The sequence below is a fragment of the Halobellus ruber genome, from assembly GCF_014212355.1.
GTDB classification, from domain to species: domain Archaea; phylum Halobacteriota; class Halobacteria; order Halobacteriales; family Haloferacaceae; genus Haloquadratum; species Haloquadratum rubrum.
The window spans coordinates 1-56,545 of record NZ_JACKXD010000008.1; the positions used below are offsets into that span (position 1 = coordinate 1).

Annotated in this window: 49 protein-coding genes and 6 pseudogenes (1 of these 55 cut by a window edge); 23 read left to right on the forward strand and 32 right to left on the reverse strand. The window is 63.3% G+C overall.

Annotated elements, in window-relative coordinates; translation table 11 throughout:
* Positions 1-198: 198 nt before the first annotated feature.
* From H5V44_RS16535 to H5V44_RS16545, 3 genes are all read right to left on the reverse strand, one after another.
* Complete coding sequence (locus H5V44_RS16535; protein ID WP_185194246.1) at positions 199-726, reverse strand: hypothetical protein; 528 nt, start codon at positions 724-726, stop codon at positions 199-201.
* Positions 727-923: 197 nt separating this feature from the next.
* Positions 924-1,484 carry a mechanosensitive ion channel domain-containing protein gene (locus H5V44_RS16540; protein ID WP_185194299.1) on the reverse strand — a complete coding sequence of 187 codons (561 nt, stop codon included), beginning with the start codon at positions 1,482-1,484 and terminating at the stop codon, positions 924-926.
* Between the two features lie 340 nt (positions 1,485-1,824).
* Positions 1,825-3,138: an RNA-guided endonuclease InsQ/TnpB family protein gene (locus H5V44_RS16545; RefSeq protein WP_185194247.1), complete on the reverse strand. Its 1,314-nt coding sequence runs from the start codon at positions 3,136-3,138 to the stop codon at positions 1,825-1,827.
* 38 nt (positions 3,139-3,176) lie between these two features.
* Here H5V44_RS16545 and H5V44_RS16550 point away from each other — a divergent pair, with 38 nt between their 5' ends.
* Together H5V44_RS16550 and H5V44_RS17910 are read left to right on the forward strand one after the other, a co-directional pair.
* Complete coding sequence (locus H5V44_RS16550) at positions 3,177-3,320, forward strand: hypothetical protein (protein ID WP_185194248.1); 144 nt, start codon at positions 3,177-3,179, stop codon at positions 3,318-3,320.
* 67 nt (positions 3,321-3,387) lie between these two features.
* Positions 3,388-3,645 carry a TM2 domain-containing protein gene (locus H5V44_RS17910; protein WP_221625806.1) on the forward strand — a complete coding sequence of 86 codons (258 nt, stop codon included), beginning with the start codon at positions 3,388-3,390 and terminating at the stop codon, positions 3,643-3,645.
* A 123-nt stretch (positions 3,646-3,768) separates the two neighbouring features.
* On the opposite strand, the gene sufS is transcribed toward H5V44_RS17910, so the two are convergent.
* From sufS to H5V44_RS16570, 3 genes and pseudogenes are all read right to left on the reverse strand, one after another.
* Positions 3,769-5,046: a bifunctional cysteine desulfurase/selenocysteine lyase SufS gene (gene sufS, locus H5V44_RS16560; protein ID WP_185194249.1), complete on the reverse strand. Its 1,278-nt coding sequence runs from the start codon at positions 5,044-5,046 to the stop codon at positions 3,769-3,771.
* 91 nt (positions 5,047-5,137) lie between these two features.
* Complete coding sequence (locus tag H5V44_RS16565; protein ID WP_185194250.1) at positions 5,138-5,437, reverse strand: DUF424 domain-containing protein; 300 nt, start codon at positions 5,435-5,437, stop codon at positions 5,138-5,140.
* Between the two features lie 19 nt (positions 5,438-5,456).
* Positions 5,457-6,194: pseudogene (locus tag H5V44_RS16570) on the reverse strand (tetratricopeptide repeat protein); the annotation flags it as partial.
* 115 nt (positions 6,195-6,309) lie between these two features.
* Here H5V44_RS16570 and thpR (H5V44_RS16575) point away from each other — a divergent pair.
* The gene (thpR, locus tag H5V44_RS16575) at positions 6,310-6,870 is read left to right on the forward strand and encodes an RNA 2',3'-cyclic phosphodiesterase (RefSeq protein WP_185194252.1); all 561 of its coding nucleotides are present in this window, start codon (positions 6,310-6,312) and stop codon (positions 6,868-6,870) included.
* A gap of 49 nt (positions 6,871-6,919) precedes the next feature.
* Here thpR (H5V44_RS16575) and H5V44_RS16580 read toward each other — a convergent pair whose 3' ends face one another.
* Together H5V44_RS16580 and H5V44_RS16585 are read right to left on the reverse strand one after the other, a co-directional pair.
* Positions 6,920-7,477, reverse strand: coding sequence for a diadenylate cyclase (locus H5V44_RS16580; protein ID WP_185194253.1), 558 nt, complete (start codon positions 7,475-7,477; stop codon positions 6,920-6,922).
* A 98-nt stretch (positions 7,478-7,575) separates the two neighbouring features.
* Positions 7,576-7,944, reverse strand: coding sequence for a zinc ribbon domain-containing protein (locus tag H5V44_RS16585; RefSeq protein WP_221625807.1), 369 nt, complete (start codon positions 7,942-7,944; stop codon positions 7,576-7,578).
* A gap of 58 nt (positions 7,945-8,002) precedes the next feature.
* Here H5V44_RS16585 and thpR (H5V44_RS18240) point away from each other — a divergent pair.
* Both thpR (H5V44_RS18240) and H5V44_RS16595 read left to right on the forward strand, forming a co-directional pair.
* Positions 8,003-8,503 (forward strand): annotated as a pseudogene (thpR, locus tag H5V44_RS18240) (RNA 2',3'-cyclic phosphodiesterase); the annotation flags it as partial.
* Between the two features lie 136 nt (positions 8,504-8,639).
* Positions 8,640-9,773, forward strand: a complete 1,134-nt coding sequence (locus H5V44_RS16595; protein ID WP_185194254.1) for an ATP-binding protein — start codon at positions 8,640-8,642, stop codon at positions 9,771-9,773.
* Between the two features lie 49 nt (positions 9,774-9,822).
* Here the strand turns inward: H5V44_RS16595 and H5V44_RS16600 are convergent, their stop codons facing one another.
* Positions 9,823-10,188: a 4Fe-4S dicluster domain-containing protein gene (locus H5V44_RS16600; protein WP_185194255.1), complete on the reverse strand. Its 366-nt coding sequence runs from the start codon at positions 10,186-10,188 to the stop codon at positions 9,823-9,825.
* 111 nt (positions 10,189-10,299) lie between these two features.
* On the opposite strand from H5V44_RS16600, the gene H5V44_RS16605 reads away from it, so the two are divergent.
* Positions 10,300-10,782, forward strand: a complete 483-nt coding sequence (locus tag H5V44_RS16605; protein WP_185194256.1) for a cupin domain-containing protein — start codon at positions 10,300-10,302, stop codon at positions 10,780-10,782.
* A gap of 22 nt (positions 10,783-10,804) precedes the next feature.
* Here H5V44_RS16605 and H5V44_RS16610 read toward each other — a convergent pair whose 3' ends face one another.
* The 7 genes and pseudogenes from H5V44_RS16610 to H5V44_RS17705 form a co-directional block, all read right to left on the reverse strand.
* Entirely contained in the window at positions 10,805-11,509 is a 705-nt protein-coding gene (locus tag H5V44_RS16610; RefSeq protein WP_185194257.1) for a type 1 glutamine amidotransferase, read from the reverse strand.
* A gap of 109 nt (positions 11,510-11,618) precedes the next feature.
* Positions 11,619-12,395, reverse strand: coding sequence for an alpha/beta fold hydrolase (locus H5V44_RS16615; RefSeq protein ID WP_185194258.1), 777 nt, complete (start codon positions 12,393-12,395; stop codon positions 11,619-11,621).
* Positions 12,396-12,439: 44 nt separating this feature from the next.
* A complete protein-coding gene (locus H5V44_RS16620) occupies positions 12,440-13,027 on the reverse strand; it encodes a DUF7504 family protein (RefSeq protein WP_185194259.1) in 588 nt (195 codons plus the stop codon).
* Between the two features lie 67 nt (positions 13,028-13,094).
* Entirely contained in the window at positions 13,095-15,866 is a 2,772-nt protein-coding gene (alaS, locus tag H5V44_RS16625) for an alanine--tRNA ligase (RefSeq protein ID WP_185194260.1), read from the reverse strand.
* Between the two features lie 68 nt (positions 15,867-15,934).
* Positions 15,935-16,546: pseudogene (locus tag H5V44_RS17695) on the reverse strand (replication factor C small subunit); the annotation flags it as partial.
* A 12-nt stretch (positions 16,547-16,558) separates the two neighbouring features.
* Positions 16,559-17,848 (reverse strand): annotated as a pseudogene (locus H5V44_RS17700) (replication factor C small subunit); the annotation flags it as partial.
* A 3-nt stretch (positions 17,849-17,851) separates the two neighbouring features.
* A pseudogene (locus H5V44_RS17705) lies at positions 17,852-18,220 on the reverse strand (AAA family ATPase); the annotation flags it as partial.
* 127 nt (positions 18,221-18,347) lie between these two features.
* On the opposite strand from H5V44_RS17705, the gene samp2 reads away from it, so the two are divergent.
* Both samp2 and H5V44_RS16640 read left to right on the forward strand, forming a co-directional pair.
* Complete coding sequence (samp2, locus tag H5V44_RS16635; RefSeq protein WP_185194262.1) at positions 18,348-18,578, forward strand: ubiquitin-like small modifier protein SAMP2; 231 nt, start codon at positions 18,348-18,350, stop codon at positions 18,576-18,578.
* On the forward strand, positions 18,575-19,054 hold the full coding sequence (locus H5V44_RS16640) for a GNAT family N-acetyltransferase (RefSeq protein ID WP_343067782.1): 480 nt from the start codon (positions 18,575-18,577) through the stop codon (positions 19,052-19,054). Before samp2 ends, H5V44_RS16640 begins: the two co-directional genes overlap by 4 nt.
* Here H5V44_RS16640 and H5V44_RS16645 read toward each other — a convergent pair.
* Positions 19,047-20,420, reverse strand: a complete 1,374-nt coding sequence (locus H5V44_RS16645; protein ID WP_185194263.1) for a phosphoglucomutase/phosphomannomutase family protein — start codon at positions 20,418-20,420, stop codon at positions 19,047-19,049. The genes H5V44_RS16640 and H5V44_RS16645 overlap by 8 nt on opposite strands.
* A gap of 291 nt (positions 20,421-20,711) precedes the next feature.
* Between H5V44_RS16645 and H5V44_RS16650 the strand changes: the two genes are divergently transcribed.
* On the forward strand, positions 20,712-21,329 hold the full coding sequence (locus H5V44_RS16650; RefSeq protein ID WP_394354564.1) for an NADPH-dependent FMN reductase: 618 nt from the start codon (positions 20,712-20,714) through the stop codon (positions 21,327-21,329).
* Positions 21,330-21,359: 30 nt separating this feature from the next.
* On the opposite strand, the gene H5V44_RS16655 is transcribed toward H5V44_RS16650, so the two are convergent.
* From H5V44_RS16655 to larB, 3 genes are all read right to left on the reverse strand, one after another.
* Entirely contained in the window at positions 21,360-21,623 is a 264-nt protein-coding gene (locus tag H5V44_RS16655) for a GIY-YIG nuclease family protein (RefSeq protein ID WP_185194264.1), read from the reverse strand.
* A gap of 220 nt (positions 21,624-21,843) precedes the next feature.
* A complete protein-coding gene (locus H5V44_RS18285) occupies positions 21,844-21,993 on the reverse strand; it encodes a DUF7563 family protein (RefSeq protein ID WP_449271821.1) in 150 nt (49 codons plus the stop codon).
* A gap of 191 nt (positions 21,994-22,184) precedes the next feature.
* A complete protein-coding gene (gene larB, locus H5V44_RS16660; RefSeq protein WP_185194265.1) occupies positions 22,185-22,949 on the reverse strand; it encodes a nickel pincer cofactor biosynthesis protein LarB in 765 nt (254 codons plus the stop codon).
* Positions 22,950-23,207: 258 nt separating this feature from the next.
* Between larB and H5V44_RS16665 the strand changes: the two genes are divergently transcribed.
* Complete coding sequence (locus H5V44_RS16665; RefSeq protein WP_185194266.1) at positions 23,208-23,375, forward strand: DUF1931 domain-containing protein; 168 nt, start codon at positions 23,208-23,210, stop codon at positions 23,373-23,375.
* Between the two features lie 83 nt (positions 23,376-23,458).
* Here H5V44_RS16665 and rpiA read toward each other — a convergent pair whose 3' ends face one another.
* From rpiA to H5V44_RS16685, 4 genes are all read right to left on the reverse strand, one after another.
* Positions 23,459-24,145, reverse strand: a complete 687-nt coding sequence (rpiA, locus tag H5V44_RS16670; protein WP_185194267.1) for a ribose-5-phosphate isomerase RpiA — start codon at positions 24,143-24,145, stop codon at positions 23,459-23,461.
* 61 nt (positions 24,146-24,206) lie between these two features.
* Positions 24,207-25,331, reverse strand: a complete 1,125-nt coding sequence (locus tag H5V44_RS16675; protein ID WP_185194268.1) for an ORC1-type DNA replication protein — start codon at positions 25,329-25,331, stop codon at positions 24,207-24,209.
* Between the two features lie 74 nt (positions 25,332-25,405).
* Positions 25,406-25,741 carry a hypothetical protein gene (locus H5V44_RS16680; protein ID WP_185194269.1) on the reverse strand — a complete coding sequence of 112 codons (336 nt, stop codon included), beginning with the start codon at positions 25,739-25,741 and terminating at the stop codon, positions 25,406-25,408.
* Between the two features lie 55 nt (positions 25,742-25,796).
* On the reverse strand, positions 25,797-27,824 hold the full coding sequence (locus H5V44_RS16685) for a MutS-related protein (RefSeq protein WP_185194270.1): 2,028 nt from the start codon (positions 27,822-27,824) through the stop codon (positions 25,797-25,799).
* A 358-nt stretch (positions 27,825-28,182) separates the two neighbouring features.
* Here H5V44_RS16685 and larE point away from each other — a divergent pair, with 358 nt between their 5' ends.
* A complete protein-coding gene (gene larE / locus H5V44_RS16690) occupies positions 28,183-29,148 on the forward strand; it encodes an ATP-dependent sacrificial sulfur transferase LarE (RefSeq protein WP_185194271.1) in 966 nt (321 codons plus the stop codon).
* A gap of 494 nt (positions 29,149-29,642) precedes the next feature.
* Here larE and H5V44_RS16695 read toward each other — a convergent pair.
* Positions 29,643-31,139, reverse strand: a pseudogene (locus H5V44_RS16695) (twin-arginine translocase subunit TatC); the annotation flags it as partial.
* Between the two features lie 119 nt (positions 31,140-31,258).
* Here H5V44_RS16695 and tatC point away from each other — a divergent pair.
* Complete coding sequence (gene tatC / locus H5V44_RS16700) at positions 31,259-33,496, forward strand: twin-arginine translocase subunit TatC (RefSeq protein ID WP_185194273.1); 2,238 nt, start codon at positions 31,259-31,261, stop codon at positions 33,494-33,496.
* 48 nt (positions 33,497-33,544) lie between these two features.
* On the opposite strand, the gene H5V44_RS16705 is transcribed toward tatC, so the two are convergent.
* Positions 33,545-33,805, reverse strand: a complete 261-nt coding sequence (locus tag H5V44_RS16705) for a hypothetical protein (protein ID WP_185194274.1) — start codon at positions 33,803-33,805, stop codon at positions 33,545-33,547.
* A 361-nt stretch (positions 33,806-34,166) separates the two neighbouring features.
* Here H5V44_RS16705 and H5V44_RS16710 point away from each other — a divergent pair, with 361 nt between their 5' ends.
* Positions 34,167-34,340 (forward strand): ribbon-helix-helix domain-containing protein, encoded by a 174-nt coding sequence (locus tag H5V44_RS16710; protein ID WP_185194275.1) that lies wholly within the window; start codon positions 34,167-34,169, stop codon positions 34,338-34,340.
* Positions 34,333-35,034, forward strand: coding sequence for a queuosine precursor transporter (locus tag H5V44_RS16715; protein ID WP_185194276.1), 702 nt, complete (start codon positions 34,333-34,335; stop codon positions 35,032-35,034). Before H5V44_RS16710 ends, H5V44_RS16715 begins: the two co-directional genes overlap by 8 nt.
* Positions 35,035-35,065: 31 nt before the next feature.
* Here the strand turns inward: H5V44_RS16715 and H5V44_RS16720 are convergent, their stop codons facing one another.
* From H5V44_RS16720 to H5V44_RS16730, 3 genes are all read right to left on the reverse strand, one after another.
* Entirely contained in the window at positions 35,066-35,839 is a 774-nt protein-coding gene (locus H5V44_RS16720; RefSeq protein ID WP_185194277.1) for a 23S rRNA (uridine(2552)-2'-O)-methyltransferase, read from the reverse strand.
* Between the two features lie 215 nt (positions 35,840-36,054).
* Entirely contained in the window at positions 36,055-37,047 is a 993-nt protein-coding gene (locus H5V44_RS16725; protein WP_185194278.1) for a hypothetical protein, read from the reverse strand.
* Between the two features lie 67 nt (positions 37,048-37,114).
* Complete coding sequence (locus H5V44_RS16730) at positions 37,115-37,723, reverse strand: hypothetical protein (RefSeq protein WP_185194279.1); 609 nt, start codon at positions 37,721-37,723, stop codon at positions 37,115-37,117.
* 126 nt (positions 37,724-37,849) lie between these two features.
* On the opposite strand from H5V44_RS16730, the gene H5V44_RS16735 reads away from it, so the two are divergent.
* The 4 genes from H5V44_RS16735 (at position 37,850) to H5V44_RS16750 (ending at position 41,832) form a co-directional block, all read left to right on the forward strand.
* Complete coding sequence (locus tag H5V44_RS16735; RefSeq protein ID WP_185194280.1) at positions 37,850-38,266, forward strand: hypothetical protein; 417 nt, start codon at positions 37,850-37,852, stop codon at positions 38,264-38,266.
* 186 nt (positions 38,267-38,452) lie between these two features.
* Positions 38,453-39,970 (forward strand): site-specific integrase, encoded by a 1,518-nt coding sequence (locus H5V44_RS17710; RefSeq protein WP_185194281.1) that lies wholly within the window; start codon positions 38,453-38,455, stop codon positions 39,968-39,970.
* Between the two features lie 251 nt (positions 39,971-40,221).
* The gene (locus H5V44_RS16745; protein WP_185194282.1) at positions 40,222-40,929 is read left to right on the forward strand and encodes a tyrosine-type recombinase/integrase; all 708 of its coding nucleotides are present in this window, start codon (positions 40,222-40,224) and stop codon (positions 40,927-40,929) included.
* A 684-nt stretch (positions 40,930-41,613) separates the two neighbouring features.
* Entirely contained in the window at positions 41,614-41,832 is a 219-nt protein-coding gene (locus tag H5V44_RS16750; protein ID WP_185194283.1) for a hypothetical protein, read from the forward strand.
* Between the two features lie 27 nt (positions 41,833-41,859).
* Here the strand turns inward: H5V44_RS16750 and H5V44_RS16755 are convergent, their stop codons facing one another.
* On the reverse strand, positions 41,860-43,365 hold the full coding sequence (locus H5V44_RS16755) for a site-specific integrase (RefSeq protein ID WP_185194284.1): 1,506 nt from the start codon (positions 43,363-43,365) through the stop codon (positions 41,860-41,862).
* Positions 43,366-43,737: 372 nt separating this feature from the next.
* On the opposite strand from H5V44_RS16755, the gene H5V44_RS16760 reads away from it, so the two are divergent.
* Positions 43,738-44,982 (forward strand): AAA family ATPase, encoded by a 1,245-nt coding sequence (locus H5V44_RS16760; protein ID WP_185194285.1) that lies wholly within the window; start codon positions 43,738-43,740, stop codon positions 44,980-44,982.
* A 2-nt stretch (positions 44,983-44,984) separates the two neighbouring features.
* Positions 44,985-46,754 (forward strand): McrC family protein, encoded by a 1,770-nt coding sequence (locus H5V44_RS16765; protein ID WP_394354566.1) that lies wholly within the window; start codon positions 44,985-44,987, stop codon positions 46,752-46,754.
* Positions 46,755-46,763: 9 nt separating this feature from the next.
* On the opposite strand, the gene H5V44_RS16770 is transcribed toward H5V44_RS16765, so the two are convergent.
* Together H5V44_RS16770 and H5V44_RS16775 are read right to left on the reverse strand one after the other, a co-directional pair.
* Positions 46,764-47,150 (reverse strand): hypothetical protein, encoded by a 387-nt coding sequence (locus tag H5V44_RS16770; protein ID WP_185194287.1) that lies wholly within the window; start codon positions 47,148-47,150, stop codon positions 46,764-46,766.
* Between the two features lie 2 nt (positions 47,151-47,152).
* Positions 47,153-50,413, reverse strand: coding sequence for a DUF499 domain-containing protein (locus H5V44_RS16775; RefSeq protein WP_185194288.1), 3,261 nt, complete (start codon positions 50,411-50,413; stop codon positions 47,153-47,155).
* A 135-nt stretch (positions 50,414-50,548) separates the two neighbouring features.
* Between H5V44_RS16775 and H5V44_RS16780 the strand changes: the two genes are divergently transcribed.
* The 3 genes in view from H5V44_RS16780 to H5V44_RS16790 are tightly spaced (at most 59 nt apart) and all read left to right on the forward strand, a layout consistent with a single transcriptional unit that may run on beyond the window.
* Positions 50,549-52,513 carry a hypothetical protein gene (locus H5V44_RS16780; RefSeq protein ID WP_185194289.1) on the forward strand — a complete coding sequence of 655 codons (1,965 nt, stop codon included), beginning with the start codon at positions 50,549-50,551 and terminating at the stop codon, positions 52,511-52,513.
* Positions 52,514-52,542: 29 nt separating this feature from the next.
* Positions 52,543-53,871 carry a hypothetical protein gene (locus H5V44_RS16785; RefSeq protein ID WP_185194290.1) on the forward strand — a complete coding sequence of 443 codons (1,329 nt, stop codon included), beginning with the start codon at positions 52,543-52,545 and terminating at the stop codon, positions 53,869-53,871.
* 59 nt (positions 53,872-53,930) lie between these two features.
* Positions 53,931-56,545 carry the 5' portion of a DUF1156 domain-containing protein gene (locus H5V44_RS16790; protein WP_185194291.1) on the forward strand. It continues 37 nt past the right edge of the window, so only the first 2,615 of its 2,652 coding nucleotides appear in the window; its start codon is at positions 53,931-53,933; the stop codon falls past the right edge of the window.

Genomic DNA, 56,545 nt, shown 5'->3' on the forward strand with positions numbered 1-56,545 from the left:
TCCGCTGACGCTCCACAAAATCTAATTCGATCCAGTCGCTACCGTCGCTGAGGCGTGTGATTTCGGGCATAGATCACTCAGAAATCAGCACGCCTCACTCTTCACGCTTAACTTAACACGACCCAATCGAGTGATCCGCCGACGTGGCCGCCCTGTCGGGCGACCACGCCAGCCTCGGGACAGGCCGAGGCTCCGACTTCAGAACACCCCGAGGCTCCGCGCGAGGTCCGCCACGGTGTTTATTACGGTCCACTTCACCGCGTTGGTCGTGCCGAGCCCGTCGATCTCGATGTCGCCCTCGGTGACCGCGTTGGTGAACGTGGCCGCCGGGTCGTCGGCGGTGAGCGTCTCGTTGAACGTCTCGCGGTCGGTGGACATCCGGATCGTCGCGTCTGCGCGGGTGCCCTGCTTCACCTCCGTCATCCGGAGTTGGCTGTCCGTCCGGAACGAGAACGTTGCCGTCGACCCGTCGGAGTCGGTCACGACGAGGTTCACCCGCTCGTTCGCCAACTGGTCGCCAGCGATGCCGAGGTCCGTCGACGTGATCGACTCGTTGTAGACGGCGACCATCTCCCCGTACTCCGCGAACGCCCCGTCGGCCCACTCGGGTTGGTCCGACGCTGCATCGGACTGGGCGGTGACGACACCGACACCACTCGTGACGACGAGCAGTGCCAGGATACTGCCGATCCACTGGGCGTAACTGTCACACCGTACGTGTACCATATGTGTGAGATACGTCTGTAGAAAGTAAAGCGTATGTGGGAATTGTTATCACTGATACTGTTGGCTATAACTACGTGAAAATTTTCGACACCCCGGGGTGTCGAAATCCGTCACGTGACTATAGCCGACAGTATGAGGACGGTCGGGATCGCCTGCGGTTGTGGCGCTATCCACGGCAGGCGGGAACGCGTGTTCCGTCACTCGGGGGTGTCCGCGGCGTCGGTTCCGAGTTTCGTCCACTTCTTCTCCACGTCGCGGTTGGCGACGACCACGGTTTCGCCCTCGGCGTTCCGGAACCGGGTCTTCCGGAGTTCGATCGCGGTCACCGGATCGGCCTTCACTTCGTCGCCGGGGTTGAAATCGGGGTCCCGGAGAAGATACACCCCCGCGACGGTGTCGGCGAGCATATTCGAGAGCGCATACGAGATCCCCAAGGCGACGAACCCCGTGGCGGTCCCGAGACTCGCCGCGATCTCCCCCATCCCGAAGATCTTCAGGAGCGTCAAGGCGACCCCGAACCACAGGAAGATGCTCGCGATCGTCACGCCCAGGTCGGCCACGAGGCGCTGGTCCTCGGCATAAACCGAGTCGAGCGTCCGACGGAGGGTCCCGGTGAGCAGCCGGATGGCGGCGTAGGCAATCGTGAGAAAGACCAGGCCGCCGAGGAGCCGCGGGGCGGCCGTCTGGAGCCCGTCGACGAACTCGTTGATCGTCCGCGCGACCGTCTCGGTCAGGAACTCCGCGACTGCGACCATCAGTTCCGGCCCCGTCTGTCACACACAAAGTGCTTCGGGATCCGGAGGTCATCGCTCGCGGTCGGCGGTCGATAGAGAGCACCGACACGGCACGGGTATCCCGCGCGGCGACGCCGACAGCGTGGAGATCTTGGGAGGACCTGCCCCTCCCGCCCCTCGACGGCTGGAGCAGTATGAGGTAAGAGGATGGGGACGAAACGCACGCCGTGATGAAAGGGGAACTCCGGAAGGGCCTCTCGAACACCGCCCCGTTTCTGCTTGCACACCATCTGCCCTCCCAGCGGGACCGTTTTGACATCCTCCCACGGCTGAAGCCGTGGGATTCCTCCGGTGGGGATGTTGGCTATGCCGTTCCCACGGAGGCAAGTTTCCCGTCGCCGGTACTCTGGTTTGTGCGCTTCTCGTTGGGACTTGCCCTCTCGGGAGAGTGTGGTATCTCCGACCAGTTGTGGTCGTCCCACTTGAGGCGCACGGGCCGTGCCATCGACCCGACTTCGGATTCGCCAGCCTGTCGTTCGAGGAATGTCTGTGACGCGTCGAGGTCGGCGTGGCCTTCATAGCCACACGAACACCGGAGCACGTCGCCGTCCCGCTCTGTCTCGTCGCGTTCGCCACACACAGGGCACTCCGCCGTTGTGTACGCTTCCGACTCGACTTCGACCGCGATGCCGTACTCCTCGGCGGTCGTCGCAAGCCGGTCGATGAACGAGCGATACGCCCAGAACTGGTGCGTCTTCTCGTTCACCTCTGCCGACCAATGTTCCGACAGCACGTCGGTGAGGTCGCCCACGTACACGGTGGCAACACCCTCGTCGTACAGTCGTTCCATCAAGTCGCGCACGAGTGCGTCCTGTGCGTGGTCGCGTCGTCGCGTCCGTTTGCGATAGAGGCGTCGAATACGTCGGCTACTGTACCGGACCTCGCGGAGTTTGGACTGCAAGCGGGATATCTCCTCGGTGGTTTCGCGGAAGCGGGCGAACAGGTCGCGCCCCTCGTATAGGTACTGCTGGCCGGTCGTGGTCGTACAGGCGACGAGGTTGTTTGCGCCGACATCCAAGGCAGCCGATTCCTCGGCTATTGGTGAATCCCGTCGAGAATCAGGTACGGTGACGGATTGAATGGCCCTGAACGTGTCGTCGACCTCGTCGTAGTACAGTTCCAACCGGCCCTGTTCGCCCTCCCACTTCGGGTCGCCAATGACTTCGAGGCGCAGTCGGTCGTGGTAGCCAAGCCCGTACTTCTCTTTCAGGTCTTGACCCACGGGGATTTCGAGACGGCTCCGCTCGCCGGTTTCGAGGGTGTACTGGTCGTTGCGGATGTACGTCCGCAACTCCCGTCCCTCGTCCTCGTTGCCCCAGTAGCCGGGCGGAGCGGTGTCTTCGCCGTTCTCTCGGGCGGCGAAGAATGACCGCCACGCCTCGCTGTTCTTGCGGATGACTTGTTGTGCGGTGGCGGAGCCGAGGACGCCGACGTACTGCTTGCGGTAGTCGGCGGTATCCCACGCGGAATTGCCGTCGAAGAAGTTCTGGCGACGTTCGTAGTTCAGTTCGTTCCAGAGGCTGGCGGAGGCGTCCAACAGGTCGCGGAGCAGTTGCTCGTCCTGCGTGGAGAGCGGGCGCACCGCGAACGTGTTGGTTCGCCTCACGACAACAGACATTTGTAGTCCTACGTCTAAATGTCTTTTGGACACAGACGATGCGACCGAACATCGACATCTCGCACACGTTGAACGGGCGCGTGAAAGACTACGCCGAACAGCAAGACGTGAGCCTCGAAGAAGCGTATCGGGAGATCATCGAAACGGGATTGGAGGCGGTGGAACATCCAGACGAGCCGTAGCGCGTAGACTGCTGGGCTATGCTGTCGCTTACACCCACCCCTGAAGGGGTGGGCTTCCGCTCGCTACGTGTCACAGCCCACCGGCGGGACGGACGACTCCGCCAACTCCGAGCAGGTCGCTGCGGGGATCCTCGCGATACTGCTCGGCGGGTTGGGCGTCCACAAGTTTTACCAGGGCAACACCCGGAACGGCGTCCTCTATCTGTGCTTCTTCTGGACCGCGATTCCGGCGCTCCTCGGCCTGATCGAGGGAATACTGATGCTCCTGGCCGACGAGACGGAGTACGAGGAGAAGTGGGCCGACGGGAGCATCCTCGGCAGGTAGCGCGTCCCCGTACGGTATCGGCGCGGGCGCGACTCCACGTGATCCGACAGGCTCCTGCCGGACCCCACCGTCGCGACCCGCTCACCACTGGTCGAACGCTGTACGGATCCGGCGGACAGCCGTTCAGGCGAACAGCTGCCGGGCGTCGTCGACCGCCTCGACTAAGGCGTCGATCTCCTCGGTGGTGTTGTAGATGTAGAACGACGCCCGCGTCGACGCCGGGACGCCGAGTTTGTCGTGGAGCGGCTGGGTACAGTGGTCGCCCGCGCGGATCGCGACCCCCTTGTCGTTGAGGATGCTCGATAGGTCGTGGGCGTGGACGCCCCCGAGGTTGAACGCGACGAGGCCGCCGCGCTCGTCGCCCGGCGGGCCGTAGATCTCCACGTCGTCGAACCCGGACAACTGGTCGTAGGCGTACTCCGCAAGCAGGTCCTCGTGAGCTTGGACGTTCCGCATTCCGATGTCGTCGAGGTAGTCGATTGCGGCGTGGAGCGCGATCCCCTGGGCGATCACGGGCGTGCCGGCCTCGAACTTCCAGGGGAGATCCTCCCACGTGGAGTCCTCGAAGGTGACCCGGCGGATCATCTCCCCGCCGTAGAGGTAGGGGTCCATCCCTTCGAGGATGTGCTCCTTCCCGTAGAGCACGCCGATCCCGGTCGGGCCGAGCATCTTGTGCCCCGAGAACGCGAAGAAATCGGCGTCGATGGCTTGTACGTCGACCGGGCGGGTCGGCGCCGACTGGGCGCCGTCAACGAAGATGTACGCGCCGTGGTCGTGGGCCATCTCCGCGAGTTCCGCGACGGGCGTGATCGTCCCGAGGGTGTTCGAGACGTGGACCACGGACACCATCGCGGTCGAGTCGTCGATCAGTTCCGCGGCGTGGTCCAGATCCAGCCGGCCCTCGTCGTCGACGCGGACGAACTCGATGTCGGCGCCGGTCCGCTTTGCGATCTGTTGCCAGGTCACCAGGGAGGCGTGGTGTTCCATCTCGGTCAGGACGACCGTGTCGCCGGGGCCGAGTTCCGAGAGCCCCCACGCGTAGGCGACGAGGTTCATCGCCTCGGTGGTGTTCTTGGTGAAGACGACCTCCTCGCGGCCGGCGGCGCCGATGAACTCCGCGACGCGGTCGTGGGCCTTCTCATACGCGACCGACGCCTCCTGGCTCAGGTGGTGGATCCCGCGGTGGACGTTGGAGTTGTAGCCGTGGTAGTAGTCGACGATGCTGTCGACGACCGGCTTCGGAGTGTGGCTGGTGGCCGCGTTGTCGAGGTAGACGAGCGGCTCGGTGTCGTCTGCCCCCTCGCCGGGCGTCTCGATGTCGCCGCCGACCATCCGGTCGAGGATCGGAAAGTCCGCCCGGATGGCGCCGACGTCGATCGGATACGTTTCCTGCGTTCCCATTACGTCCACATACGGTCCCCAGGACTAACACGGCTTCGGTTGTGACACGGCTCTCGGGGTCCAGCGGCCGGCGGATCGATGCCGGCGCCCGCTACATCCGGACCAGCTGTGCGTGAAGCGTCCCGTCGATCGAGAGCACGCGCGACTCGTCGACGATCCCGGCGTCGATCGCGACGGAGACGGACCGCTCGCCCACGATGTTCGCGACGCTGGCCCGCCTGAGGCTCTCGACGACCCCGTCGGCGTCGGTCGCTTCGGCGTCGTCGCCGCCGTAGAACGCCTCGGTCACGTCCAGGGACACCTCGCCGTCCTCGTAGACCTCGCCCAGACACTCGTCGTCACAGACCGACACGAGCAGGCCCTCCTTGGTCTGCCGCTCGCGGAGGAGCATCCGCGTCACGTCACCGGTCCCGCTGTTCGAGCAGCTCCTCCTCCTGTTCCTGTCGGAGCTCCTGGGCCCGCCCCGCGACTTCCTCGGCCTGTTCGTCCTCGCCAAGCTCCTCTAAGGCGGCGGCTTTCTCCTCTAAGACGTCTGCGGTCTGCATCCCCAGCCGGATCGCGTTGTCGAAGGCGTTGACGGCGTCCTCGTTCAGCCCACGCTCCCGGAGGAAGAACCCCCGGTTGTACCACGCCTGGGGGAATCGGGGGTCGATCTCGACGGCGCGCTCGGCGTGTCGCAGCGCCGACTCGGTCTCGCCGGCGTTCCACAGCGCGTACGCCAGGTTGGTTTCCGCGGAGGCGGCGTGCTCCGAGTCGTCGTCGATCCGAAGCGCCTCGCGGTAGGCGCCGATCGCGTCGTCCCACTCCTCGAGTTCGGCGTGGGCCGCGCCTTTGTTCACCCACGCCTCCTGGGCCTCCAACGACTCGTCCTCGGCGAACTGCGCGGCGCGCTCGAAGGTGCCGGTGGCCTCCTCGAAGCGGTTGATCCGCATGTACGAGAGCCCGACGTCGATGAGCTGTTCGACGTCGACCTGGTCGGAGGCGATGTTCCGCCGGTCGAGTTCGTCGGTGACGACCCGGGTGTCGACGGGGTCGACTTTCGCGGGGTCGACCTTCAGCTCCGGCGGATCGAGGGTGAACTCCTCGTAGTCGGCGTCGAACCCCTGGCCCGACGAGAACTCGTGGTCGTCGGCGTCGCCGTCTGTCATACTGCGGGGTTGGTCGTCGGAACGGTTAAGGACTGCGTCACGCCGTACGGAGGCCCCGCCGCCGGTTTCGGGGGCGACGCCGACCGTTTAGTGGGTTCACTCCCAACGACGGCGTATGCGACTCTTCGTCAGCATCGACCTCCCGGACCGCCTCGCCGACGCCGTCGCGGACGCACAGGACCGCTTCGCCGACGCCGAGGGGCTGCGCTTCGTCGACCCCAAGGACGCCCACCTGACGCTCTTCTTCCTCGGCGACACTGATCCCGAACGGGTCGCTGAGATCGAGTCGGCCTTAGAGCGTGCGGTCGACGCCGCCGACACCGGGCCCTTCGAGCTCCGTGTCGGCGGGTTCGGCGTCTTCCCCGCGCTCGACTACATCAGCGTGGTGTGGGCGGGCGTCCGCGAGGGCGCCGGCATCGCCGAGACGACCCGCCTCAACGGGCTGATCGAGCGCGAACTCGCGGATCTGGGGTTCGAGGGCGACGACCACGAGTTCACGCCGCATATCACGCTCGCCCGGATGAACGACGCCCGCGGGAAGGACCTGGTCCAGCGCGTCGTCCGCGAGGCCGATCCGGACCTCGGGTCGTTTCAGGTCGACGAGATCCGGCTGACGGAGAGCACACTGACAAACGAGGGGCCGGTCTACGAGACGGTGCGGACGGTGACGTGGTGACTCCGGACCGAACGGTCCGTCCGTGGCGGGACGGTCCCGCCGGGCGCCGCTACCCTTCCGGCCGCCACCGGCCGCCGATCTCCTCGCGGGGGTAGTCCTGGTACGTCCCGTCGAGGAAGGTCGTGACCCGTCCGTTCTCCTCGCTGAGTGTGATGACCCACAGGACCTCATCGCGGAGCGACGTCTCCAGGGCGCTCATGTGTTTGGCTCCCATCCACCCCGCGTATTCGAGTTCGTCGAACGCGCTGCTGTACCCCTGTTCGGGGCTCCGGACCCGCACCATCTGCTCTTGGATGGTTCCGTCACCCGTCACGATGACGGCGCCGTCCCGGCTGGAGGCGACGTCGCCGGCGACTCTGGTGAACGATTCGGGCGACTCCATTACGACCTTACACCGCTCGACCGGCCACCTGTTGTCACCCATCGGATCGGTGAACGACTCGAAGTTGACGTTCGCAACGACCAGGATGTACAGGCTCGGCCCGCTCACGTACTGTTCGCCCCAGCGGTCGAAGCCGATGCTCAGCGACTCGGCGGTGTACCTGATCCGGTCCATCAGGTCCTGGCTCGTCGCGTACTTGCTCAAAACGCGGTTCAGTTCCTCCATACCGACGTTCTACACCTCGGGACGGAGCCGGTTAACTGCTGGCCCCTCGGAGCGTCCCCGGGCGGCCTCCCGTCGGTCCGCGGTCCACTTCGGATCGGTCACCGTAGAAACAGCGCGCGCGCCTCCTCGGGGCGTCGCCGCTTGTACTGTTCGGCGTACCCGCACCGATCGCAGGTGACGGTCTTGAACCGTCGGCTCTCGACGTCGAGCGCGCGGGACGGGTCGTTGCCCGTCACCGCGACGTCGTCGACGGTCGCCTCCGTGTGGCCGCACTTCGCACACCCCGTCTCCTCGCCGACGAACTCCGAGAGGTCGACGTCCTCGCCGTCCTCCCTGACTATCAGGCTCCCGTCGACCGACTCGGCGTCGTCGAGCGACGCGTTGCAGCTCCGACAGAACGACCAGTCGGGCGAGGCCTTCGCGCCGCATTCGGCGCAGTACACGTAGGTGCCTCCGTCCGGGGACATACCCGGCGTTGTCGAGCGAGTGTGAAATCCTTTGCTGCGCCGGCCGTGACCCGGCGCTCAGGACCGCTTTCCCGACGCCGAGGGGCTGCGGGTTCGCCGACCCCGATGACGCCCATCTGACGCCGTTTCTCCTCGGCGATACCGACCCCGAGCGGGTGGGCGACGTCGAGTCGGCGCCGAAACGCGCGGTCGGGGACGCCGGCGTCGACCCCTTCGGGCTACGCGTCGGCGGGTTCGGCGTCTTTCCCGCCCTCGACCACATCAGCGTGGTGTGGGCGGGCGTCCGCGAGGGCGGCGGTGTCGCAGAGACCACGCGGCTCAACGGGGCGATCGAGCGCGAACTCGACCGCTGGGGTTCGAGGGCGACGATCACGCGTTCACCCCGCACGTCACGCTCGCCCGGATGGACGACGCCCGCAGGAAGGAGTTGGTGCAACGCGTCGTCCGCGAGACGGACCCGGACCTCGGATCGTTCCGGGTCGAGACGGTCCGGCTGACACAGAGCACGCTCACCGACGACGGACCGGTTTACGAGACGCTGCGGGCGGTCGAGCTGTAAGCTCTCTCCAGCTGCCGTCGGGGTTCCGGGCTTGGTGTCAACCGTGAGACCGTGCGAACGGAGACCGGTATCGGTATTGATAATTGCAGACCAGAGTTAAATGTGGCAATCGTCGACACGGCCGTATACACGGAGTATGAACGTCACGAACGAAGCGAGCGCCCGCGGCGGGCTGATCGTCATCCTGGGTGTCGGAGCGGCGTTCCTCTCACTCCACACGTTCCACGCCGTCGGCGAAGGCGAGGACCTGCGGACGCTTCTGCTTGGGATTCTGATTCCGGCGGGGTTTGCGCTCGGGATCCTCGCGGGCGGGATCTGGCTCCATCGGAGCGGATTTGACGACGCGTACATCCCGCGCGCGGCGGTGTGGTGCGTCGGTGGCGCCGTCGCGCTGGCCGTAATGGCGGTGCTCACGATCCTCTACCAGCACGCCGAGGGGGTGACCGTGAGCGATCAGCTGTTCGTCGTCGTCAACGCGGCGTCGGGTGGCGGGCTGGTTGGGCTCGTCGTCGGCGTCTACGAAACCCGCCAGCACACCGCCCGGGCGGAGGTCGACCAGCTGACCCGGCACCTGACTGTCCTCAACCGCGTGCTCCGCCACGACATCCGCAACAACGCGAACGTGATCCAGGGTAACGCCGAACTTCTCGCCGACTGCCCGACCGATCCGGGCGAACGGGCCCGCATCATCAAGCGGCAGGCCGCCGACCTGGTCGAACTCGGAGAGCACGCAAAGGAGATCGAGCGGCTCCTCCACGCCGACGACGCCGAACGCGAAGTCGTCGGCCTCGCGGCCCAGGTCGAGGCCTGCTGTGAACAGCTCTCACGGGAGTACCCGGGCGCCGACATCGATGCGTCGCTTCCGGACGACCTCCCGGTGCTCGCACACCCGCTCGTCAGCTCCGCGTTGTTGAATCTGATCGAGAACGCGATCGAACACAACGACACGTCGACACCCCGCGTCGAGATCGACTCGACGACCACCGCACGCGGCGGGGCGGAGTTCGCGACGGTCCGGATCGCGGACGACGGCCCAGGGATCCCCGACAGCGAACTCGCGGCGCTGGAGCGCGGCTACGAGACGGACCTCGAACATATGAGCGGACTCGGGCTGTGGCTGGTCAACTGGATCGCAATCGAGTCGGGCGGCGACGTGTGGTTCGAGGAGAACGACCCCACGGGGACCGTCGCGTGCCTCCGGCTGCCGCGCGCGCCGGCGGCCACGGCCGCAACGCCCGCGGTGGGCCGGGCGAGCGCCGCCCGTCGGTGACCCTGCCGACCCGTCGTCGGGGAATCCACGGGCGCCGGCGGCACCGGCTTCAGGACCGCGAGCCGTCGACGTCGATCGCGTCGACCGGGCAGATGTCGACACACAGCATACAGTCGATACACTGGTCCTCGTAGGTGGGTTCGACCTTCCGCTCCGATTCGGGGTGGCCGGGCGTGTCGACCCACGTGAACACGTCGACCGGACAGCTCTCCAAGCACGCGCCGTCGGCGACACAGAGGTCGTAATCGACCGCGACGTGGACCCCGTGGATCCCGAGCTGCTCCGGCGGGTCCACCGGTCCCCAGACGTCGACGTCGTCTGCGAACTCCGTCTCCGTCGCCGCCGACCGCAGTTCCGCAAGCTCCGCGGCGTCGAGGCGGTCGCGGGTCCTGTCGAAGTCCGGATCGATTCCCATCGGCCCTCGGTAGTCGACTCCGGGGGAAAACGCCGTCGGTCGGCGGTCCGGACGAGGGTCGAGGCCCGCCACCCGCCGACATATATCACCCGCCGGCGACAACACGGCCCTATGGAGCCCGTCAACGAGTCCGACCTGGAGTGGAGCGAGACCGAACGCGGGGAGACCCACTTCCGCCGGAAGAAGCTGGCGGCGGCGGCCGGCGCCGACGACCTCGGGGCGAGCCTCTATGAGCTCCCGCCGGGGGCGTCGTCGTGGCCGTACCACTACCACGCGGCCAACGCGGAGGCGATCTACGTGCTCGACGGGACCGGCGTGCTGCGAACCCCCGACGGCGAAACGCGGGTGGAATCCGGCGACTACCGCGCGTTCCCGGCGTCGGCCGACGGCGCCCACCGGCTCCGGAACGACGGCGACGACCCGCTCCGGTATCTGGCGGTGTCGACGATGCGGGATCCCGACGTGACGGTCTACCCCGACTCGGAGAAGATCGGCGTCTACGCGGGGGCGCCGCCGGGCGGGGAGGGCGACCGCGACGTCTCCGGCTACTACCGGCGCGACGACGACGTGGACTACTGGACCGACGAGGCGTGATCGAGTCCCCCGATGCGTGTGGCTACGCGGTCGCTTCCGCCCGGAGCCGGCGGGCGTAGTCGGTGAAGTTGTCGAAGAGCCGCTTGGTGCGGCAGGCGGCGTCGTAGTTCTCCGCGGTGATCCCGTCCAGCACCGACCGGATCCGCTCGTCGCCGAGATCCTTCCGCTTCGTGAGGTCCGTGGCGGTCTCGCGGTCGTACTCCGGGTGGAACTGGACCCCCCAGGCGCGGCCGCGCCGGAAGGCGTGGATCCCGTAGTCGTTCTCCGCGAGCAGTTCCGCGCCCGGCGGGAGTTCGGTGACGGCGTCCGAGTGAGTGGTAAAGGCGGTGAACGTCCCCGGAACCCCCGCGAGGAGTTCGTCCTCGGCGGTTTGGGTGATCTCCCGGTAGCCGATCTCGTATTCGCCCATCGACTCCACGCGGCCGCCGAGCGCCTCCGCGAGCACCTGATGCCCGTAGCAGACGCCGAGGATCGGTAGATCGCGTTCGTCGGCCGCGGCGACGTACTCGACCAGCGGTTCGATCCACTTCTCGTCCCAGTAGACCGACGCGCGGGAGCCGGTGATCACCACCGCGTCGAACCCGAAGCCGTCCGGCCGGTCGCCGGCGGTCACGTCGAACTCGACGAGGTCCGCGTCGAGTTCCCGCCGGAAGTTGCGACGGGTGTGGGTGTCGCCGTGCGAGGCGTCGAGCAGCGCCACCCGCAGTCGGTCGTCGTGTCGACTCATTACCAGTACGACGCGGCCGGGGAGGAAGTGCCTTGCGACCCTGGTATCGTCTGCCGTCGCTCGCGACGCCGCCGACCCCCGGACGGTACTGATCCGTGCGCCCGGACCGTCACGCGTCCACGCTGTCGAGGAACCCGAGCAGGTCGTCGTTGACGCGGCGCGACGCCTCGACGTGGACCAGGTGCCCGGCGTCGGCCACCTCGCGGAACTCCCCGCGGGGGAGCCCCTCGGCCAGCGCGGCGCCGCGCGAGGCGGGCCAGACCGGATCGTCGCCGCCGTGGATCACGAGCGCCGGCCGGGTGATCTCGTAGAGCCCATCGGAGACGTCGAACGCCGCGGCCGCCGCGGCGTGGGCCTCGAAGGTGGGCCGGGCGGCGTCCTCGGCGGTCCGCCACCCGACGATCCGCTCGACGGCGTCGGGGTGGGCCTCGGCGAACGACTCGGAGACGCCTGCCGCGACCGCCCGCTCGACGGCGTCGGGGTCGGCGGGGTCGGCCCACAACGGGTCGAGGTCGAGGCCGTCCCCGGACGCGGCGGTCCCGATCAGCACGAGACTCCCCACCCGCGAGGTCGACAGCGCGGCCTGTAGCGCCACCATTCCGCCGAGTCCCGCGCCGACGACGTGGGCGGTGTCGACCCCGGCGTCGGCGAGCACTGCCGCGAGATCCGCCGCCAACGCGTCGACGCCGTCGACCGCCGCCCCCCCGCCGGAGCGGCCGACGCCCCGGAGGTCTGTCACCAGGCTCTCGTAGGGGCCGGCGACGGCGCGGTGTTGCCACCCCCACTGCCACGCCCCGTAGCCGGCGTCGCCGACGAACGCGACCGTCTCGCCGGTACCCGCGGTCTCGTAGTACAGCGTCGCGCCGTCGCGTGAGAGGGTCGGCATACGTCCCACCAGACACTCCAGAGGCGTTATCCCGTCGGCTCCGCTCACCTGCTCCGACGCTGGACGTCCCACTCCGCGTCGCCGTCCTCGTACTCGACGACGCCGTCGAAGATCGTCTTGAGAAGTTCGATCGTCCGGTCGTCCTCGGCGATCGGGTCCGCGTAGACCTGCATCTCCCCGCCGCTTTGTCGGACCTGCGCCTCCAGAACGTGCAGGAACTGGTAGGCTTCCTGCTGGTCGGCGTACTGGAGCAGCACCGTCAGGCTCTCGATGACGGCAGTGGGGTCCTCCCATCGGTTCAGATACGGGGTGGCCTTCACTCCGACTCCGGTGAGGTTCGAGGGCGTCGCCACCGTCTTCACCTCGACGTCCTCGGGGGCGTCGCCGGTCGCGAGCTCCGGGGTCGTGACCACCGCCGCCGAGTCGGGTTCCGCGCCGAGGACGTCACACCAGTGGTCGTACCACGCCTCGGGCTGTTTGGAGAGCGACACGCCGAGCAGATCCGCCGCCTCGGGCTCGCCGACGAGCGCCCGCTTGCACTTCGTCTCCGCGTGCGACGTCGACTGCGGACGGAGGACCAACACCGACCGCGCGTCGTCGACCTCGGCGGCGGCGTCCGATACTGAGTCCACATTCCGTCTCGCTAACACTTCCGAATAAATCTTGCGTTGGCCGGCCCGGGGAGTCGCTTCCCCGCCGTCAGGCCCGCTGGACCGCCCGCAGGACCTCCGGCGCGGATTCGAGGGCGTCGTCGAGGGCGTCGACGTCGGGGCCGCCGCCCTGGGCGAAGTCCGGCGGGCCGCCGCCGCCGCCGCCGACCTCGGCGGCGAGCCGGCCGACCACCTCCCCGGCGTTGATCCCGACGCCGTCGGGAACGCCGACCACGAACTGTGCGCTGTCGCCGGCGCCGGAGCCCAGCACCGCGACGACCCCGTCGTCGACTAAGGCGTTCGCGGTCGCCCGGAGTTCGTCGGGGTCGGCGTCGAGCCGGCGTACCGCGGCGGGGGTGCCGTCGATGTCGATCGTGTCGTCGGCCGTCGCCCGGGCCTCCGCGAGTTCCGTCCGCAGCCGGTCGATGGTCTTGCCGCGCTCCTTCCACTCGGTGAAGAAGCGCTCTGCGGTCTCGGGCACGTCCTCGGGCGTGACGTCGAGGACGTCCGCCGCCTCGTAGAGCGCATCCTCGGTACGCTGGGTGGCCTCGATCGCGGCGTCGCCCGCGGCGAAGGTCAGCCGCTCGATCCCGTCCTGGACCGGTTCCGCCGAGAGCACCTTGATCGCGCCGATGTCGCCGGTCCGGCCCACGTGGGTGCCGCCGCAGGCCTGGACGTCCTCGTCGATGGTGATCGTCCGGATCCGCGTCCCCGGCGGGATCCCGCCCTGATACAGGTCGAAGCCGTGTTCGGCCTCCGCCTCGTTGCGATCGGGCCAGGACTGCTCCACCTGGCAGTTCCGCATCACGAGGTCGTTTGCGACCGCCTCGATCTCTTTGACGTCCTCGCGGGTGAGCCGCTCGTAGTGGGTGACGTCCAGCCGCGCGCTGTCGGTTCCCTTCCGGGCGCCCGCCTGCCGGACGTGCTCGCCGAGGACCCGCCGGGCGGCGAACCCGACCACGTGGGTCGCGGTGTGGTGGCGCATGAGCCGCCACCGGCGCTCGGCGTCGAGTTGCCCGCGGACGAACTCCCCGGTCCCCGGGTTGCCGTCGGTTCGGTGGACGACCACGCCGTCGTGCTCCTGGACGTCGGTTACCTGGACGGTCACGTCGTCGGTGGCGAGGGTGCCGTGGTCGGCCGGCTGGCCGCCGCCCTCGGGGTAGAACATCGTCTGATCCAGGACGACGTCGTAGCCGTCGCCGCGCTCGAAGACGTCGAGGACGACCGCCTCGAACTCGGTGCGCTCCTGATCGTCGTAGAACAGCTTCTCGGTCTCCGGGAGGTCCGCGAGCCCGTCGTCGTAGTCTCCCTCGGCCTCGGCCGCGTCCGCGCCGGTGTGTCTGTCGGCGACCAGCGAGTAGAAGTCGTCGGGTACGTCGACGCCCGCGCCGTAGTCGTCGGCGATCTCCGCGACCATATCGGGCTGGATGCCGTGGGAATCGTACAGTTCGATGAGTTCGTCCACCGGGATCGGCTCCCCGCGGTCGGCGTACTCAGCCGCCAGCGACTCCACCTTCCGGCGGCCGCGCTCGAGCGTCTCGCGGTACTTCCGCTCCTCGGTCCGGACGATGTCGCGGATGGTGTCGCGGTTCTCGTAGCCCAGACGTTCGGCCTGCATATCCACGAGCTCGTCGAGCGGAGCGTCGACGCCGACGTCGTCGACGAGGCGTTTGGTCCGCCGGAGCACCATCCGCGCGAGGTAGCCCGTCCCGACGTTCGAGGGAACGATCTCGTCGCCGAACATGTACGCGAGCGTCCGGCAGTGGTCCGCGATCGCGTAGATGGTCTCTAAGGGTTCCAGCAGTTCGGTGAGTTCGGCGGCGTCGACGTCCAGTTGGTCCGCGACTTCCGCCCGCGCCGCGGTCAGGTTGTCGACCTCGTCGATGTCGAGGTAGCCGGAGAGTTTCGCCGCCCGGTGGACGAGCTGCTCCTCCTCGTCGGTGAGGCTGATCCCGGCGTTGTCCTTCAAAAAGTCGATGGCGTCGGGGTAGATCGCCTCGTAGACGGTGGCGGTGCCCTGCGAGACCCACGTCCAGCGTTCGAGGCCGTACCCGGTGTCGACGACGTAGGTGTCCATGTGCGAGTACCGGTTGCCGTCCTTCATCTCGTAGTCCCCATCCTCGTCTTGCTCCATCGACATAAAGACAAGCGTCGCGAGTTCGGCGCCGCGGTAGAGCACCTCGAAGGCGGGGCCGGCGTTGCCGCCGCCGACCCAGGGGTCCTCGATGTAGGTGACCTCCTCGAGGTCGACGCCCATGTGTTCGAGGAACTGATCGCAGAGTTCGACCGTCTCGTCCTTCCAGTAGACCTCCCCCTGGTAGGCGTACTGCTCGGGGTTCTCGATGTCCTCCCTGGCGTTGAACGCGTGGTGGGCCATCATCTCGAAGGCCATCGTGTGCCGGCCGGTCTTGCCCACGTTGTCGATGTCCTGCATCCGGATGCAGGGCTGGGAGACGGTGAGCGGGTTGGCCGGCGGCGGCGTCTGCCCGGAGGTGACAAGCGGCTGGAAGTCGTACACAGACGCCTGTGTCAGGAGGACGTCGTCGCGCCACCGGTTGGCGGCGACGGGGTAGGGGTCGATCCGCTCGTGGCCGTGTTCCTCGAAGAAAGAGAGGAACTCCTCGCGCATCTCCTCTAAGGTGTACTCCTGGTCGAAGCCGGGGTTGTCGATGAAGGAGTAGTCGTCTGCGGGGGGCTCGCCGCAGGTCTCGCGGTCGGGGTCGCGCGTCCAGAAGTAGACGTCAGTCACCGGACACTGCTTCCGGTGGAAGCCTTCCTCCTCGAAGTACTCGAGCCGGTACTCCGCTTCGAGTTCACTCATTGCCCGTGAGTTGGCCAACGGCCGGGTAAAACAGTTCCGGGAGGGCCGCGGCCGCCGGGCGATCGACCCTACTCTCCGGCCGCCAGCGACGCCAAAAGCGCCTCCAGTTGGACCCGCTCGTTGGCGCCCGCGGTGATCCGGTAGTCGGCCTCGCCGATCCGCTCCATCAGCCGGATCGTGGTCCGGTCGTCGAGGTCGAAGTCCCACGCCGACCGGTGGAGTTGGTCGATGATGTCGCCGCCGGCCATCCCGGCGTCGACGAGCAGGGTCTCCAACTGCGACCGCGCGGCCGCGAAGTCGCCGTCGATCGCGGCCTCGACCATCTCCTCGATCTGCTCGGGGCGGGCGGTGGAGGTGATCAGATAGACCGCCTCCTCGTCGACGACCTCCCCGGTCGTCGCCGCCGCCTGCAGGGCGTTGATCGCGCGGCGCATATCCCCGCTTGCGGCGTAGACCAGCGCATCGAGGCCGTCCTCGGTCACCTCGATCCCCTCTGCGTCGGCGATCTCGACGATCTGCGCGCGGATCGCGTCGTCGCCGAGCGGCGAGAACCGGAACACCGCACACCGCGACTGGATCGGGTCGATGATCTTCGAGGAGTAGTTACACGACAGGATAAAGCGGGTGTTGTCGGCGAACTGCTCCATCGTGCGCCGGAGGGCTGACTGGGCGTCGTCGGTGTTGTGCGTTAGGACCCCGTTGGCGAGCATGAAGTTCGGCGTGTCCCGCATCGAGATGTTGTACGCCTTTCCACGGTGGCTGTAGTCGATACGGTCGATCGCTACCGTTTCGACTGCTTTCCGGCCGCCATCAGAAACGGCGGCAGCATCGAACTCCTCCCGCTCGTAATGCTCGTGGTGTGGCAGTTCGCCGTCGCCGACGACGACGAACGTGTATCCGTCGCCGTATGTGTCGAGGAACTCCTCGACCTTCTCCGTCTGCCCCCACAGTTCGGCTACCCCTTTGACCTCGACTACCGTATTGCCGATCAGGAAGTCAGGGTGAAACACCGAATCCGACAGCTCGAACTCCGGCTCGTATTCGTACTCCACCCCGGCGTCCTGTAGCGCCTTTGCGACTTCGTACTCCCAGTCGGAACAGACGAGATGCCCGAGTTCTTCACTGTGCCTGATGTTCCCTCCGGTCGGTTCGTGTCCTTGTAGCGCCTCCGACACCTTCTGTGCGACTTCGGGATCACGCATCGGATTGTTGTCGCCGGTGATATCACGGACCGGATAATCGCGACTCTCGACCCATTTTTCGATGAGTTCCGATTTCGCTTCGGGGTCGAGGTTGTCCCACCATTCGGACACTGAATCTCCGATCCACTCCTTGACTGCGTCGGCATCGGCATCGACGACCCACTCTTCCCACGATGTCCCGGCTCGCATCTCGCTGAGTTCCTCACGGAACCGCTCGACCGTCTCCTCGTCCATCTCCCAGAGGTTAGTTCCGTGGAAGTCGCCTCCGTAGTTGGGATTGTTCTCGCCTACGAACCGCCCGTCGGAGAGTTTTTTGACGATCTTCTCGCGTCGTTCGTCTGACCACTCCGTACCGTGCATCGGGTTCTTCTCACCCTGCATCTCGCGACTGTGCCCTTCGTTCTTACAGTCGAGTGAACAGAACCGACCCGCGGTCCAGTCGCCGCAGACCTCACACTGCGATACCCCGATATCGTTTTTGAACTCCGCGATCTCGTCGCCGGGCGACAGCTCCCGGAGCTCGGTTTCGACGAGCGTGCCGTCCTCGCCCACAACGAAGAACGGATGCGTGAGACTCGCAGTAACCGTCCGGCCGTCAGCCAACTTGACCTCAAAGAAGTCGGCGGTGCCGGAGTCAACAAGCTTCCCCTTGTCGGACTGAATCTCGTTCGTCTCGAAGTCGACCGAGGGCATCGGCTCTCCATCCTCGGAGACCTCCTCTATCGGCTTCACCTCCGGTGACGACGGATACCCCGTGACAACCTCGGTTCCGGGAGGCACACACAACGAGTCCGCCTCGTCGAGGAATATCACCCGGTGGTCGTACCCGCCGAACGACGACCGCGCGAAGTTCTTGATCCGGTCGCGGACCACGTCGATCCCGCGCTCGTCGGAGGCGTTGAGTTCGAGGAAGTTCTCCTGCCAGTCGTCGCCGTAGATCGCTCTGGCGATCGCTGTCGATGCGGTAGTTTTTCCCACGCCGGCTGGGCCTGAAAACAGCAGGTGGGGAAGGTCGTCCTGTTCGACGTACGACCGGAGTCTGTCGACGATGTCCTCCTGCCCGTGGATGTCGTCGAAGCGCTCCGGGCGGTACTTCTCGATCCAGATCTCCCGCCCCGCCGCGGCGTCCGCCGGCGCGTCGGCCTCGCTCATACGGGAGGGAGGGGCCCGGCGGGTCATAAACCACCCGCGTTGCGTCCGGCGGGCCCCGCCGGGCGCCGTGGACGGCCGCCGACCGCCGAGCGAAACCGGGAAACCCCGGCAGCGTCCATTCGAGGGTATGCGCGTGACCGTCGAGGTCGTCGGCGAGGACACCCGCGAGGTCGACATCGGGGCCGAGGCGACCTACGCCGACCTCGCCCGATCGGTCGGCTACTCCCCCCACGAGGTGTCCGTGCTCGTCGACGGCGCCCCCGTGCCGGCGGATCAGCCCGTCGACGCCGACCGGGTGCGGGTCCTCCGGCTGATCAAGGGAGGGTCGTCGGGCGTCGACCCCGACAGCCCCCCGTGACTCACGCCGTCCGCGGAACGACCGCGGCCGACGCCGGGAGCGTGGGCCGCCTGCTGGACGCCGCGATGCTTTCGTTCGACCGCGAGCGGGTGCGGGACCGGGTCCGCGAGGGCGACGCGCTCGTTGCGGTCGTTCGCGGACACAACCGCGAGGAGCGGCGGGCCGCTGGAGCCGAGGCGAGCGACGACCGCGTGGTCGGCGCCTGCGTCCTCCGGCGGTCGGGTGCCGGCCCCGTCGAGATCGAGCAGATCGCCGTCCACCGGTCGCGTCGTGGACGGGGGATCGGGGCCGCGCTGGTCGCGGCGGCCGCGACGCGGACGGACGGCCCGCTCGTCGCCCGGTTCCGCGAGGACGTCCGGCCGTTCTACGAGTCGCTGGGATTCGAGACCGAGGCGGTGGACGGTGACTCCACGGCAGACGACGTCAATGCGGGCGGTAACGCAGCGGCCGACCGCCTCCGCGGGATCCTCAGGTGAGCGGCGCGACCAGGTCCCGGCCCGCCGCGAGCAGTTCGTCGACCCGACCGCGGCTCCCCGCCTCGGCGTAGACGCGCATCTTCGGTTCGGTCCCGGACGGCCGAACGAGGAGCCACGACCCGTCTTCGAGTAGGAGTTTGAACCCGTCGAGGGTCACCACGTCGGCAATCGCCCGCCCGGCGACCGTCTCGGGGAGCGTCGCTTCGAGGTCGTCGATGACGCGTTCCTTCTCGCTGTCGGGGCAGTCGACGCTGATCTTGTCGGCGACGATGTCGCCGTGCTCGTCGATGAGGCGGTCGACGCGGGCGTCGATCGGCTCCGCGGCGGTCACGGCCGCGCCGAGCAACCCCATCAGGACGCCGTCCTTCTCGCGGACGTGGTCGCGGATCGAGAACCCGCCGGACTCCTCGCCGCCCATCAGGGCGTCGTACTCGGCCATCGCATCCGCGACCCACTTGAACCCGACCGCGGTCTCGACGGCTTCCTGGCCGTGGGCCTCCGCGATCCGGTCGATCAGGAACGTCGTCGAGACGGTCCGGACCGCCGGCCCCACATCCGACTCCAGCAGGTAGTCGTACGCCGCGGCGAAGAACAGGTTCTCGTCGAGTTTCCCGCGGCCGGGCGTGACGAACGCGACGCGGTCGGCGTCGCCGTCGTTTGCGACGCCCAGATCCGCGTCGTGGGCCTCGACCGCGTCGACGAGCGGGTCGAGGTTCTCGACGCTGGGCTCCGGCGGCGTGCCGCCGAACTCCGGGTCGCGGTCGTTGCGGATGCTCACCACCTCCGCGCCCGCCGACCGGAGGAGTTCGTCGACGACGCCCCGACCCGAGCCGTGCATCGCGTCGTGGACGACGGTCACGCCGGCGAGGTCGGCGTCGACCAACTCCCGGGCCCGCTCGGCGTGCGGCGTTACCACGTCGACCGTCTCGACCGCGCCGTGTTCGGTCTCAGGGAGGAGGTCCGGTTCGGCCACCCGCGCCGCGATCGCGTCGGTAACGGCTGGAAGCGCCGGCGCGCCGTCCGCAGGGATGAACTTCACGCCGTTGTACTCCGGCGGGTTGTGGGAGGCCGTCACCATCAGCGCGCCCGAGAGCCCCCGGTCGACCACGGCGTAGGCGACCAGCGGGGTCGGGCAGTCCCGCTCGGGGAGGAGAACGTCGAACCCGTTGCCCGCCAGCACGTCCGCGAGCGACTCCGCGAACCCCTCGGAGGTCTCCCTGGCGTCGTAGCCGACGATTACGGGGTCGGTGTGCCCCTCGCTCGCCAGGTAGTCCGCGACCGCCTGCCCGACGATCCGCACCCGCCGGTCGGTGAAGGTGTCCAGGGTCGCGCGCCACCCGTCCGTGCCGAAGGAGATCACGTCCATACCGACACCTTGCCGGCGCCGATAAAAAAGGTGCGGCAGCCCCGGTGTGTACGGGCACGATACCGGGCCCCAGGGTCGTGTTTATTACGCATCGACCGACCCGAAGACCGCTCTCGGGCGGGCCTTCCGGGATCCTCTTGCCCTCGCTCGTCCCGACCTCGCTCCCAACTGAACAGTGCCGGCTCCGGACGCCGTAGGTTTATGTTCGATGCCGGGGCCAGCATCCCCGTGATCTGAGAGTCGCCCCGCGTCGGGCTGCGATTGTTCGGCACGTCGACGCGGGTGCGGAGTGTGCCGACTGCTCGCCATCGTTCGGACGCGAGGCTGGACGAAACCAGCCGTCGTCGCCGTGTTCTTCGCCGTCCGCGACGGGGACGGAGTACTGATCACTGTCGTTGCGGTCTCGGAGAGCCGACGCGAGGACGGCTCCACCCCGAAGCCGTACTCCCGGCGGCCCGTGACGAGGGCGTCGAGACCGACCTGCTCGACCTCGCGCGGGTCGATCCGCCGCTGTCCCTCCCCGACGTCGACGACCAGGGCGACTCCGGGCGGCTGCTGTGCCGGGTTCGGGAGGCCGAGGCCATCGTCGTGGGGTCGCCGGTCTACCACGGCTCGTACTCCTCGACGTTCCGTAACTTCCACGACTACCGCCCGACGACGGAGTACGAGGACACCGCCGTCGGCCTCGTTGCGACCGCGGGGGGCGGCTCCCACGGTGCGACGCTCGAACACCTCCGGAGTACGGTCCGGGGCGTCCACGGCCACATAGTTCCCGAACAGGTCGGGCTACGGGGGTCGTCGGGAAGGTTTAATGGGGAGACCCTCACCGACCCGGACACGCGGCGACGGCTCGAAGCGCTGGGTGAGGCTGTCGTCGCCGAGGCGCGGCGGCTTCACCCCGAGGCCTGAACCCCGTTCGGGCGTCGTCGCCGTCGGTCCTCACTCCCTGCCGATCAGCCGCTCCTTTGCAGCGCGCGACAGCTGCTTGATTCCGTACTCCCGGGACGTCGCCGCCGACCTGGTGTCGAACGCCTCCACGTGGACCACCTCGACCGGCGTCCGACCGCGGGTGTACTTCGCGCCCTCGCCGGCGTTGTGCTCCGCGACGCGCCGTTCGACGTCCGTCGTGTAGCCGGTGTACAGCGAGCCGTCGGCGCACTCCAGCACGTAGACGTAGTGCTCGTCGGAGTCGGCCGAAGCCATCGTTACTGACTCCTCCGCGCCGTTGATCGGACAGTATCCGCCACGGTAACACGTACGTCGACCGGCGGGTATTCGTTCCGGTTCGGACGCCGGTGAGTCGCCGCGCCGGCTCCGAGCCCCCGGCTGGTGGGTCGGTGTCGCCACGGCGGCCGGGCGGCCGATCCCGCCCGGCCGACTGTGGAGAACGGCTTCGCGTGGTGGTCTGGATCCGCTTCAGTGGTCACGCTGTGCGGGTCCGCCGCCGTGCGACCTCCGCGATGCCCGCGTTCGCCGAACAGTTTGGACAGGCGAGGAGTCGCCCGTTCTTGTCGGCGAACACGCGCGCGAAACGGTCGGAGACGTGTGACCCGCAGTGGTCACAACTTGGCATGCGTGTGTCCGGCAGCCACCTGTTGCCGGTACACTTCATACGAGCGGGGTGTACTAAGGCCTTCCCGCGCACGCGCGCGAACCAGCGGATCGTACAGAATTGACCCCGGATAACTGACCGTTCTTGTGCTTTCCCGCTTCGAGGCGCGGCGTTCTCACGTCCGACCGGCCTCCGGTCAGCGGGGCCTCCGATCACTCCGACTGCCCGCGTGCGTTGCTGACCGCCCGGGCGACGAGTCCCGCCTGCGCGCCGGCGACGAACCCCGCGTCGACGTTGACGACGGACATCACCGTACACGACTGGAGCATCCCGGCCAGGGCCGCGGTCCCGTCCCCGCCGTGGCCGTAGCCCGACGACACCGGCACGCCGATCACCGGCGTGTCGACCAGGCCGGCCACGACCGTCGGGAGCGCCCCCTCGCGCCCCGCGGCGACGATCAGGACGTCGGCGGCGCGTAACCGTTCTACTTGATCCAGCACCCGGCCGAGATGTGCGACCCCGACATCCTCGACCCGCTCGGCGTCGACGCCCATCACTTCGAGGACCGCGTCGGCCTCGTTTGCGGCGGCGGCGTCGGCGGTTCCGCCGGTGACGATTGCGACATCGGCGTCCAATGTCGGCGGCTCGTAGTTCGGTCGCTGCGCCACGAGCGTCCGCCCGCGCTCGTCGTGGTCCACGGTCACCTCCCCATCGACTTCTTCGGCGACGGCGGCGACATCCGCCTCGGAGACGCGCGTGACGAGCGCGTGGCCCGCAGTCTCCAGCGCGGTGCGCGTGAGGGCGGACACCTCCGACGGCGATTTTCCCGCCGCGAGGATCGCCTCCGGTACGCCGCGTCGCTTCTCCCGGCCGGCGTCGAACCGGCCGGCGCCGGTGGTGGCGTAGCCCCGGAGCCGCGATTCGGCTTCCGCCGGGGAGAGCTCCCCGGCAGCGACCGCTTCGAGTAACTCCCGCATACCTTCCCTCGGCGACGCAGCGATACGTACCTGACGCTCGACGGGCGGCGACCGCCGAGGCGTCGCCCCGTTCGTCGGCTGGATCGGGCGTCACGAACGGGTGAGCCGCCGTTGCAGCTCCGCGTGACCGAGTTTCCCCCTTCTCGCGCCCGGGTATATAAATCATTCCACTGGCAAACCCGACAGACGACGAGCACGGGCGGGGACGCCGGCGTTTTGGAAAATCTTTTTATATAGTGCCGGTGTAGAACGACGCGTATGGCAGACCTTATTGTCAAAGCGGCGGTCAAGGAAGCGCTCGACGACAAGAATGTTTCGTCCGACTTCTACGGTGCCCTCGACGACGAGGTCACCGAACTGCTCGAAGACGCTGCCCGTCGCGCCGAAGCGAACGACCGAAAGACGGTGCAGCCCCGCGACCTGTAACTCGGCGCTCAGCCCGACCCCGATTTTTTCCGCCCGTACGGCGAGTGATGTCGTCGACAGTGGCAACGACGGGGCCGTCCCGGTCACTCCAGCCGCTCGACCCCGTCGTCGGTCCCGACGTAGACCGTGTCCGCGAGGTCCACGAACAGCCCGTGTTCGACCACGCCGGGAACGCCCGACAGTCTCCGTGCGAGGCCCCGTGGATCGTCGATCCGGCCGAACGCACAGTCCAGAACCAAGTTCCCGTTGTCGGTGACCACCGGCCCGTCCTTGGCCTCCCCCCGGCGAAGGGTCGCGCCGCCGCCGAGGTCCTCGACGTCCCGTTCGACCGCGGCGTACGCCTCGGGGAGCACCTCGACCGGAACGGGATGGGACAGCGTCTCGACGGTTTTCGAGGGGTCGGCAACGACGACGAACCGGTCGGCCGCCGCGTCGACGACCTTTTCGCGGGCGTGGGCCGCGCCGCCGCCCTTGATGAGGTGGTGATCGGCGTCGATCCGGTCGGCGCCGTCGATCGCGACGTCGACGCCGTCGACTTCGCCGAGCGAACAGATCGGGATCCCGCTTTCGCGTGCGAGCCGTCGGGAATCGAACGATGTGGGGATTCCCCGTACGGTGAGTCCGTCGGCGGTCGCCCGGCCGATCGCGCGGATGGCGTACGCCGCGGTGCTGCCCGACCCGAGGCCGACGACGTCGCCGTCGGCGACGAGTTCGGCGGCGCGTTCGCCAGCCCGCCGCTTCTGGTCGTCGGTGCCGCCCGTCGTCTTCATACCGGTGGTGTCGGCCAGCGGCGTGACAAAGCTTCCGCCGGCCGCGGGTCGGTTGGCCTGCTCACAGCCGTTCGAGCACGGCGTCGGCGTCGTACGACAAAGACAGCGACCGCGACCGACCGCGACCCTCCACGTCGGCGTAGGCGGCGTCGACGACCCCGAGCTGGTCGAGTTTGTTGACGATCTCGGAGTAGCGGGTGTACCCGAGCCCGGTCTCCTCGTGGAAGGCCTCGTAGACCTCGCCGGCCCGGTCGCCGTCGTGGTCGGCGATGACTTCGACGAGTTCGCGCTCGCGGTCGGAGAGCCCGCGGAGGCTCCGCGAGAGGTGGACGTACTTGGACTTCTCGTAGGCCGCCTCGACGTCCTCGATCTCGACGGTTCGACTCGCGCGCATCTCCGCGTGGAGCCCGGCGCGCCGAAGCAGGTCGATCCCGACCCGGATGTCGCCGCTCTCGGCGGTGAGTTCGGCGACGCGGTCGAGTTCCGGCGCGCCGACGACCCCGTCGTGGAAGCCCCGGTCGACGCGCTCCCGGAGGATGTCGACGATCTCGTCGACGTCGTACACCGGGAAGTACACCTCCTCGGGTCGGAAGACGCTCTGGACCCGGCTGTCGAGTTCCTCGATGACGTCGAGCGAGAGGTCCGAGGAGACGACGACGACCCCGATCCGGGCGCCGGAGTGGGCCTCGTGGGCGCGGAGCAGCGAGTAGAGGGTGTCTGAGGCCTCGTTCTCGTAGAAGAGGTAGTTCACGTCGTCGAGCGCGACTGCGAGCACCTCGTCGTCCTCGACGAGCTGGTCGGTGATCTGGCCGAACAGCTTCTTGAAGGAGATCCCGGAAGCCGGCGGCTCGTACTCGAAGATGTGCTCGAAGACCCGGGAGAAGACGGCGTACCGCGTCGAGTCGACCTGGCAGTTGACCCGGACGGTCCGGACGTCGGTCCGGGCACCGAGTTCGCCGAAGAGCTTCTGGACCGCGGTGGTCTTCCCGGTCCCGGGGGGCCCCCGGACCATCGTGTTGAGCGGCCGCGACCCGCGGACGGCGGGCCGGAGCGCGTACTTCAGGCTCTCGAGTTGGGTCTCGCGGTGCCTGAACGTCTCGGGCACGTAGTCGATCTCGAAGACGTGCTCGTCGCGGAACACCGACTCGTCCCACGACAGCATCCCCTCGTCGGGGTCCTCGGTCATCAGGTGGACGACGGCGAGGAATCTACTTAACCGTTCCCCAGCCGACGACGCGGGGACATCGTGGTGCCGTCCGATCACTCCGTGACCAGGCGGTACACCCGGACGGCGGCGAAGACGCCAGCAACGAGCGCGAGGACGCCGACTGCAAGCGCGGTGACCGACCCCGACCCGCGGAGGAACGGGCCAATTCCCCCCACCGCGATCGAGAGCCCGATCGCAGCCAGCGCCAGGTAAAACAGGATCAGCGTCGCCGTCCCGAGCACGTCCCAGAGCGCGTCGCGGGTCGCGCGGTAGACGAGGTCGTAGGTGTCGGCGTCCGAGCGGCCGTCGGCGACGCCCCGAACCCGGCCGTCGGACGGGGGGTCGCCGGTCGCGGTTCGGTTCGGTTCGTCGTCGGTGGCGGGGACCATACGGGCCGGTCCGCCCCGAGCGCCCGAAAAACCCTCGGCGACGCCCCGCGGCCGGTCAGAACTTCCGGAGCAGCCGGTCGTAGAACCCCGAGTCGTCGCCGTCGGCCAGTTTCTCGACGATGAGCTCCGGGGTCGACCGCGCGAGGTGGTCTTTCACCGGCGAGCGGTTCACCACGAGTTCGCCGTCCTCGAGCCCCAGCGCCTCGATCCCGTCGACCGCGACGTCGAAGTCGGCGGCCGCGCGGATCTCCCGGGCCAGATGCGAGACGAACACCGCCGTCGCGGCCTGCTCTTCGAGCGCCTCCAGGATCCCGGCGACGATCTTCGCCGACGCGCCCGGCTCGGTGATGCTCTCCAGTTCGTCCACGAGGACGAGCCGGCTTTCGGCGCCGTCGGCCAGCCCCCGGAAGTCCCGAAGCGTGCTCTCGAAGGCCCCCGCGTCGAGGGTCCCCTGGGTCTTCGCGTAGTAGTGGAGTTCCGAGAAGCGTTCGAGTTCGACCCGATCGGCGGGGACGGGCAGGCCCATCTGCGCGAGAACGACCACGAGCGCCACGAGATCCAGCGTCGAGGTCTTGCCGCCGGAGTTGACGCCCGACAGCAACGTCGGCCCCGACACCGCGTAGTCGACGGGGTCGACGTCCTCGAAGGCGACGTCCAGAAGTGGCGAGCGGCCACCCTCGATCGCGATCCCGTGGTCGTGGTCGTCGGAATCGGCCTCCGACCCGGGCGTGGATTCGTCCGTCCCCTCCCCGCCCACGAACGTCGGCAGGGTACACTCGAAGTCGGCGGCAAACCGCGCGACCGCGAGTTCGACGTCGACCTCCAAGGCGTCGCGAACCAGCGACTCCGCGGGCTCGCGCAGCCCCGAGAGGTCGGCCGCGAGCTCCCGCTTCAGCCGGGCTGCGCGGCGGTCTCTCGCCGTCTTGAGCTCGGTCCGGAGCCGCGAGACCACCGACTCCTCGTGGGCCACCGGGAACGCGGGGTCCTCGGGGAACGCCCGTTCGGCGAACCCCGCCTCCTCGGGCTGCAGCGCTAGTGCCTCGATCAGGTGCTCGCGGGCGGCGTCGATCGCGTCGGCGTACTCGTCGGCGAGTTCCCGGTCCAGGAGGGAGTCGACGCGGGCGCCCTGCTCGACCAAGGAGAGGAAGTCGGTCCCCTCGATGGTCACGTCCCGCTCCCGGATCGCGTCGCGAAGCCGGTCGTTGGCGACCGACTCCGCCGTTCCCACGGCGGCGTCGAGGTCCTCGACCGCAGTCGCGAGGCGGTCGAGTTCCGCGTCGCCGACCACCGTGCCGTCGTCGTCAACCCGGTCGAGCGCGCCCCGTAGCGCTTCGAGGTCGCAGTCGGGGTCGAGATCGGCGGTCTCGGCGACGTCGGCGGCCGCCAGCAGCCGCTCGCGGTTCTCGGCGAAGAAGGCGAGCACCCGTTCGGGGACGATCTCGTCGGGGTGCTCCAGGGCGTCGGGGCGGACTCGCACGTCCCCGTCGACGTCGACGCCGGCGAACCGCTCGTCGAGCGTGATCACCGTGGCGTACGACCGCGCCAACTCGGCGAGATCGCGGGTGTCCTCGACGACCTCGACCGAGAGTTCGGGGAACGACTCCTCGGCCGCGGCGAACCGCTCGGCGTCGGCGGTGGCGAGACACCGATCCCGGACCCGCCGGGTCGGTGGCGGCGCGAGGGGTTCGACGCCGGCCAGGGCCTCGCGGACCGCGGGATCTGGGTCGCGGTCGGTCGCGCGATCGACGAACTCGCGGACCTCGTCGATCCGGGACGCCGACCGGGTGGGGTAGAAGGTCGCAACGCGTTTGGCCCCGTAGTCGGTGACGGTCCGCGCCCGGAGGAGGCCGAGCACGTCCTCGTAGACCTCCCGGGCGCGGCCGGTGGCGAGGAAGCCGCCCTCGTCGCCGTGTCGCCGCCGGATCGCCCCGCGGGCGACGACGGCGGCCCGCCCCTCCGAGAGCCCGGGGGCACGCGCCAGGGTGGCGACGTCACCCTCCGTGAGGGCCCGCTCGGCGTCGTCGAGTTCCGACAGGGCGGCTGCGGTCTTCTCGCCGACGCCCGGGATGGCCTCGAACTCCATTCGAGCGGCGTTGGCTCCGCATCCGACAAAACGTTACGGGTATTTGCGGGACGACGAGCGAGACGGGAACAGGAGCATCGGAACTGCGACGACTTCGGAAGCCCCCGCCCGCTCGACTCGATGGGCTCGCTGTGCTCCTCGTCGCTCACTCCGTTCGCTCCCGTGGTGCTTACATCGCCCGTCTTCGTCGAGCGGGCGGCCCCTTCCGGTCCCGCCCGGCGGTGGTCCTCCGTTCGGCGTCGCACGTCCAAGCGAGCCCGTCGACGCCGCAGGAGGCCGCCACGCAGCCGCTCGTATCCTCTCCCGTCTCCGATGCCACGACAACGCGCTTTTGCGACTCCGCGCTAGTGGTCGAGGTATGCAGACCGACTCCGACGCCGGAGCCGACGCGGGCGACGTGGACGCCGCGGCCGACCCGGGCGACGACGGGGGGACCACGCCCGAGGCCAAGGCCGCGGCGGTTCGGGACTCTCTCGCCGACTGCGACGGCGTCCTGATCGCCTTCTCCGGCGGCGTCGACTCCTCGGTCGTCGCCGCCCTCGCCTCCGACGCGCTCGGCGACGACGCGGTGGCGTGTACGGCCAAATCCGAGACCCTTCCCGCCGCGGAACTCGACGACGCCCGCCGGGTGGCCGACGAGATCGGGATCCGACATGAGGTCGTGGAGTTCTCGGAGCTCGACGACCCCGACTTCGTCACGAACGGCGAGGACCGGTGTTACCACTGCCGGACGATGCGACTCAACCGGATGTACGAGGCCGCCCACGACCTCGGCATCGCCACAGTGGCCGACGGCACCAACGCCTCCGATCCCGGCGAGGGCCACCGTCCGGGGCTGCAGGCCGTCGAGGAGTTGGCGGTGCGGTCGCCGCTCTTAGAGGCCGGTATCGAGAAGGACGAGGTCCGGGCGATCGCCGACGACTACGGCCTTTCGGTCGCCGACAAGCCGTCGATGGCGTGTCTCTCCTCGCGGATCCCCACCGGACTGGAAGTCACCGACGAGCGGCTTTCGCGGATCGAGGCCGCAGAGCGCGTGCTCCGGGAGTGGGGGTTCTCGCAGTTCCGGGTGCGCGACCACGACGGACTCGCCCGGATCGAGATCGACCCCGCGGAACTCGACGCCGCGCTGAACCGCGACTTCGTGGTCGCCGTACGGGAACGGCTCTCGGAGTTGGGCTTCGACCACGTCACGCTCGACCTCCACGGCTACCGGACGGGGAGCGTCAGCCCGGATGCGGACGACACCGGCGACGATGTCGACAGGAGCGACGACCCGGTCGTCGCGGACGTGTTCGGGACCGACTACCCGACCGGCGGGGAGTAACGTCGGAGACGGCCGGCGGGTCAGGTCCCGCGATCCGCACGCGACGCCAGCAGCAGGCGAAGCGCCTCGTACCCGACCAGCAGTCCGACCGCAACCCCGACGGCCAGCGTCGGACGCAGGTTCGGGGCGGCGGCCACCCGGAGGGCGACCGGATCGGGACTCCCGAGATACCCGACGACGGCGGCCGCCAGCCACGCCGGCCGGCGCGCGGTGCTGACTGCGAGACGGGCCCGTAACGCCCGCTGTGACCGCCCGTAGCGGCGCAGGAGGAACGCGACGGCCTCGAACGCGCCCACGAGACTCCCCGCGATGACGACCGGCGTGTACACGGCGAGGCCGTTGGCCGCGAGCGCCGCCGTCGCTGCCGAGGGCAACAGGTCGTGGTAGCCCGCCGGCGCCGGCAGGGAACTGAGGAGGTAGCCGACCAGCCCTGCGACCACGACGGCCTGCGGGCGGCGGGCCGCCAGCTTCTCGGCGGTGAGGACGAACGACCCGCTTGCGGTCCACCGTAACGCGAGCAGCGTCCCCTCGAACAGCGCGATCATCGTCGCGCCGATGATGATCGGCGCCATCCCCGTGGGATCGGGGCTGACCAGGAACGCGAGCCCGAGGAACGCGCCCCAGAAGAGCAGCCGGCGGTCCTCCAGCCACGTCCGGGTGACCAGGTTCATCATGATCGCGAGCATAATGAACAGCGGAATCTGGAAGATGATCGCGTTGTACCCCATCAGGATCAGGATGAGGTTGAACGTCTCCTTCAGCCCGAACGCGACGATTGCGGTTCCGGTGGTGTAGGAGGTGAAGTACGCGAAGATCGCAGGCAGCACGATGAAGTGCGCAAAGGAGATGCCGACGAACGCCAAGACGATGCTCGTCGGGACCGCCGCGAGGTAGTAGCGCCGCTCCTTCGGGTAGAGCCCGGGGCGCATAAACAGGTACGTCTCGTAGACGAACACCGGCAGCCCGACCACCAGCCCGCCGAGCGCGGCGACCTTGAGTTCGGTCAAAAGCAGTTCCAGCGGCCCGTACACCCGCGGGCGGCGGTCGGTCAGTTCCGGCGCGCCGGGGACGTGTTTGTTCCACAGGAAGTCGATGACCTCGGTCGAACTCACCAGATCGAGCCCGAACGCGGAGTTGGCGAGGTCCGCGCCGGGGTACAGAAGCAGCGTGATGATACCTCCGACCCCGAGCACGACCGCCAACCGGTGGATCATCTCCTCGATGTGGTCGGCCAGCGGCATCTCCTCGTCGGTCTCGGGGCCCTCCGAGACGAGGCCGTCGTCGACGAGCGGATCGTCGGCGCCCGTCCCGGTCGCAGCACCGCCCGCGGCCGCCGGCGTCCCCCCGTCGGTGCCGGTCATCGACGCGGTGTCGGCCGGCGTCCCCTCGTCGCCGGGCCAGATGTCGTCCGACCCCTCGAAGTCGTCGCCGGCGTCATCCGAGGTCCCGTTGCCCGCCCCGTCCTCGTCCGGCCCCTCGTCGAGCCGAGGGCCGACGGACTCTCTGCCGGACTCGGGGCTCGACTCGTCGTCACCGCCCGACGGCTCCGAGGCGTCGTCGGTGGCGGTATCGTCCGCTTCGGGGTCGTCGGTGGAGGGTTCGTCGCTCGCATCGTGGCCCCTGGTTTCGTCACCGTCGTGGTCGTCGCCGGCGTCGCCGGGGGCGTCGCTTTCGGTCGCTGCCTGGTCCGGGGCGCGTTCGGCGTCGTCCGGGCCGTCGTCGCCCCGCAGGCGCTCGACGGTGTCCGCGGCGTCGACTTCGGTCGGCCCGTCGTCGGGCGATGCGTCCCCGGCGTCGGCGTCGACTGCTGCGGACTCACCGTCGGCGGGCGTCCCCGCCGCCGGTTCCTCGGCGTCGGTCGACGGTCCGGTGTCGGTCGACGTATCGGCTGCGGGGTCGCTCCCGGACTCGCCGTCCCCGGAAACCCCGCCGTCGGACGTCCCGGCGTCGGCGTCGGACGCCCGGTCTGCACGCTCCGAATCGTCGGCCATTCACCAGTGAGTCGCCGCCCGGTTCTTATATGCCTTTCCGCATCGGCCCGGCGGGGCGCCGCCCCGTCCGCCGATCCCGGTCGAAAAGATTGATAACCGCGAGCGGGCTGGTATCACGTATGTCCAGCGCGCTCGACGACGACACCCGGGCGACCCTCGACGCCGGCCGCGAAACCGCCGGCGCGATGCTGCGGGCCGCCCAGAAGGACCTCCAGAAGGTCTTCATCCTCTTTCTGGTCGGCTTCCTCGGGACGTTCTACGCGCTCCGGCTCTACGTCTGGGAGTTCCTCAAGCGGGTCACCCGCGCGCAGATGTCCGCGCAGGTCAGCGGCGAGGTCTCGATCATCGCCCAGACCCCCTTCGATGTCATCCTGTTACAAGCGAAGATCGGCCTGGTGGTCGGCGTAGTACTCGCCATCCCGTCGTTCATCTACTTCTCGCAGGACGCGCTGAAGGAACGCGACCTGTGGCCCTCCTCGCCCGTCCCGGTCTGGCAACTCGTGTCGATATTCGCGGGGATGGTGACGCTGTTCGTCGTGGGCGTCGCTTACGGTTACTACGTCTTCTTCCCCTTTACGTTCGCGTTCCTCGCGAGCAACGCCATCGCCGCCGGCTTCACGCCGACGTACTCCATCGTCAAGTGGGCGCAGTTCATCTTCCTTCTGACCGCGTCCTTCGGGCTTGCGAGCCAGCTTCCACTCGCGATGACCGGTCTCTCGTACGCCGAGATCGTCCCCTACGAGACCTTCCGGGACAAGTGGCGCTACGCCGTCGTCGGCGTCTTCGCCGCCGGCGCGCTGTTCACGCCGCCCGACCCGTTCACCCAGATTATGTGGGCGATCCCGGTGTTGACCCTCTACGGACTCAGCCTCTATCTCGCGAAGGTCGTCACCACCGCCCGCCGGGGGAGCGAACGGATGGACGTCCCCGGGAGTCTCCGGGCGCACTGGAACGTCATCGCCGGAGTGGCGGCGGTCGGCGGCCTCGCCGTCTACGCGTTCTTCGTCCGCGGCGGGGTCGGCTACCTCAACCGGGGCCTCGCCGCGATCGGCAGCGACTACGTCGTCGTCGCCCCGTCGTCGCTCTTCGCCCTCGGTCTCTCCGTCCTCCTGGCGGCGGTCGCGGCCGGGGCGATCGCGCTGGGCTACTTCGTCTACAACGACCTCGACGACCTCGCGATCGTTAAGGCCGGCGTCGGCGACCCCGCCGCGATCGACCTCGGCGACCTCGACGCCGCGGGGGTCCGCGCCGCGCCGCCGGAGGTTTTCGCCGAACTGGACGAGGCGGAGGCGATGGCCGCCGCCGGCGACGCCATCGACGCCGGCAACAAGGAGAAAGCGCGCGCGATCGTCGACCGCTTCGACGCGGACGGCGAACCCGACGAGGTGGCCGAGGGGACCGATGCCGCGGCGGACGCTCCCTCGACGGCGGCGACGGCCGACGACGCGCCCGCCGGGGGGATCGGCGACCGGGCCGCACGCGCGAGCAGCGCCTTCTTCGATGCGTTCTCCGACGACGCTGAAGGGGCCGACGCCGGGGACGGCACCGCGTCGGCCGATGCGGACGACGAGGACGACTTCGAGGGGTACTACACCGACCTCCGGTTCATCCTCGATTCGATCACGTCGCGGTCGTTCCGGATCGTGGGGCTGTTTATGATCGTGCTCGCGGGGACCTTCGGGTGGCTCTACACCGGCGGGATCAAGCGGGTCTACGAGGACTTCCTGGCGCGACTGCCCGCCCAGGTCCGCCCCGAGGAGGTGCTGAACGTGGTCGCGCTCCACCCGATGGAGGCGCTGGTGTTCGAGGTGAAGCTCTCGACGATCATCGCGGCCTTGGTGACGCTGCCCCTGGTGGCGTACTACGCGTGGCCGGCGCTGCGGGACCGGAGCCTCGTCCGCCACCGCCGCCGTGCGGTCTTCGTGTGGACCGGCGCGCTCACCGCGGGGCTGCTCGGCGGGTTCGTGCTCGGCTACACCACCATCGCCCCGTCGGTCATCTCGTGGCTCGTCAACGACGCCGTCGTTGCGGATATGGTGATCGCCTACCGCATCACCAACTTCTTCTGGCTCATCTTCTTCACCACCGCGGGGATCGGGATCCTCGCGGATGTCCCGATCCTGATGATCCTCCTGAACACCGCCGGGATCAGCTACGACCGGATGCGCGGGCGGTGGCGGGAGGTCACCGTCGGCGTCCTGGCGTTCGCCGCGCTGTTCACCCCGGCGGACGTGCTCACGATGTTCCTGGTGACGATCCCGCTGATGGCGGCGTACGCCATCGGGCTGGCGTTCCTGTTCGTCGTGACCCTCGGCGGCCGACGGGACCTCGCTGCGCCCCGCGCCGACGTGCGGTAACGGCGCGTCGCTGCCGCTCGGGCCCCCATCCTCGCCGGGGTCGGATCCTCACTCCCTGAGGCCGCCGAGCCGCGGCGACGGCTGCTCGGCGTAGGCGCCGGTGCGGTACGTACACTCGTTGGCCATCGGGATCGCGACCGCGAGTTTGGTGAACAGTTCGGTCCCGAGATCCGTCTTCGGCGCCGGCCGCGCCTCGTGGGTCCTGCTCCTCACCTCCGGGGGGCGGGTCCCCGCCGCGAAGTGGTGGCCCACGGACCCGTCGGGACCGGTGACCCTCGGCGCGAACGCCCGGACGTCGGGGTCGAGCAAGCCGACCCGTGCCGGACGGCACTTGCGCGGGGCTGTGCGGAAAGCGTTTCCACGGGGCGACGGGAGCCGGCTTCGTCGTCGCGGAGCCGACGTGCTCGGTGGTCACCACGGGGACCGCCCCTGGTGTGGTGCTCCGTCACACGACCGCGGCGTGCTTATTTCGCTGGAAGACCTTCCATCGGTGGGGCGAGCGCCACCCCGCTTTGCCCCTTCCCCCATCCCCGTTTTTCGTTTCCGTACGCTGTGACGCCGGCAGCACTCGGACTTCCCGCCGGAAGCGCCCGTTCGACGCGACGAGATTGCGCACACGCCGCGGCTTCAACCCGCGTCGTATATTAAGCTGATATTCGTATGGGAACATATGCCCAAGATCAGCGTGGAGATTCCCGAGGAACTCCTCGCGGACCTCGACGACCACGTCGGCGAGAACGGGAAGTTCGTGAACAGAAGCGACGCGGTCCGCGCGTCGATCCGCAAGACGCTCGACATCCTAGACGACATCGACGCCCGCCACGGACGGCTGGACGATGAGTGACGCCGGCCGGATCGCGCTCGTGGCGCTGTTCGTGACCGCGCTGACGACGGCGCAACTGACGGCGTCGAAGCTGCTCCAGTTCGGACTCCCGACCGAACTCCCCGTGACCGGCGCGAGCATCCTGCTTCCGGGGGCGGCGCTGGCGTACGCGCTCACGTTCTTCGCCTCCGACTGCTACTCCGAACTCTACGGCCGGCGGGCGGCGCAGGTGATGGTCAACGTCGGGTTCGCGATGAACTTCGTGCTCCTCGCCTTGGTGTGGAGTACCATCCTCGCGCCCGCGGCGAACCCCGGGGCGGCCGACCAGTTCCGGTCGGTGCTGGCGCCCGGCACGAACGTCGTGCTCGGGAGCCTGGTGGCGTACGTCGTGAGCCAGAACTGGGACGTACTCGTCTTCCATCGGATCCGCGAGGTCACGGGGCCGTCGTATCTGTGGCTCCGGAACGTCGTTTCGACCGCGACCAGCCAGGCGATCGATACGGTGCTTTTCGTCGTGGTGGCGTTCTACGTCGCCCCGCGGGCGCTCGGCTTCGGCGACCCGTTCCCGGTCGGGGTGATCCTCTCTTTGATCGTCGGCCAGTACCTCCTGAAGTTCCTGATCGCCCTGGTCGACACGCCGTTCGTCTACGCGACGGTCGCGGCGTTCGGCGGCTCCCGGATCGGGGCCGAGGACAACCCCTGGGCCGCCGACTGAGACCGGCCGAGCAGTTCCGCCGGACCCGAGGTTACTCCTCGATCACCTCGGCGAACCCGAAGTTCGGCTTGACGTCGGTCACCCGGATCCGGACCGACTCGCCGGTCTCGGTCCCGGGCACGAACAGCGCGTACCCGTCGACCTTCACCACCCCGTCGCCCTCGCTGCCGACGTCGTCGACGACGGCGTCGAACTCCTCGCCCTCCGCGACCGGCGCGGTGATCCGGTGTTTCCCGACCAGATACAGCTCCGAGGACGAATCGCGGGACGCTTCGGGGTGGATCGTCCGGACGTAGTCGAACTCCTCGTCGACGTCGGCGCGGAGGTCGTCGAGGTCGCGGCCGTCGAACACCTTGACCGCGAAGTCGCCGCCGGCGGGCAGGAGTTCGAGAGCGACCTCGAGCGCCCGTCGGGCGAGGTGGACCGACCGCGCGTGATCGACGGAGTACTCGCCGGTCATGTCCGGCGCCATATCCGAGATGACCACGTCGGCGCCGCCCTCACCGACCCGCTCGCGGAGCCGGTCTTTGGTCTCCTCGTCGGTCATATCCCCCCGGATGGTCTCGACGATGTCGGCTTCGAGACCGTCGATCCGCTGGAAGTCGACGCCGATCACGGTGCCGGCCTCGCCCACTTCCTCGGCGGCGACCTGGAGCCATCCGCCGGGCGCCGCACCGAGGTCGACCACGGTGTTGCCGGGGCCGAACAGTCCCGCGGCGTCGTCGAGCTGTTTGAGTTTGTACGCCGAGCGGGTGCGGTAGCCCTCCTGTTTGGCCCGGTTGTAGTACTTATCCCGGTCTGTCATACGTACCTCACCAAATTCCTTGACATGTTCCGCGCAGGAACTACCGACGAATTCGCGTTCATACCAACTGAGACGTGGTCAACCCGGAAAGGCACATCGGATATGAGATTGAAAGGTATAAAGACGAGACCTTTATCCGAGAACAGCCGCTCACAATTGTGTTTTCAGTAGTTCTCGACTGTATCATGTTGTTTGAGATACACAGAATTAGTATCTTAGACACAGATTCCAACCGCTGGGAAGACCGATCCCCACGGTAGGAGACTAAGCAGTTGAATAGAGAATCCAGATATTAGGAATAGCGCACCCCAGATACCATCTGTAACAGTCTTGGTTTCATCACCGTAATCTTGTGATCCAAGATCCACCCCGGAACTTCCTAACTTGTCTGTCCTTGTCACCTCAAGTGCAAGGTAGATACCTCCTGTCGCATCAAGTATTAACCCATAAGACTGGTTGGCCAGATTCCCATACATATCTATCAGAGAAATCAGAACAAGAGCTGCCGGTATAAATAAGAATCCCCAATACCTGAAGGTGTTGGCCATTGCTCGTTGAGCCTTATCAAATTCAGATTCCTCATATGCTTCTTCCTTCTCCTCAGAGTCGAAGTTCGCAAATTTATTTTCCATTCTGATGAAATTCGACACAAAGAACCGAGTCAATACGCTCCCATATTGGAAAATATGAGTGATTGAAATGGTTATCAACAGCGGCACTAATACTGCTAATATCAGGAATCTACCAACATCTTGGCAGAGTTTACCCGTTACCAGTAACTGTGATGCCTGATATATCGAAACTGCCAGAATGAGCAAATACGCTGCTAAATTCAGTAGTGACGATCTTGGATGTATGATTGATCTCGAAGCCACTTTTTTTGGGCTATCAATATCGGACTCTGTCCCCTCCTGTAGCAACTCATTCCCCTCATCGCTGATCTCCCACTCTCCGTGGCCTAGATACTCTACGTAACCTTTTGATTCTAAATTTGATAGTGCTTCTTGGATGTTAGTTATCTCAGAATCAAGGTCAAGGTCATTTTCAATGAAACGGTCTATCTGATCTGAGTGATTCAGCCTATATTCAACTGATCTTTCAGTTCCCGAAACGCGTACCGCTTTCAATACAGCTAATTCTTCATCACTAACAGAATCAGTAACAGATATATCATTATTGGGATATGAACCCAAAATATCTCCGATCATTCATTTGCGCCTTATTCGCTATATTGAAGAAAATTGGTGATGGGGTTAAGAAGCAGACCTTACGCATTCACTCAACCAGCCATGAGATGACTGCACCTTTTTTATGGATAGAGTGCTGGAGGCGGTTGAATTCGGTGATCATACATATATTGGCATTAACTTCGTCATACCAGTGCTCGATGTCCCGGACGATCTTCTCGGCGATCTCTCCCGCCGTGTACCGCTCCGGTAGCGCCTCTACCGTCTCTGGATCGTCGTCGGCACGTGTGTAGAACAGTCCGAGCAATCCACTCCGTCCGCTGAACTCCGACGTATGAAGGCGGCGTGCATCCGTTAGCAGCGTGTTCTGGTGGAACGGGCTGAACACGTGGCCGTACATAGCGGGCTCCGGGTCACCGTTCGCCCGCCAGTAGCGGAGCAACTTCGCCTCCACGGGCATCCCGTTCGGCAGAACAAGATCGCATTTCTCGCTGCTATCAGGATACGGCACCTCGCGGTTAACCTCTTCGTAGCGGTCGTCCGTCTCGCGGAGATGGTCAAGCAGCAACTCCACCTGACGTTCCTCGTCTTCTGACCCGAGCCCATCGCCGTACTGCCCAGTTGTGTTGCGGTCGACCGCCGGTACTGCGTCAGCGATGGCCTCAGTGAACACGTCAAGCGACAGGGCGTCCTCCATATATTCACCAGAGGCGTGGCTGTGATAGAACTGCCGTCGGACTCAAGCAATCAGTTCAGGACTATTATGGACTTTCAGACTCTGGAAAGCCCGATTTCAAGTAATTTGGCCGCTATACGAGTGAATGTGTGCAACGAACGCGACTATCGCGAACAGCGGTGGCACAGGGACAGAAACTCACCTCCGTACGAGAGCGTCGCGGAGGCGCGTCAGGAACTCGATGATCTTGGGGTGTCGCCCGCAACGATCAACGAACTCTTCAAGGCCGCACAGAATGCGGCCGTCTCGCTTGTTGCCGAGTACGGAGTGAGAGACGAAGTGGATGCCGAGGTAGTCGCAAGGTGGCTGATGATCTCGGCGTGCGAATCCAGCGTGCAGTTCATCGAGAACGACGTGTGGGAAGACCCGCAGGAGGGCGTAGAGAGACTGGTTGCGGATATGGATCAGAGTGCGGCCACGCTGGTTGGCGGAACGGAAACGCGCAACCGAGATATGGCCGTCCTGTTCAACGCAATGCTGGGCGAGAATCACGCGCAAAGATAGTTGAGAGTAATGCACTCGTCAGTTCGATGGCGGGCATCCGCGCGAACCGGTCGTATGATATGCGGTTCTATCGCCGTTCGCTTTCTGATAGAAGAAAGTCTTAGCGGGCTTTAGAGAATCTATGCCGGCATTTATTGTCGTGTGGGCGCTGGGGCCGATATGCCCAGTGGGAGTGACCCCGGTCGCGTGGAGGAATACACCGATCGACAGGTGGAACGCGTTCGGCGCACCGTTCGGGAACCAAATCGCTCGGACATCCTGAAAACTGTCCGGAAGGGGCGGCGAGGGAACATCGCGAGCCCGAAGCCAAACCAGCGCACCAAGCCGTCGTGGAGCAAGGCGACAATCCGCAACAACGCTCGGGATCTCCGCATTCTTGCAGGACAGCTGCAGGGGCTGGACGAGGTGGAGTACGAGGGTACGACGTGGACGGGTCGCGAGGGACGCGACGATTATCCCGACCGTCTCCTCGATCTCACGCCCGAGCAAGTGACCGAACTGATCACCGAGATGTCCATCGAACGCGACTGGGCACGAAGCAACGAGCGAGATTACTGCCTGACCGTACGGAACCACTTTCTCGCGCACGACCGAGTCGAGACTGCCACGGAAATCGACTATCCGCAGGTCGGACTGGAAAACGCCGCCGTGGATATCGAGACAGTTCCCAGCCGCGAGGATCTGCTTGCGCTCATCGACGGCGAAAGCATCCGCGACAAGGCGATGTACACCGTTCTCTGGGAGTCGGGCTGTCGCGTCACCGCCCTTGCCTCCCTGAAGATCAAGCACTGGAAGCCGAAGGGCGAGGGATACGGCGTCGTCCAAGTTCCCGGCGCCTACGTCACCGGTCTCAAGGGTGCCGAACACTCGGCGAAACCCATCACATTCGCACGCGGGTACTTGGACAACTGGCTATCGGAACACGAGCTGTCCGACGATCCCGAGGCTCCTCTCTTCCACGGGATCCGCCCGCAAGATGAACCCTCCGAGCACCTGCACCCACACAGCGTTCACCAGCAACTCAAGCGGATCGCTCGTCGTACCGAAGAGATCGATGCCGAGCACATCAGCCCGCACACCTTCAAGCACGGTCGCGCGAGCGAGATGCGGGCCTCCGACAAATACAGCAAGGAAGACATCGAGCAGATCCTCGATTGGGAGGAGGGCACTCCGATGCACGGGAGATATGAGCACGTCACAGAGATTGACGAGGCCGAACGTATCTTGAGAAAGCACGGCTTCGCGCCGACGGACGATGGCGACAGCGTCGAACACCGGGAGTGTCCTCGCTGCGGCACCATCGTGGACATGGATGCGGAGTACTGCCCGAAATGCTCGCTCCGGCAACGCAACGAGCCCCCGCGCTGGTGGCGCATCTATCGCGGCATCACCGACGAGGACGATCCGGTGCGGGAGAAATATCGCGAAGAGCTACCGCCAGCCGACGCTGCTGAACTGGTTCCCGATCTCTTCGACCACGTGAAACGCGTGTTCCTGAGTGGGATGATCGGGGGTGCAGTCCGAAGCAAGGTTGACGGGGAACTTGCCGAAGAGCAGAAGGAAACGTACTATCGGTCTATCGAAGACCCCGATGACAGGCAGTGGGTCTACGACAACATCAGCGGAATCGACCAGCAGCACGTCGAAGAACATCCTCATGCTACGGATATTCGGCGTATCGAGTCAGGTGAACTCAACGTATGATGCTAATTTCGACAAAGGGTGGTTCACGGGGTTATCGACGCTGAACACAGCACGTCCACTCGTCGCGGATGTTAACTTTGGTACCGATATGTACCATAAACATTCTTATTTTATAAAGTCAGTAAATCAATCACTAACCTAAAAATATGGGACTAGAAGATCCAGAAACAGAAATTTCAATACCATATAGATTATGCTTTCACAGACCTTTCACACAGAATTTATTTTACTCCCGCCTATGGCGCCTATCTATGGGTGAGCAGAATCCGCCCGGACGGGAGTTTCGCCCGCTGAACAGAGAACAGTTTGAGGCATTTGATAGCGCCGCTCAGGCAACGAACGACCCTCTCACGAAACTCACAACTCGGACGATTCCATATACTGGTCTCCGGAACGGTGAGTTCTGTCATCTCCGGGCCAACTGGCTTAAAGAAAAACCGAAGTTGGGAGTGACGGTCTTGAGTGTACCCCAAGAAGAGAAATGCACTGGAGGTATCGGCACTAGCGACGGCGAGAAAGATCAGAGCACGCGCGAGAGACCCTGTTACGAGTGCCGGAACAACCGACAGGGGCGGTGGAGACCGAGTTCACAGTACTCCGTTAGGAAGATTCCGATTGAAGCAGAGCCCGTGTGTGAGTTGTTGAGAGATTGGTTTTCTAAGCACGAGGAGATTCCGATTCTTCGTGATGCTGTTGCACGCCGAGTGAAGTCTGTCGCAGATGAGGCAGGTATCGACCGAAAAGTGACACCACGCGATCTCCGCGAGACGTATGGGATGATCCTTGCGAGCAAGGGATTCTCCCGAGAAGCTATTCGAGGGAGAATGGGACTACGTCATGGGAATATGCTGCCATCCACCAACGACATCTCCGTGGCATATTCGATGAAGTTCTCCGACAATAATTCAGACAACAACACCAACTCAGAGTCAAGCGCAGATGATAAAGATGGCAACTAAGAGTGTTGAATAACGTCAATGGTGTTGAGATAACGTTGAATTGAGTCGCCGCCGCTCGTGGTGAATGGCCTTTATCGACTATGTGTTCGATTACGAACGAACTACCAATCTCGCGCTTGCTTCCAACTATCGATAAGGGAAAGATGAATACTCCTCTTGGTTGTTGAAAATGTCGCACAGATGGCTGATTCTGTAGCTATTGATCTGAACGGTAGATCTCTGAAGTCCAGCCTCTTTTTAATGAAATCGGCGGAGATCACCTCGTCGCACTTGTAGCTGATGCTCACGTCGCGGAATTCTCCCCATTTCCATTATGACACGTCGTTGTTTGACCGGCATATATGTGTAGCCGAGTTCATTTCGTATACCGCGCACCATATCCCCGACGCCGTTCTTAGCGTCGTCTGATTCTTCGGGCGTGTAGAGCGCCTGAACCGTGAGTCATTTGAATCATTGATCAGCGTAGAACTCGCTGGTATGAACTCGCTGGTATAGGGCAGATCAAGGACAACTACAACGATCTTATGCCATCTAATTCTGCAATGGTTTTATATCCGATCGGGAGATCTCGGCCGGCAGCGATGCACTCGCAATCGATCAAGAACGAGGCCGACAGCGGACAGGGGAAAGGCGCATCATCCGATTGCCCATTGTCTCAAGGCTATTGCTATGTTGGAGGTATCGATGACTGAATCGAACTCACCATCTTCAAGTCCGGAAGAGTTCGTTGACGAACACCGCGAGGAGCTTATGGAAATCCTGCTTAACGGTGATAGAACACTCCGTGCGCTTGCGATTGCTATCCTTCTGGAAGGTGGCGATGATCCTGATATCGATCTCGTCAAGCGCGAGTTGGAGTTGTTCGAAGACCTTGACGAAAAAGTTCGAGAGGAGTTGAGATGAGATTTGAAAAAGACTAGCTGATGAACATCACGAGCCCTTGAAAACGGCTCGAAGATCATCTTCTCCCTCGCCCAACAATTCCATCACGCGATCGATATCGATCCCATCGTATTCGGTCATCAAGGTGAATGCGACACTCTCTTTCGTTAGTTCGGGGTTGGAGTCCATCGCCTCAACTATATCAAGAGCGGTTTCCATCGAACTAGCACTCACATCATAGTCACTAATCCGTTCTCTCAGATTCGACTTGGCGGCATGATTCATCTCCGCTTTGTTACGCAGTCTCTCCACTTCTGAGTCCCCTGTTTGCTCGTCTCCGCTCAGGTTCGAGCCACACCAGAAACAGGCCTCCAAATGTTGGGGAGACCACTGCTCACAACTGGAGCATTTGATCGGCGAGGGCTCGACATAGTCCTCCGCGATTTGGATCGGCGCACCGTCGATATCTGCGATCTGTTGGTTCGCTTCATCGCTGAATCTCGCGATGTAGTGTGCAGGAGCGGATGATCCAGCTTCCCAACCGAATCGGGTTCTAAGTGTGGATTGGTTGACTCCTTTCGCAGCGAGTATGCTCGCTCGACTTTTTCGAAATTGTTTGAGATTTGTTGGTCGACGATATCCGAGACGGTTTCCGATTCTACTACCACGCTGTTCAAATGTTGACTCCTTCAGTTTCTCGGAGTCTTTTTGTTTTGTCCATACCGGCTGGTCTGGAGGGAGGGACAGAGGCGAGGTCGGCAGTTTGACATCGTTGGTCATCTTGTCAACCTCCAAGAGCCACTTACGAAGGTACGGCATAGAGACCTGCAGGTGCGGGGTTCGATCGTATGTTTTGCTGTCTTCCACCTCGAATAAGAAGTAATCGCCCCGGTCGGAAAGATGGCCAGCTTTCATCCTAAATATTTCTGAGGGGCGAGCACCCGAGTCCCATGCGACTGCGATCAGTGCCTTATCTCGCAAGTGAACTTTCCCAGAGTCCAAGATCGGAACGACTGACTCATCCCAATAATGAATATTACTTCGTTTAGGTGTTGGATCGGTGTCTTTTTGTCGTGGAGAGAGGCTAGAGATATTTTCGACGTGGCTCGGTCGACCATCATCTCCCATAAGATCGCCGTACTGCCGAACCATATTTCGATAATGCGACTCTGTTTTCGGCGCAATTCGATCGCCATCTTCGGTCTTGTGTTGAGTGATCCAATCCACGAACCGTTCTGCTGCGCTCGGTTCCTCTAAAAGTGCTTCAAGCGAGATGCTGTGAGCGGAGTCGTCGTACCCGTTCGGTGTTGGCGGATTTCGGTATCTACAGAAAGCGAGGGTTTTCTGCAAAAGAGTCGTATGATATCTGTCTTTTTTATGCCGGGTCAAGCGTTCATCAAATTCTATCAGCAGCGGTTTGTCTTCTGAATCGACGGGAAGGGATTCCTTGGCTTGGTGTTCCGGAGCATCCTCGTAACACCGCTGTATGACTGTTCCGTCAGTCGGTACCTCCCGAATGGTCGCCTGCACCCGAGCGAGGCGTTCCTGAGTCATCGATCTGTGGGCATTCTATTTGTGGCGAGGGTGTTAAACCTCTAGGATAATTTACACGACCACAATAATACTTATGCTTTTGAGGGGTACCAGATGACCTCAAGGAGCAATAGAATTCATAAATAATATGTTAAATGCGGCCTTTAAATAGTATCCATCTAGCCCCTGTTGCACCACGGATTCGAACCCTCAAACCACCACTGCTAGAGGGATCCTTAAAAAGCGGCGTTCCGTAACCAGTCTTCGTTAACCGACATAAGATACGGAAGACGATTTCGAAGCATAGAATCAGGGGACATCTCTGGCGAGCGAGAGGGCTGTAACTGGGGGCCACATACGCTTTTATGAGACAGGCGTGAAATCGACTAACAAATGAGTAATTCCTCGGGCGACTATACTGTAGAGGAGGCGAAGGAAAATCTCGATGTCCTTCGAGCAGTCCCGGATCAGGTTGTCGAAGCAATTGGTGATGCGAGCGATGAACGCGTTCTCGAATTCCTGATCCGCGAACAGCAACTCGACATCCATCACGAGGGCGATCAAGGAGTCGGAGTGATCAGGCAGGCTGTCCTCGAATCGCCTCTTGCGTCACAGGAACTGAAGCGGACAGTCATCACTCGAGGTGACGACACTCCAGAAGAGATACTGGTTCCCGATGATGTCGAGAGGAACGCGAGAACTGCACTACGAACGGGCAAGCCGGTAGTCCTCTATGGCCCGACTGGGACTGGGAAGACGACGTTCGCAAAACAGCTCGCTCTCCAGCACTGCGTCGGTTTCTCACTACACACGGCAACGCCCTCGTGGACAGCGAAGGACATCATCGGGGGTATCGGGCCAAATCTAACTGGCTCCTCGGGCTATCGGTCGTTGAACTACGAGACTGAACTCGGTGCTGTCTCGGAAGGTGTTAAGCGGGCTCGCGATTTCGACATCCCCTACGCAGTCATCCTCGACGAAATAACCCGGGCCGATATCTCCCAGATCTTCGGGCCGCTGTACACGGCCATCGAAAATCGCAACCAGACCCTCATCGAGACTGACGACGGCGAGACTATCGAGCTGGACGAGGACGTGAGCATCATCTGCACGATGAATATGTCCGACCGGACGGTCAACGAGCTGGATAATGCAATCACCCGGCGATTCGCGATGGTCGAACTCGACGAATACGAGGACGATGACCGACGGTCACTATTCGAAGGTTGGCTTGAGGACAACCTCGGGGACATCCCCCTCCTCGGCAACGACGATCTGCTTGAGCTTTTCGAGTCCGACTACGACGGTATCAACAATGGCTCCGAGCAGGCTTCGCGTGGCCCGATTATGCGGTTCGGGCCGATGCATTACCGTGACGTGACGATCTTCCTGCGCGAGGCTCTCCAAGACGATGACCTGTATATGGACGCCCCCGAGCAGGCGGTCGGGCAAGCGTTCCGCACGTTCATCGTACCGCGCCTGCTGAACTCCGCGGCCTTCCCGCAGATCGAGCAGATCGAGGAGCACTATCGGGCACTCGACAACGACTTCGAGATGTTCGATCTCGCGCCGGCGGCCGACCTCGCCAGCCGGGAGCTTGAGGCTGAACGCCGTCAGATGGGCACCTACGAGCAATGAGCATCTCCGATCCGGACGCATCGTACACCTACCAGCCCGGGACGTTCAGCGTGCCCGAGCGCGGTGAAATCCGCATCGAAGGGTGTCCACCTTCGATCGACGACCAGCTCCGTCGGGCCTCCTTCGAGCAGGAGAGCGACAACGTCTTCGTGAAGACGCAGGAGTCGCTCGATGACCGCGACAAGGAGTACCGGGTCGTCAAAGTCCGGGTCGATGGCCCAGTACTGCACGTGACGGCGCGGGACAACGTGGGCATTGTCAGCCTCACGCCCCGGTCGAAGCTCCGCATCGAGCCGAAGATCGACTGGGACTACATCTTCGACATGCTGCTGGCGGTACACGGTCGGAAGCGGTCAGTTGAGTACCACGGCATCCCCCTCGACGAGTTCCGCACTGAGGACGTTGATCTGGAGGACGTCTTCCTGATTCTGGCGATCAACTACCTCAACGGGCTGGAGACCATCCACCGCAACGGGTTCGTACGGCGACTGGAGACACGGCGTGCTGACCTCGAACAGCCCCGGGGTGTCATCGACATCGAGCAGTCGCTGGTGAATCAGGCCGAGGGCCGCGCCCAGCAGCACTGTCTGCTAAAGGAGGTCAACTACGATAACGCGGCCAACTCGCTGCTCCACTACGCGGGCACACATCTTCTTCGGCTCTTCCGGCAGTACGAGGACGAGTACGACCATCAGGCGTACTATCACATCTTCTCGCAGGTGCATCAGGAGGTGCGCCACTTGGAGGAGCTGGACGTGACGAGCGGCCGTCGACGCATTCCCGAGTACCGACGCTTCTCTCTCCACGACCTCCCCAAGCAGCGCCACTATTATCGACAGGCCATCGAGGTTGCGAAGGCGGTAGTGGCTTCCTCGCTTGGAACGCCGTCGATGGAGGGCGACCGAGAGCTGGTCGTGGATTACGTGTTGAATATGGAGTCGCTGTTCGAGCAGTACTCGCAGGTCGCCATCGAGGACGAATTGGACGCCATCAAGACCTATGACCGGCTCGACCAGACCGCGAACGTCTCGGCCGTCCGGTCGCCAACGCTCCAGCCCTTCGAGAAGGAGGGACAAGTGTTCCACCAACCGGATCACGCCGTCGAGGAGGGCGACGAGACGCTGGCCGTCCTCGACTCGAAGTACTACGCCGAGGGCAAGGATCCGGTGAAGAGTGGCGGCTCGCGGTCGCGGCTGTTCAGTTACGCGTACCTGCTGAATACGCCACGGATGGGTTTCCTGACACCGCTCGGTGAGCCGCGGACGCGGACGGTCGCCCAAACCGGGGCGGAACTACAGGTGATCTCGCCCGACAGCGACCACTTCTCGCTCGATGGATACCACGCCTGCGTCCGTGACTACCTGCACGAGGCGCTCGCTGACGTGTATCCCGCCCTCGACGTCTACCGTGCCGTTGAGGAGCACGCTCTCTGTCTCGATCAGCACGACGCGTCCGCACTGGATCGCCTGACCGACCCGGATGGGCCGTTCGACTTCAGCAACGTCCACGAGTTCTCGCTTCGTGTGATCAACGCGGCCGCGGACACGCTATCGACACAGTACCGGTCGCGCTCCGATCTCGAACAAGATGGCAAGTGGACGCGGCGGCAAATCGAGACGCAATGCCGAGAACGGTCGGCGGAGTTCACGACTTGCGTCCCGGTCTTTCGTCGCGAGAACCGCGAGGAGCGAATCGACCTGTACTTCGTGACGCGTGGTGAAGACGGGAAGCCTACAGACGTTTCCGCCGAAGGCGATTTCCGGTTGCTCTGAGCAGGCACCTCAGAATGGTGCCGTGAGCCAGCCACCACTCCGACGCTCAATCTGCGGCCCAAACACGCGGCTGAGCCGGTAGAGATCACCGCCAGTCTGTAATTCAAAGTCCCGCTGACGTCGCTGAAACGACCCCTCGACGGCGAATTGGATAGTCGGCAGTGGACTGCGATTTTCAAGGGTGTTTGCGCTGCGATCCATCAGCGTCGACAGCTCGCTCGCCGCATCGTCGTCGCCAAACAGGTCGTCGAGGCCGACGACGCACACCTCGTCGGGCACATCGTTCTCGCGGAGCATCTCTTCGAACTCCTCGACCGGCACTCGGTGATCGAAGAGATCGTACTCGTCCTCGACGACGATGTTATACTCGCCGGGAAGTTTGCCGTGTTCGACCATCGTTACTCGAAGTTGATCTCGACCGAGATGTTTGATGCCTCGTCAGGCATACGCTCGAAGAGGTCGCGCACCTTCGTGAAGTCCTCGCCGGATTCAAGAGTGAGCTTTGTCATCGTCTCCTCAACTCTTGCAGTACCTTGGAGCGGCCCGGGAATCCCCATTCGATTGGTCAGCTGGAACCTGACCTCGCCGTAGGTGACCTCCCCGGAATCTTCTTCCTCTCGCCATTTCCGACGCAGCGCGGCTGCGTCGTCGCCGTTGAACACGAACCGCCAGCCACCGCTCGGTATGCGGAACTGGTAGCCCGGTGACCACCGTGTCGGGTCGCCAGAGCCGTCAGAGGCGATGACGTATTCGGGCTCCGCCTCACGTCCGAGGTTTCGAAGCAGGAACGTCTGGACAGCGTCTTCCGAGACCGACGCATCAAACCGGTCAGCCACACTCCCAACCGTGAACTCGTCGCCCCCATCGAGCCCCTCGATGTAGTCGAGGATCTGTTCGGCGATGTCATCCGAAACTACGGGGACAAGCGTAACGTCGGTCGGATCGCGCTTGTCAAGCCCGTCAGCGTACTCGCGGTTGATGTCGACGAGGTAGTCATCGACGAGGAAGTCCGTCACAGCCTCGCGGAACGCACGCTCGGTCTCGCCGTCAGGGAGATAGACGGTTTCGTCGCGTCGAATGTCTTCGAGGATACGGTGGGTGTTCGCTCGACCGCTGTCCTCTAGGGCTTCGTCGATGCGCTCGCGAACTTCGGACGCACCGATACGTTCAGCCTCGGAGATATCGCGGATCGTCGCGTCGGACTGGGCCTTCGTGACGATCTCGGTGCCGCTGTAGATGACGTATTGGCCGTCCTGTGCGAGCCGGCCAGCAGCGGTCATCACGGTGTCGTGGCCGTCACCTTCCAACCATATCTCGGTGTCTTCGAGAAGTTCAAGCTCGAAGTTCCCGATATCGACTGACTTGGTACCGCTCCCGAATCGCTGGCGGAGTTCCTGCTCGACATCATCGGCCGTCCACCGCTGGACGTCACGTTCGTGGAGGAGCGTCGTGTCGAGAGAACTCCCCTCAAGCGACTCCGAGAAGCCGTTCGAACCGTGGGTGATCACTGGCTTGTCTTCAAGGGCATCAACGACGGCATCAACCACGTCGCCCGGACTACCCGGGATTGGGTAGGTGGGCTGTCGGAGGAACTGCTCGTAGACATCTTCGATGCTGGCCTCGCCTCGCCGGTCGAGGAGGTCGTCAACGATCCCCCAGATATGCTGTTGGAGGTCAATTCCCTCGGCGGCGACGCTGTCGGCGATGTCACCAGCGTTGAGCGGCTCGCCATCGGAGACGAACACGTCGAGATCCATCTCGGCGGCCAGATCGAACTCGTTCAGGAGGTCGTCGCCGTCGAGAATCTCGCCGTAGGCGAGTTCGACGCGATCGCGGAGTTCGCGCTGCTCGTCCTCGCGCTGGCGCCTGACAGACGAGCGAATCTCGTCATCGAGCGAGTTGTCTTCGAGGACGCGTTCGGCACCCTCGATGTAGCGGGCCTTCTCGATGAAGCCCGTACCCGACTCGATCGCCTTGTCGCCGGCCGGCTGGACGAACACGAGCGTGTTACGCCACTCACGGCCGGGACTGCCGTCCGCGTTCTTGATGACGGTCTCGACCTCCTCTTGCGTCCAGTCATCCACCTTGACGACGACCTTGACCTCCCGGTTGTCAGGCACCTGCTTGAGGTCGCCGTCAGTGAACCCAACCGGGTACGCGTCGGAGCCAAAGACCTGTTCAACGGTGTCCGCGATCTGGCCAAGTGCAACTTTCTCGTCGACGTCCTCGGCCTTGTTCTGGATGAGTGCGTTGGGATTCTGCCGGTCGCGGATAGCGTACTTGCCGTTGAGCTTGTGGAGGTACCACGCGACGCCGTAGAGCTGTTCGAGGTTGAGGACGATGTCCGAGACGAGGTCTCCCGTCTGGTAGGTGCCCATCACGATCTCGGCCTTGCCAGCGCCCTCGCCCTCGTCTGGCTTGAGGCTGTAGAGGAGGATCGTGTTCAGGATGCGCCGGCCGTAGGGAATCGAATCGGGATCGACGCGGTTGCGGATGTCGTCGATGCAGACGCCCGGACGGTCGATATTGATCCGGGTCAGTTCGTCGTCGAACAGAACGGCGTCGATGTCGCCGTGCGTGACGAGGTCGGTCTCCTCGATGAGTCGGGAGGCGTCCTCATCGTCTGGATCGGCCTCGGGATCCGCAGCAGTTGTGAGAATTTTCGAGAAGAGATAGATCATCCCCCGCGTGTTCTGGTTGCCCTCGTCCGCGTAGTAGCGGGTCTCGAGGGCGTTGAGGAGAACGGGGTGGAACGGGTACGTGTCCCGCATTTTCTGTGCGAGGTCGCTCGGGATGTCGGAATCCGGGACGTGGTCGTTGTCGGCGTACGCGTCCACGTACCCCGAGACAATCTCGTCGACTGCACCCTTGTCGATGTCGTCAATGAGGCGGTGGCGGATGACCTCCTGCTTGCTCACCTTGCTACTCATATTGACCTCGGACGCGTTCTCGCGGTCGAGGATGTTGTGAACCTCCGAGCCCTTGCGGAGGACGGACACGATGGCGAAGATGTCGCTATCGTCGAGATCGGCGGTTTCGAGGAGAGCCTGCAGGAAGCCACGATTCCGCTTCTTGCGGTCGCCGCTGAGCGGCTCGAACCAGTCCTCGAGTTCGTCCATCAGGTAGGCGACCGTGCGCCCGTCGACCGCCTCCTGAATCGTCTCCATGTCGGGGTAGGGATCGAGGTCGCTGTCGGAGGGCTCGTAGTCGAGGATGTCGAAGAAAGGCTCCCATAGGTAGTCCGGTTGGCGCTGCTGGAGGGAGACGGTGACCGCTTCCGAGTTCTCGGCCTCGGGCAACGCATCGCTGAAACCGTCGACGTGGCGGTCGCCAAATCTGCCAGCGGCCTCGGGATCGGCGAAGCAGTGGTACATCGCCACCATCTGGTGGGACTTCCCACTCCCGTACGGCCCGTAGAGGATGTGCGTGCCGTAGTTCGCGTCACCACGGAGCGTATCTCGAAGGTCAACGAACCCCTCGCGGAGTCCCTGTGTCATCAGCGTCCGGTCGAAGAAAGTGGACGCGTCGGCCTCGAATTCGTCGTCTTCATCGACGTTATAGAGCTTGACTTGGCCGTCGATTTCGCCCTCTTCTCGGAGTTCTTGGCTTATTGTGACCGTGTCCGCGATTGATTGTGAGAGAGATTCCGTACTGGCCATCTGATGTCATATACACCGTATGTTGACCGCTTAAGTACTGTGACTCAACGCACACACATAATCCTCGATGGGAACAGTGGGGGATTGGTCAATCTCGACAAAGAGATTATTATATAAGCGGGAGACGTCCGAGACATGCTCCTCCATTTCGTTAATGATGATAAACATGCCTTCTATTTTCCAGATGCCTCTGATTTTGATCAGCACTGGAAAGAAGCCCAGTCCGATCCCGACCAGAACTACCATATCAAGGCGACTCTCCGTTCCGTGTTCGTTTGGATTGAGGTTGCGGAGGCGTTCGGTGAATCACCACAGTACAAGATTTGGGATTTGATAGAGAATACAAGTACGAATAGTCGAGCGTTAGTCGCGGCTGGAGCCGCCACTGAGTGGTACGAAAAGAGTGGACGAGACGCCTATGATAATGCCCGTGCTGCAATTTCCTTACTCGATCAGGCCTACGAAGATGCTATTGCACGAGGGTGGAATTCAGTTGCTCTGTTTTGTCTTCAGAGGATCACCGATCTCGAAAACCAGCTTAACTCCGCAGGTTCCATCGAGAAGGAACGAGCCGTTGATCTGATCGAGATCATCACCGATACGTCCGATGTCCATCTCGGAAATCTATCTGAGGCGCTGCAACTGCTCGTTGACAACGAACCAATTCTCAACCCACAGGGACAACACGAAAAGCGAGCATTTGTATTGTGTATTAAGCAGGCCAACCGTCTACGCAATCAGAAGCAGTTCTCCCAAGAGCGGAGCCTTCTGTCGACTACCATCGAATTGGCAGAGATACTGAACATACCGACAGCAGATCTAGAAGACAGGTATGTCGACACCTATCGACTCAATGCCGATCTACAATCGGAGCGAAGCCCCTCCCTTGAAGCCCACGAGCTTGTTCGAGCATTCGAAGACCAGACTGTACTTGATCGCCTCTCGGATGACGAAAAAGAAGAGTGGAAATCACGGTTACGTTCCGCTGTTCAATCCGCTGCACAAGAACTGAAGCGTGAGGGTGCGACCATAGACTCACCCCACCAACGGTATCTTCATCAGGCTAGCGTAGGGAAATTCGTTCGCCAATTCGAGCAGATCAAGGACGTGTACGATTCTGATGCTGCCTTGTTTTGGCTCCTGACTCACGATGAACTCATTCCAACTTACACTAAGGACACGGAATCATTCGGTATCCACGATATAATAACTCAGACGATGTACTCTCTCCAAGGGCATCTAATCGAGTTTGACCCTGACGAAGCAGATCTCTCAGCACGATATGCGATCGAAGCTAGAATTGCTATATCTACGATTGTCAACGTGATTAGCACGCTTATCTCCACTGGCAGTCTGACAGAGGCAGAGATCCACGCCTTCCTTAACGGGGTTCCAGATCTGGACTCGGAGAATCAGTGGTACCTCACGCGATTCATCTCCAACGTCTTTGACGGTAATGATGTTGAGGCAATTCATCTCGGTGCTACCCGAATCGAACCGATCTTGTACAATCTACTGCGGGAAGAGGGAGAGGACGTAGACGCGCTTATGGAAGAGGGGACTGGAACGCGGACACTCGGGAGTCTCATTCCAAAGCTAGACCAGTACGTGAGTGCGGATTTTCAGGAGTACCTTCGCTATGCGTACCATAAACCAGTCGGGCAGATGTTTAGTGGGAATATCCGAAATCGGGTCGCTCACGGGTTATTACTCCCGAGAGAGAACAACAGATTGTACTCGTTGCTCATACTGACTGACCTCCTCCGAATTGTGACTCGAATGAATCTCACAGTGCATCACGCCAGACACGGTATTCCAGACACTGTTCTCCTACCAACTCGGGGCTTGAACACGTCTTTCCCTCTTGTGATACGGTCGTATAGTCAATCTGAGCTACCCGATCTGGGGCGATTCTTGGAATATCTCGATGGTCAATCTCGCACAGTCGATGAAGTCGCCGAGTACTTCGACATTCCCTACAGTTTGGCGTTGACAAGTATCCGCCTCTCAGAAGCCGAAGCGGATGTTTCGTTTGATGAAAAGTCCGGAGTAGTTGAGAAAGACTGGCTCTCTGGTCATAGCCTGCCTGCGTGGTTTTAATTGCGCACGATCCGTCTACCGGGGTAGTAATGACATCTCCTGATGAGGTATTTCGAGATTTCGCCGATAGTGAGGAGGCTCAGGAGTACTACGACGACCACAACCGTACGCGAGACGAGGTAGCTGAAGAGAACCTCGGGCCACTCATCGACGAGTTCCTAAACGGTGAAGTAGACATTGTCGAGTTTCGGAACCGGAATAACGGACTCAACAAGCAACACCCGCTCTGGGGATTCGACGGGTTCGTCGGCGGGATGCACTTCAACAAACTGCTCAAGGCCGTCCCGGACGAGTCCGAGTTAGAGGAGAAGCTCCGAGACGTCATCCAGCCACCGGAGAGTGATGCAGAAGCCCACGAAACGATCGACGCATTCGCCGAATACACACAGCGGCTCAAGGAGAACGACCTCGATTCTGATCCGTTTCCGAAATCGACGATTTTCTTCCTCAGCTATTTCTGGCACATCCAGCAACCGGACGAGTGGCCGTTGTACTACCCGACGACGGAGCAGTACCTCAAGGAGGAGGGGCTATTCGAGATGGAGGAATCGTACGGAGCGAGCTATGTGGACTTTATCGGGACGATGGATGATCTCCGGGAGGAAGCGTCGACGTGGTTAGAGACTCCCGTTGAATACCGAGACGTTTCGAATGCGATCTACTGGCACGAGGAGTGGGATGAGTCTGAAATTGAGGAAGAGGAGACAAGCGGAGAAACCAAAGAAAGGGACACGTTCGTCGATGTCGACAAACCGTATCTTCCACCTGTTGTGGCCGATCTGGACGAGGTGGCGGCCGGGACTGACGAGGCTGTAAACCGGTACGCACCGGTCGACACAGATCTCGCGGTCGTCTTCGAACAGAAATGCGGTAGACTGTTCGAGATGCTCGGGTTCGACACTGAGATCTTGGGACAGGGGTCAGGGCGTAATCCAGACGGGATCGCCATCGCGGCTCGGAACGACTACGCGGTCATCTACGACGCCAAGAAGCGGGAAGATGGGTATCGAATTGGTCGGGACGATCGAACGATCCGGGAGTACATTGAGGCGCACACGCGTCGGCTCCGCGATCAGGGGAAGCGGCACATCTACTTCGCTATCGTCTCAAGTTCGTTCCGAGACACCGAGGAATCGACGCTTCGTGACCTACGAACGAACACTGACATCGACAACATCGTCCTGCTGAAGGCAGAGGTTCTCCAAGAACTGCTCCGAATGCGACTTGAGGAACCGTACCTGAACCTCAACGACGTAGAGTGGGTATTCGGAAACCGACCGGGGGAGATACAGTCCGAGGAATTGGAGAACATCGTCCCTGAATGGCGGCAGAGTGATACCGAGTTCTTCGTTTCGTAACCCGGCAGTCAAAGACCAGAAACATATACAACCCTGCCGGGGAACGTAAGAGACAATCAATGTCTAAGGAGATCGGGCAGTCTGATGAGAGCGAGCGAAAGACACTGCCAATTGAAAAGGGATTTCCTATCGAACGCGTCAACGAGATTGCTGAGAAAGAGGAACGCGCGAAGCGCCATTATAGACCAATTTACACAATGCACAAGTGGTGGGCAAGACGGCATGGTTGTGTCTTTCGTGCTATTTCCCTCTACACTCTTCTAGATGATTACGAAGACATCACGGTTCACGAACCGGGTAAGAATGGCACGCTCAGTGATTACAGGAGTAACAGCGGTGAAATACAGGAACTTTTGGAAAGTGTGGAACTCGCTAATCCTGAAAGTCTATGGAAATTGTATCCGAAAGATGTCCGCGTAGAGGATAAAAAAATCCTTGACCCGTTCATGGGTGGTGGTACATCTTTAGTAGAGACTTCTCGATTTGGTGCCGAATCGGTGGGATATGACTTAAATCCGGTTGCGTGGTTCGTGACAAAGAAAGAGATTGATGCTGGCCAAACTGATTTAGATGAATTAGAAGAGGCATTTCGGCAGGTGAAAGAGGACGTTTCTGAGGATATTCTTGAATATTATCGGACTCCCTGCCCTAATGGGGATCATATGGCAGATGTGATGTACAATATGTGGGTGAAGGAGTTGGATTGCGTTTCTTGCGGGTCAACCGTCCCTCTCTATAAGGATTATCGTGTTGGGAAAGGGCGATACGAGAACAAAGGTGGCTATAATGTCCTTTGTCCGGCGTGTGAATCTGTCGTATTCGTTGAGGATTGGAAAGAGGAATCCACTTGCTCCGAATGCGATCACCAGTTTACACCTTCAGAGGGCAATATTGATAGGGGATACATCTGCCAAGATTGCGGACAAAAGTATGGAGTTCTAGATGGTATTCAGGAGCAGGGAGGATTTGACCAACGGCTCTATGCTGTCGAATATTATTGCCCCACCTGCGATTCAAAAGGGCTGTCCAAATCAAAGGTTAAAGGCTACAAAGCGGTTGAAGAAGAGGATATTCGTCTATATGAGGAAGCATCAAAAGAATGGGCTAATTCGGATGAGCTAAAGAGATACATTCCCGACGAAAGGATTCCGCCCGGAATCAAGACAGATAGCACCTTGTTTGAGGGGAGTATCGGTGGCGGTCATAATGTCCTCAGGCATGGATTTAAACAGTGGAAAGATATGTTCAACGACCGCCAGCTGTTGGCTCTCGCGAAGATCTTAAAGTCTATTGATGATATTGAAAATCAAAATGTTTCTGAATATCTCCTCTTAGCATTATCAGATGCGTTACGAACAAATACGATGATGACTCCGTATCAGTCGTCCGCCAACAAATCTAATCATATTTTCAAGTCGAATTCATTTGATCCCCCCCAACAGCCGGTCGAGGGTAACGTTTGGGGTACTGAGTATGGGATGGGGACATTTGAATCAATATGGGAGATGGTGGTTAACGGGGTAGAGTACGCACACAACCCAACTGAAAGATATATTGAGGATGGTGATACAACTGAGTCATCACCCTTTAGTCAGAAGATTGGGCAAGGCGCATCGGTGCATTGCGAAGATATGAGAAAGTTAGATAGTGAGAATGAATTTGATGCGGTAATCACTGATCCTCCATATTATGACAACGTGATCTATTCGGAACTATCTGACTTCTTTTACGTTTGGCTACGGGTTCTTTTGAAAGACGAATATGATGTATTTGAACCAGAAAAAACGCCCAGAGCCGAAAGTATCGTAGCTAATCCGGCTGCTCAGAAGGGAGCTGCTGAATTTGAAGACGAAATTCGGCAGGCATTCAATACAGCCTCAAAAGCACTCAAACAAGATGGTGTTTTGGCTTTTACCTATCACCACAGCGACGTTGAATCTTGGGGCGAGTTATTGTCTGCACTTTGTGATGTGGGATTTGAGGTGACCGCAACTTACCCCATTTCTGCTGACACTCACAAATTTTTCGAAGGTGAAGCAGTATCCTTTGATATTATCATAGTCGCTCGGCCAGCAAATGAACGTGACCCAATCTCATGGAATAGTCTCCGCCGAAACATCTACCGAACTGCTCAGAAGACCCGACAGCGCCTCGAAGAGAATCGCGACCTCTCTCGTGGCGATATCGGTGTCGTTGAGATGGGACGATGTTTCCACGAGTATTCGAAGCACCACGGCAAAGTCGAACGCGCCGGCGAGACGATGACTGCCAAGGAGGTAGTCGACGAGATCTATGGCGTCATTCAGCACGGCAGCGACATCGGCGAAATCGATGTCTTCCTCGACCTGCTGGAGACGCCAGATGCGTCCTACGACGACCTCAACAAGCTCTCCCGCGGGACGAACGCTACCCCCGAACGTATGGAAGATATGCGCCTCTACCGGATGGATGACGGCTTCACACTCGGAACGTGGGACGACGAGAAACGCATCGCCTATATCCAGTCGCGCGTCGACAGCGACGAGGAACTCACCGACCTCGACAAGGCGCAGTTCCTCCGCTACCGCTGGGAACACGGTAAGTCCGTCTCCGAGTACCTCGGCGAATGGGAAATTACCGACGACCTGCGCGAGCTGTGCGAAGGGTTGGCCGATGCGACCGGCGACGACACCTA

Excerpts from the sequence above, each read along its gene's own strand:
- H5V44_RS16545 (WP_185194247.1), bottom strand. The coding sequence starts at position 3,138 with ATGTCTGTTGTCGTGAGGCGAACCAACACGTTCGCGGTGCGCCCGCTC.
- H5V44_RS16645 (WP_185194263.1), bottom strand. The coding sequence starts at position 20,420 with ATGGACGTGATCTCCTTCGGCACGGACGGGTGGCGCGCGACCCTGGAC.
- larE (WP_185194271.1), top strand. The coding sequence starts at position 28,183 with ATGCAGACCGACTCCGACGCCGGAGCCGACGCGGGCGACGTGGACGCC.
- H5V44_RS16745 (WP_185194282.1), top strand. The coding sequence starts at position 40,222 with ATGGGTGAGCAGAATCCGCCCGGACGGGAGTTTCGCCCGCTGAACAGA.
- H5V44_RS16610 (WP_185194257.1), bottom strand. The coding sequence starts at position 11,509 with ATGAGTCGACACGACGACCGACTGCGGGTGGCGCTGCTCGACGCCTCG.
- H5V44_RS16720 (WP_185194277.1), bottom strand. The coding sequence starts at position 35,839 with ATGACAGACCGGGATAAGTACTACAACCGGGCCAAACAGGAGGGCTAC.
- H5V44_RS16680 (WP_185194269.1), bottom strand. The coding sequence starts at position 25,741 with ATGGTCCCCGCCACCGACGACGAACCGAACCGAACCGCGACCGGCGAC.
- H5V44_RS16655 (WP_185194264.1), bottom strand. The coding sequence starts at position 21,623 with ATGGCTTCGGCCGACTCCGACGAGCACTACGTCTACGTGCTGGAGTGC.
- larB (WP_185194265.1), bottom strand. The coding sequence starts at position 22,949 with ATGCGGGAGTTACTCGAAGCGGTCGCTGCCGGGGAGCTCTCCCCGGCG.
- H5V44_RS16715 (WP_185194276.1), top strand. The coding sequence starts at position 34,333 with ATGAGTGACGCCGGCCGGATCGCGCTCGTGGCGCTGTTCGTGACCGCG.
- rpiA (WP_185194267.1), bottom strand. The coding sequence starts at position 24,145 with ATGAAGACGACGGGCGGCACCGACGACCAGAAGCGGCGGGCTGGCGAA.
- H5V44_RS18285 (WP_449271821.1), bottom strand. The coding sequence starts at position 21,993 with ATGCCAAGTTGTGACCACTGCGGGTCACACGTCTCCGACCGTTTCGCG.
- thpR (WP_185194252.1), top strand. The coding sequence starts at position 6,310 with ATGCGACTCTTCGTCAGCATCGACCTCCCGGACCGCCTCGCCGACGCC.
- H5V44_RS16710 (WP_185194275.1), top strand. The coding sequence starts at position 34,167 with ATGCCCAAGATCAGCGTGGAGATTCCCGAGGAACTCCTCGCGGACCTC.
- H5V44_RS16615 (WP_185194258.1), bottom strand. The coding sequence starts at position 12,395 with ATGCCGACCCTCTCACGCGACGGCGCGACGCTGTACTACGAGACCGCG.
- H5V44_RS16600 (WP_185194255.1), bottom strand. The coding sequence starts at position 10,188 with ATGGGAATCGATCCGGACTTCGACAGGACCCGCGACCGCCTCGACGCC.
- H5V44_RS16595 (WP_185194254.1), top strand. The coding sequence starts at position 8,640 with ATGAACGTCACGAACGAAGCGAGCGCCCGCGGCGGGCTGATCGTCATC.
- tatC (WP_185194273.1), top strand. The coding sequence starts at position 31,259 with ATGTCCAGCGCGCTCGACGACGACACCCGGGCGACCCTCGACGCCGGC.
- H5V44_RS16665 (WP_185194266.1), top strand. The coding sequence starts at position 23,208 with ATGGCAGACCTTATTGTCAAAGCGGCGGTCAAGGAAGCGCTCGACGAC.
- H5V44_RS16725 (WP_185194278.1), bottom strand. The coding sequence starts at position 37,047 with ATGATCGGAGATATTTTGGGTTCATATCCCAATAATGATATATCTGTT.
- H5V44_RS16675 (WP_185194268.1), bottom strand. The coding sequence starts at position 25,331 with ATGACCGAGGACCCCGACGAGGGGATGCTGTCGTGGGACGAGTCGGTG.
- H5V44_RS16775 (WP_185194288.1), bottom strand. The coding sequence starts at position 50,413 with ATGGCCAGTACGGAATCTCTCTCACAATCAATCGCGGACACGGTCACA.
- H5V44_RS16535 (WP_185194246.1), bottom strand. The coding sequence starts at position 726 with ATGGTACACGTACGGTGTGACAGTTACGCCCAGTGGATCGGCAGTATC.
- H5V44_RS16780 (WP_185194289.1), top strand. The coding sequence starts at position 50,549 with ATGCTCCTCCATTTCGTTAATGATGATAAACATGCCTTCTATTTTCCA.
- H5V44_RS16760 (WP_185194285.1), top strand. The coding sequence starts at position 43,738 with ATGAGTAATTCCTCGGGCGACTATACTGTAGAGGAGGCGAAGGAAAAT.
- H5V44_RS16565 (WP_185194250.1), bottom strand. The coding sequence starts at position 5,437 with ATGCTCCTCCGCGAGCGGCAGACCAAGGAGGGCCTGCTCGTGTCGGTC.
- H5V44_RS16770 (WP_185194287.1), bottom strand. The coding sequence starts at position 47,150 with ATGGTCGAACACGGCAAACTTCCCGGCGAGTATAACATCGTCGTCGAG.
- H5V44_RS16785 (WP_185194290.1), top strand. The coding sequence starts at position 52,543 with ATGACATCTCCTGATGAGGTATTTCGAGATTTCGCCGATAGTGAGGAG.
- sufS (WP_185194249.1), bottom strand. The coding sequence starts at position 5,046 with ATGGGAACGCAGGAAACGTATCCGATCGACGTCGGCGCCATCCGGGCG.
- H5V44_RS16550 (WP_185194248.1), top strand. The coding sequence starts at position 3,177 with ATGCGACCGAACATCGACATCTCGCACACGTTGAACGGGCGCGTGAAA.
- H5V44_RS16750 (WP_185194283.1), top strand. The coding sequence starts at position 41,614 with ATGACTGAATCGAACTCACCATCTTCAAGTCCGGAAGAGTTCGTTGAC.
- alaS (WP_185194260.1), bottom strand. The coding sequence starts at position 15,866 with ATGAGTGAACTCGAAGCGGAGTACCGGCTCGAGTACTTCGAGGAGGAA.
- samp2 (WP_185194262.1), top strand. The coding sequence starts at position 18,348 with ATGCGCGTGACCGTCGAGGTCGTCGGCGAGGACACCCGCGAGGTCGAC.
- H5V44_RS16585 (WP_221625807.1), bottom strand. The coding sequence starts at position 7,944 with ATGTCCCCGGACGGAGGCACCTACGTGTACTGCGCCGAATGCGGCGCG.
- H5V44_RS16580 (WP_185194253.1), bottom strand. The coding sequence starts at position 7,477 with ATGGAGGAACTGAACCGCGTTTTGAGCAAGTACGCGACGAGCCAGGAC.
- H5V44_RS16605 (WP_185194256.1), top strand. The coding sequence starts at position 10,300 with ATGGAGCCCGTCAACGAGTCCGACCTGGAGTGGAGCGAGACCGAACGC.
- H5V44_RS16755 (WP_185194284.1), bottom strand. The coding sequence starts at position 43,365 with ATGACTCAGGAACGCCTCGCTCGGGTGCAGGCGACCATTCGGGAGGTA.
- H5V44_RS16730 (WP_185194279.1), bottom strand. The coding sequence starts at position 37,723 with ATGGAGGACGCCCTGTCGCTTGACGTGTTCACTGAGGCCATCGCTGAC.
- H5V44_RS16685 (WP_185194270.1), bottom strand. The coding sequence starts at position 27,824 with ATGGAGTTCGAGGCCATCCCGGGCGTCGGCGAGAAGACCGCAGCCGCC.